The organism is Paraburkholderia bryophila, from assembly GCF_003269035.1.
Taxonomy (GTDB): Bacteria; Pseudomonadota; Gammaproteobacteria; order Burkholderiales; family Burkholderiaceae; genus Paraburkholderia; species Paraburkholderia bryophila.
Window position 1 is genome coordinate 1 of sequence record NZ_QLTK01000034.1, and the last position, 56349, is coordinate 56349.

Genomic DNA, 56349 nt, shown 5'->3' on the forward strand with positions numbered 1-56349 from the left:
CTGAGAGGCCACAGTACGTTTCTTTTTCATGATCGGCATATCCATGATATTCATCCTTCATGATATGCCTCGCCCACAAAATCACGGATAGGTCCTGAGAACCCCTTTAGGCCCTGAAAAAAGCCATAAACTCGTCTGGAACGCGTTGGAGAGGCTCGCAGTCTCGTCGTCCCATTGATGGCCGCAAAGGCAACCAAACGCACTGCGGCGGTCAGCAATCATGCGTCGCATTGCAATCTCCTCGGGTTTCCACACAGCCTGGGTCGAGCGCGGTCATTCGATGTCAGTCCGAAATCGCCTCTCCCACGGTCGTTTTCGGGAATCTTGCCGCGATCATTTCGGGCGTCGGCATGACCCCTCCGATACTCCATTGTGACGGTGCATGCTCATCGATCCGCACCCACACTGAAGAGCGAAACGATGGATCACCGCGCCCTTCGATTTCGACCATCAAATCAGTGATGCGTCTGAGCATCTCCGATTTCTGATCGCTAGAAAGGATGCCGTCGACCGTCTGAACGTGAACAAAAGGCATAACGTCTCTCCAAAAAATGAGGTAACCTATCTGAGTCTGATATTCAGACTCAGATTAGCATTGGGGGTGAGGTGTGTCAAAGAAAGCGCCACCGGAATCGCAGATCCGGCGTAATCGTCCGCTCGTTCCAGTGAGCGAATGCGGGTTAGCGCATACGGCCAATGTGCTGGGCGATCGTTGGGCATTGTTGATTCTGCGTGAAGCGTTTTACGGCGTGACGCGCTTCGATGCGATACGCGAAGATATCGGAGCATCAAAACATGCTCTGAGTAGTCGGCTCGAGTTACTGACCAACGCAGGCATTCTGATCGCGCGGCCTTATCGGGAGCCGGGAGCGCGCGAACGTAACGAATATGTGCTCACGGAAAAGGGCCGCGGTCTTGGTCCCGCATTGCTTATGCTGCTGGACTGGGGGCAAACTTATCTGCAGCCATCGGGACGGCGCGTGTCCCTCGTCGAGCGATCTTCAGGTCAAACGGTGAAAAATGCGTTCGTTACTGAAGACGGTCGTACGGTTGCGCAAGCCGATATCGCCTTGCAAATTTGCTCATAGGCGCGCGGTTCGAGTGGCCGTTACATGCGAAATTCCAACCCATACCTACCAGGAATCTCGCAGTAGATGAGGCCACTCCCGCAGCCAACGCTCGGTCTTCGCGGCGTACACATCGGGTATGGGTAACAGTTTGTTCGGTCTCAGGCGTCCGTCGAAAAGGTCCTGCAAACCAAACGGCGCGTAAATCTCATCGCCCTCTTCGTGGCGCCGGATACCCACTGCAACGGTCGCACACGGAAATCGATCGATGCCGTCCGATGCACGGCTTACAGCGCCGAACGGAGTGCCGAATTTGGTTGGATACCACAATGGCACGCGGGCCTGGTTGCGAATTTGCACTTCGACAGGAATATCCGCAAACAGGCGCCCGGTTTTTTCAATCACGGCGTCTTCCGCCGCCCAAGACGTGTCGGGATCGTAGTAGAAGAGATCGTAGTCCCGGATGCCAGAATGAACGTCACGACCGGAGGCCAGATTCCATATCGACTGTGCGATGCAACCGGCGGTGAGCCACCAGTCTGCAAGACCGAGATGTGATGCTCGATCCAGAATCAGCTTGTTCCATTGATTCCTTTGTGCGAGTTGTACGAGATCCTGCTCCAGGGTTTGGCTCATTCGGTCGTGGGCATCATAGGGTAATCGCAGGGGAAGAGAATATCGTGCGCGGGGCCATTCGTCAGAGTTGGGCAAAGGGTTGTCTGCCCGCTGCGGGAAAAACGGATCGTTTCCAGTGGGTGGCGTGGTATCGATTGCAGCTTTGCGAGCATAGGACCGTAATCGACTGAGGCTGTTCGCCACTGCTGTCCAGATTCGCGGGTCGGAAACTGTACCTGTCGCTCTCACAGACCCATGGCGCACAATAGGAGCCTCAGCCGTGCCGACGCGCATCGCCCTACGGTACTCTAACGTTCGCCCCTGGAAGGCAAACCAGCTCAATGACAGCGGTTATTTCTCTGGTCCTGTTTGACATGGACGACGTCCTGTCTCATTACGACCGTTCGGCACGGGTCAATCACCTCTCGGCGCTATCGGGTCAAGCGCCCGAGACTGTGCATCAAGCGATTTGGGGCTCTGGCCTGGAAGATCGGGCAGACGCAGGCTGTATAAGCGATGAAGCGTATCTGAAGACAATGGGAGACCTACTAGGTTGCCGCATCTCGCGCGAAGATTGGCTAGTCTCTCGCCGCGCCTCGATATCGCCCAACATGGAAGTCCTGGCGCTCGCTACGGCTCTTGCAGTACGACACCGTGTAGCGGTTCTGACAAACAATTGTCGGATGGTGTCTGACCACATCCAATTCCTTAACCCCGCGGTAGCTGAACTTTTCGGCCACCGGATCTACTCGTCCGCATCGTTAGGCGCAGCAAAGCCGGCTGCTGCTGTCTACCTTCGCTGTCTTGATCGCCTCGGCGCAAGCGCGTCCGAGACGCTCTTTGTCGATGACCTCGAGACCAATGTGGCAGGCGCGATCAGCGCGGGTCTTCACGGACACGTGTTCACCGGGGCCGCCTCGCTATCCGCCGAATTGCGGCGGCTCGACTTGCTGTAGCCGGCAACGAGGAAAACTGCAATTACTCGACGGCCTCATTGGATACCGAGTGGCTGCTCTGGAAAAATCCAACTGTCCTTACAGGTCTCGCCCAGCCGGTCGGCCTCGGGCAAAGGGCCACCGGTAGCCGCCTTTACCCGCTATGTTCGCCGGCCCACAGCCTGTACGCCATGGCCTGCCTTGCTTCGTGTCCAGTGGCTGCCGCAAAGCGCAAGCAGCTCAGAAAAGAAACAGCCCCGCACGTCCGGTCGGCTATCATGCGACTCCTCTCCGAAGTAGCTCCTTATGATTTCCGTCCGTAATCTCACGCTGCGCCGCGGCGTCAATGTCGTGCTCGACAGCGCGTCCATCACCTTCACCCCCGGCGAAAAGATTGGTCTCGTCGGCCGCAATGGCGCCGGCAAGTCGTCATTCTTTGGCCTGCTTAACGGCACGTTGCACGAAGATAGCGGCGAGTTCTCGATTCCCGCCGCATACCGGATGGGTCAGGTCGCGCAGGACATGCCGGAGACCGAGCAGAACGCGACGGACTTCGTCGTCGAGGGTGACACCGTGCTGCTGGCCGCTCAGGCCGAAGTCGCCGCCGCCGAGGCCAGCGACGACGGCATGCGCATGGCGCACGCCTACATGAACCTGCACGACGCCGGCGCGCACGATGCCCCCGCACGCGCCCAGGCGCTGATCCAGGGTCTTGGCTTCACCGCTGAACAGCTTAGCCAGCCGGTCAACAGTTTCTCCGGCGGCTGGCGCATGCGGCTGCAACTGGCGCGCGCGCTCATGTGCCCGTCCGACCTGCTGCTGCTCGACGAACCGACCAATCACCTCGACCTCGACGCGCTGGTCTGGCTGGAAGCCTGGCTCAAGCGCTATCAAGGCACCCTCGTCGTGATCAGCCACGACCGCGAATTCCTCGACGAAGTGACGCAGGTGACGGTGCACGTCGACAACGCCAAGCTCGTGCGTTATGGCGGCAACTACAGCAAATTCGAAGAGATGCGCGCTGAGCAACTCGTGTTGCAGCAGGCGGCAATGGCCAAGCAGGCGGACAAGATCGCCCACCTGCAGAAATTCATCGACCGCTTCAAGGCCAAGGCCTCGAAGGCGAAACAGGCGCAGAGCCGGGTCAAGGCGCTCGAACGCATGGAGAAGATCGCACCGGTGCTGGCCGATGCGGAATTCACCTTCGAGTTCAAGGAGCCCCTCAACGTCCCGAACCCACTGTTGTCGATGCTCGACGCGAGCTTCGGCTACCCCGCACCGGCCGACGCACCGCCGGACACGCCGCCCACGGTTATCGTGCGAGGCATCAACCGTTCCGTGCTGGCGGGCCAGCGTATCGGCATTCTCGGTGCCAACGGCCAGGGCAAGTCCACGCTGGTGAAGACGGTCGCGCACTCGCTGGCGCCGATTGCCGGCGAAATCAGTGAGGGCAAGGGCCTGAATATCGGTTATTTCGCCCAGCAGGAACTCGACGTGCTGCGCCCGCTCGACACGCCGATGGAACACATGATCCGCCTTGCCAGGGACACGCCGCCGCACATGCGCGCGCCTGGCCAGAGCAGCACCGAACAATCGCTTCGCACTTTCCTCGGCACTTTTAACTTCAGCGGCGATACGGTTCATCAGGCAGTTCACACGATGAGCGGCGGCGAAAAGGCACGGCTCGTGTTGTGCATGATCGTGTGGCAGCGCCCCAACCTGCTGCTGCTCGACGAGCCGACCAACCACCTCGACCTCGCCACACGAGAAGCGCTCGCCATGGCGCTCAACGAGTTCGAGGGTACGGTGATGCTGGTCAGTCACGACCGGGCCCTGCTGCGTGCGGTATGTGATGAGTTCTGGCTGGTCACGAAGGGCGGCGTCGAGCCCTTCGACGGCGATCTGGACGACTACCAGCAGTTCCTGCGCGACGAGGCTCGTCGCATGCGCGAGCAGGCTGGCGCGGCGTAGAAAACCATCGGCCGAGATACCACCGGGCGCTGGCTCGACGTGAATGTTCCTAGTGCAGTCGCTGATCGGACTAACAACAGGCACCCGCCGCGCTACCTGGTAGTTGCTCAAGCTAGCGATGCGCGGATCGTCTCCGGCGATAGCTCGCCAGCACGACAGCGGTGGTCACCGGCCCGAACTTCGCTAGCGTGTCGATCGCCAGCTCCAGGTGGGTCATATCTTCGACCACGATCCGCACCATGAAACAGTCTTCCCGGGCGATACGGTGCGCCTCGATGATCGCAGGCATTGCGTCGAACGCACTCAGACAATGGCTGATCTGGGCATGGCTGGTTCGAATCCGAACGAGCGCTGCATTGCCACGGCCTACGAGACCGGGATTGATCCGCGCCTCGTAACCTTAGATAACGCCTTGTTCTTAGAGCCGTTGCAGTGCCGGCCCCCTCCGCATCGGTCTTTCCGACATCGGTCGCGACCGGATTTTCCCAATTGCCGTTGAATCAGCTACCTTTCCCCACTGTCGTTGTGTCAAGTTCCAACGACCCGTATGGAAGCCAGCACCATAAATGGTCCAGCTAAAAAATCGCAGATTACCATCCAAACCTGGCGGAAAAACTGCGTCGCCACGGTGGGATTGCTCCACAAGACCGTGAGTGAATCGTCGCCGAGTGTGCCAGTGATTGACCTGCCTCCAGATCGGGAGCGAGACGCCGTAACACGAATGCGCTCAATCCTGGGTGACATTCACGCTGGGATGGCTTCTCATCGGAGCCATTCCAGCGTAGCGAATGTAATCCCTCGTTACTTGCCCGAATTTTCCGCTGCCTGCTCAATCAGCTTCGCCACCTCCTTCGGGTGAGAGATGTACGCCACGTGGCTCGAATCAAGCTCGATTGTCTTGCTACCGGCACGCTTCGTCATGAACCGTTCGAGGTCGGGATTGATCGCGCGGTCAGCGGTTGCGACGACAGCCCAGCTCGGTTTGGTCTTCCAGGCGGGCGTCGAGATAGGTGCGCCAAACGACGCGGCTGCCGGCATGACCTGGGAGACCGACATGAACCGGGCTTCAGCGGCGGGAACGTCGGCGGCGAAATCGGTGCGGAAGCTTGCCTGATCCAGATAGAGATAGCCGTCGGCGGTCGCCTTGATTGCCGTGGATGCCCCCGGCATTTTCTTGGCCAGATCCATTGCACTTTCGCCTGCATCAGGCTGGAAGGCCGCAACATAAACCAGTCCCGCGACCTTTTCGTTGTTACCTGCTTCCGTGATCACGGCGCCGCCATAGCTGTGGCCAACCAGGATGCTCGGGCCACCTTGCGCGTCGACGACACGGTTTGTTGCCTTGACGTCGTCGGCGAACGACGTTTCCGGTTCCTGAACGACGGACACGTTATAGCCATCGCGCGTCAGTATCTTCGAAACGGCTTGCCAGCCTGAGCCATCGGCGAAGTAGCCGTGAACGAGTACAACATTCTTTACCGGCGCTGCCGTGGCGGCTGTAGCGCCGAATACTGCAGCCGAAAGAGTGAGTGCGGCAAGGATACGGTTAAGGCGGAAAGTCACTTTCATTTTGGTTCTCAAGGTAATCTGGTTGAGTGCAGTCATGTTTGGCTGCAGGTTTTGAAGCACAGCTAGTGGCGAAACAACTCTGCCGGCGGAATTGTCGAAGCCGGGCAGCAACTCCTCACAGGGTAAAGACAGCCGTTTCAGCTACGCCGATGTCTCCGCTGCCATTGATATTCGCAAGGCAAGTATTCGCGATTACTTTCCTGCGAAGCATCGCCGACGGCATTTCTCGTTTTGCGTGGCCGGGCTTCTGAGAGCCACGCTTCGAGCAAGCAAGATTACTTCGACGTCTCTGGTTCGGATCTCACACTGGTCGTCACCGACGCATCAAGGCTTTCAACCGCGTGGCGTACGCCCGCCCCATATGCCGGGTCTGCTCTGCCGCAGTTTTCAATGTGCAGGTCTCTGACTGCATGGGAAACGCCATGCATGGCACGCGCGGTGTTCTCGAACAACACCTGACGCTGCGCCTCCGACATAAGGCGAAACAGGTCTCCAGGTTGTGAGAAGTAATCGTCGTCGACACGGTGATTCCAATGATCCGCCGCACCCTCGATAGAGAGCGGAGGTTCGCTGAAGTCAGGCTGATCCAGCCACGCGCCCTTCGTGTTGGGGTTATAGGGCGTCGTCCCACCTTGGTTCCCATCGACACGCATCACGCCGTCGCGGTGATAGCTGTTGTAGTGGCGAGCGCCGCGCGGTGCATTAACCGGAATCTGGTGATGATTGACGGAGAGCCGGTATCGCTGCGCGTCACCATAAGAAAACAGTCGGCCCTGCAACATCTTGTCCGGTGAGAAGCTGATCCCAGGGACTACGTTCGCCGGGTTAAAAGCGGCCTGTTCGACATCGGCAAACCAGTTTTCGGCGTTGCGATTGAGTTCAAAAAAACCAACCTCAAAGAGCGGATAGTCCTTTTTCGACCAGACCTTGGTCAGATCGAACGGGTTCACTTTGCAGGTCGCGGCTTCCTTCTCCGGCATGATCTGGAAATACAAAGTCCAGCGCGGAAATTCTCCCTTTTCTATTGATTCGTACAGGTCCCGATGATGACTTTCGCGGTCGGACCCAACCAGTTCCACGGCCTGCGCGTCGGTCATGTTCTCAATGCCCTGCTGCGTGTGCATGTGAAACTTTACCCAGAAACGCTCGCCAGCCGCGTTGATGAGGCTGAACGTGTGGCTACCGAACCCGTGCATATTCCTGAACGTCCGAGGAATGCCTCGATCGCTCATCACGATGGTGATCTGGTGAAGTGCCTCAGGCAACTGGGTCCAGAAGTCCCAATTACTCTCCGCGCTGCGCAGCCCCGTTCTCGGGTCACGCTTGATTGCGTGGTTGAGGTCCGGAAACTTCAGGGGATCGCGCAAAAAGAACACTGGCGTGTTATTGCCGACCAGATCCCAGTTACCTTCTTCGGTATAAAACTTGAGCGCGAATCCGCGGATGTCACGCTCTGCGTCCGCCGCGCCTCGCTCTCCAGCGACCGTCGAGAAGCGCGCAAACATCTCCGTTGTTTTTCCGACTTCGGAGAAAATTTTGGCTCGGGTGTAGGCAGTGACGTCGTGCGTGACCGTGAACGTACCGAAGGCGCCGGACCCTTTGGCATGCATACGACGCTCGGGAATGACTTCACGGTCAAAGTGGGCCAGCTTCTCGAGAAACCATACGTCCTGAAGCAACGCGGGTCCACGCGGGCCGGCCGATTGCGTGTTCTGATTGTCAGGTACCGGGGCTCCAAACGCCGTCGTCAATTTGCTCATGGCTTTCTCTGTGGGATGTCGGAAGGGAGTTGAGTGCGGAGTGAGAAAAATGCGTCAGAGAATGCCGGCGTGCGATGGGTTATTTCTTCAGCCACCTGCGCGCCGACTCGCTCTATTGGGCGGTGCCTATTTAGCCGCTGCGAGGATCGCGTCGCTTACCTTTGCCGCGTGAGAGAGCATGACAAGGTGGCTGGACGCTACCGACGTTTTTTGCGATTTCGCCCTGTCTGCCATTCTATGTTGCAACGATGGTTGAATCGCTCCATCCTGTTCGGCCACGACATACCAGGATGGCTTCGACTTCCAAGCGGGTGCCGAGACGACGTCTCCCAATGCCTTTGCTGCCGTCGCACCCTGTGTGACGAAGACCACCAATCGTTCATCTTCCGGCAGGTCCTGACCGAAGCTCTCATCGATGCCGGTTCGCGTGAGCTTGAGAAAGCCTTGTGAATCGGGCCGAATCTCCGCACCGAGTGGCGCCGGATCAGCGCTGGCGCCGAGTGCACCTGCCGACTCGCCTTCGTCAGGTGCAAAGGCGGCGACAAATACCAGACTTTGCACCTTGCTGTCATTGCCCGTCGCAGTCGCAACGACGCCACCATAAGAGTGACCGACCAGCACCACCGGCCCCTCAATCAACGCGAGCGCCCGTTTGACTGCAGCGGCGTCGTCCTCCAGCGAGGTCAACGGCAATTGCACGGCGACGCTGGATAATCCGCCTGCATGCAGGAGCGGAATGACTTTGGACCAGCATCCAGCATTTGCCCATGCTCCATGGACGAGTACGGCAGTTACAGATTGACTCATGGTTGCTTCCTTAATGAACGTTGTCCGACATACAATTGAGAGAAGACGCGGGATTGAAACGGCACGACAGAGGCACTTCTGAAGCAGACAATCAGGATCGCCAGGCTGACTGACGACAACGCTGCAAAAGGTGCCTGCATGAAGATAAGGCTCCTGTCTGCAATCACGTGGGCTTTAAGAAAGGGTATAACCTGCTCGCGGACCAGTTCGGTAATTGCACTGCCAGGCGCGCTGTCCGGAACCGCGATGCCATCCATACCCCTCGCTTCTTCTCCACCATGACGAAAAAACTTCAAGGCATCGAGCGAATGGTGATTCAGGCAGGCAAGCCCGCGTTGCAAGTCACGGCTCTTATGTACTCTTTATTTTGTGTTTCAGATTACGGTCGGATAACAGCAGCGTGGAGTTCGTCGGACTGCTCGGGCGCCGGGAGAATAGCCGCGCCGTATGTCAGCCCTGTGTTATGAGCGAGTTCTATACGCCGAACGCGAATGGTGTTCATGCAACTGGTAGTACTGGCTCACTTGACTTCGCATCGTGCTCGTAGTGTAACGGAGCGATAACGCCGCGCCATGGCTGTGCCGCCTCACTACATTCTTTATTCTCTTTGACGAAAGTTTGACCTGGGTCGCGCAGAAATTTGACTTCGTCTATCATCACGAAGCGTTGGGCGGCAGCACGAAGAAACGGACGGTACATTCCGCTGTCGGGATGACTATTCTGCCGAGCGCGCAGAGGGTCTGAGTCTCTCTACAGCTTTTCGAAAGGGGTGCACGCGCATGAACAGTACAACGATGAGCAAAGCCCCCGTCATTATTGCCACTGACCGCGTGCCGCCGAACGCGAGGCTGGCCTTCTGGCAAAGCGGGGTCGCGAATCTTTTGACTCATCTGGAGTGTTCGAGCGCGATAGATGAAGACTTCTCAGGATCGCTTACCGCCCATCTTTCGACGCCAATCAACCTGATTGAAATCGTAGCGACGTCGCATACCATAGCTCGGGTCAAGCCAAAAATCTCACAGGTTGGTGAAGAACAGGTATTCGTCTGCATACAGATGACCGGAGAGGCGATCGTCGAACAGGACAACCGGCGCAATGTTCTTAGGCCAGGCGACATCACCTTGCTGGATACATCGAAAACATTCCGCGCTGAATTTCCCGAGCCGAAATCCCAGCTGGTTTTGCAGATCCCAAGAACCCTTGTACGCAAGCAGATCGGCTCCATCGAAAATCATACGGCGACCGTCGTCTCGACGGACAGTCCGCTGGGCGCCATGACGAAGAATTTTGTCGGCTCGCTGGCGCAGAACTTTGAAAGCTTCAGCACCGATGTCGCGCAACGGCTGACCGAACAGGCAATAGACATGGCGTTGATGGCGTTCATGTCGCGACCGGATGACAAATCTCCAGGAGCGGCAGGGAACACCGTCACGAGGACGATGCTTGCCTACCGTGGTCGAGCCTTTATTGAAACGAACCTGCGGGATCATTCACTGACGCCCGCGGATGTCGCCGAGCATCTGGGAATCTCGAAGCGATACCTGAGTTCGGTTTTCGCCAGTGACGGTCAGTCGGTCGAGAAGTACATCTGGGAGCGAAGATTGGCCAGGTGTGCGAGAGATCTCGAAGACCGGGGGCAGGTCAATCGCGCCATCGGGGATATCGCTTCCTCATGGGGTTTCAATAACCTGCCGCATTTCAGTCAGTCATTCAAAGCGGCTTTCGGCATAACGCCTCGTGAGTTTCGAAAGGCCGCATAGAGAGCTTTCCTCACGCCAGCATCGCGCATCTCAGCAAGCGCAGCCGGCCATGCGCTAGTCACCCAGCTCAGCCAGCTTGCGCCTCGAGCAGTCACACCCGACGGTCTGCATTCCGTACTGACGCCCGGGCTTCTGGTTCTGCAATGAGAGGGCGTGCCGCCGCACTTCCGCGGCGGGAAGCGGACCGCCGTGCCCCATGTGAAAGCGTTGCATGCCCGCGTCCACCATGCCGAGCAACTCTTCGCCGACCGCTTGCGGATCGTCTTCGAAGGGTGGGCGCATGGCGTGTCCCTTGCGTATCAATCCCCCAAGAAAGACCCCGGAGGCGACCAGATCGCCGACTAACGCGTCGCCGCTTTCTAGTTCGACCGACACGGAACCGGCCGTGTGACCCGGCGTGTGCATTGCCACGCCGTCGATTCCGTAGCAACCGAGATCAAGGCTGGCGTCGTCTTGCAACAAGATGTCCGGTGTGAACGGCAGGTACGGTTCGCCGGGCAACCCTGAGCGCAAAAAGAGCGGCCCCCACCAGTGCGCGACGCAGTACGTCATCTCCTTGCGCCGCTCGTAATAGTCCAGATCTGCCGCATGAGCGAGGATCGGCGCGCCCGTCAGTTCACGCAGTCGCGCAGCCGAGCCGGCATGGTCTGTATGCGCGTGAGTGACCACGATCAGCGTGACATCGCGGACTCCAAGACCGAGTTTCTTCAACGCACGCCCGATCTTGTCCTCCGAGCCCGGCGTGCCTGTATCAACGAGGATGCAACCTCTTGCACCGACAACCAGGTGGCAGTGGACCATGCCGAACGGCAGGATGGGAATCGTCGTGATGGATAGTTGATTCATGATGTCGTTCCTTGTCGGTCGGTGATGGCGTCATACCGCCCATGCCATTCAGTTCAACCCGAGCGGATTGGCGATTCGCAGCCTCCATCCGCCGTCTCGTCCCTTTTCCATGACCTGCGTCGCGGTACCGCGCTCTTCGTGCTCCCGGCCGTCCGGTAGCGTCACGCTCAGCGTCCAGTCAAGCAGCACGAGCGCGATGTCGCCGCTTGTCAGCACACGACGCACCTCGTTGCGAATGCGCGGGCGCGATGTCAGCAACTGCGCGAGGTGATTACGCAATTCGGCCGGGCTGTCTTGCACCACCTCGCCGCCCGTCATCCGCATCGTGGCTTGATTGGTGAACAGAGCAAGCACGGCATCAAGATCGCCGGCGTTCAGCGCCGCGTCGAAAGCGACCGGAACCTGCTCGGGGGAGCTGCACACGATGGACTTGCCTTCGATCGCGGCCACGAAGCGGGCAATCAGCCGCGCCACCTCAGCCGGTGCCTCCAGCGGCGACAGGTGCCCCACTCCAGGCAGGACATACAACGCCGCGTGCGGGATGCGAGGCAGCAGTTCCGCCTGCAGCGTTGCGACGCGATCCACCTGGTCGAGCTCGCCCGAGATGACGATGGCCGGCGCGTCGATCGACGCCATGGCCTCGGTAATGTCTTCGCGCATGGCCACGTTCGGCCAGCCCGCCTTGGCCTGGGGTGCGGCCTTCAGGCTGTCGCCGATGACCTGCTCGCGGCAAGCGGCGTCGAGCGGCTTTGCGGTAAGGACATGATCGATAACGAATTCGACCGACTCGCGCGATTGGTACGCACCGGTCAACGTCGCGCGTTGCTCGTCGGAAAGCAGCATCGGTGAAGGAGGCGACGGCGCGACGAGCACGAGGCCTTCGAGCCCGCGTGGCCGACGCGACGCGATGAGCTGCGCGACCTTACCGCCCATCGAATGACCGATCAGAACGTAACGCTGCAGCGCCAGCGCTTCGATGACGCCTTCGGCGTCGGCGGCAAGGTCGGCGATGCGGTAACCCTCGTCCGGGGCTGCGGAATCGCCCCAGCCGCGGTGATCGGTGGCGACGATTCGATACCGGTCGGACAACGCGTTTGCCACCGCGTCCCAGGTACGCGACGAGCCGCCGTAGTAGTGCAGGAATACCAGGGCCAACTCGCCGCTGCCCCGCTGCGAGACGTGAATCCGCGTACCGTTCGACTTGATTTCCATTTCCGTTCCTTGTTCCTTAGGTTATGGGGAGATGGTAGATTCAAGTCGCTCGCTTGATAATTGGCGATTCGGTGTTATCAGTCGATAATAGCGTTATCGAATTGGAGGACAATGTGGATCGACTGACGAGCCTTGGCGTATTCGTCGCCGCCGTCGAAGAAGGCAGCTTTGCCGCGGCGGCACGCCGCTTCGGCCTGTCAGCGGCGATGGCGGGCAAACACGTGAGCGCCCTTGAGTCCGAGCTGAATGCCCGGCTGCTCCAACGCACCACACGGCGCTTGAATCTGACCGATACCGGCCAGACTTACTACGAACGCTGCAAGCGGATTCTCGAAGCCTTCGACGAAGCGGGACGAGAAGCGAGCGACTCGCAAGCCACGGCGCGCGGTGTGCTGCGCGTCGCGGCGCCGGTCACGTTCGGCGCGATGCACTTAGGTGACGTCGTGGCACGCTACCTGGAGGATCACCCGCACGTCAACGTGGAGGTGCTGCTGGGAGACCGCTATGTCGATCTCATCGACGCGGGTGTCGATGTCGCCATCCGGATCGGTCGCCTGGAAGACCCTCAGCTCGTGACGCGCCGGCTTGCGCCATGCCGAATGGTCATGTGCGCGTCTCCGGCCTACCTCGAGCGCCATGGAACGCCGCGCAAGCCGGCTGACGTGATGCGTGCGCAAAGACTCGTTTTCAGCGAGGCCGTCTCGGCCGGCGACTGGACATTGCTGGATGCGAGAAACCGCGCGCACCTCATCGACGGACCATGCCGAATGGCCGCGAACAATACGCAAATGCTGCTTGCCGCCGCACTCGCCGGCGCCGGCATCGCATACGGCCCGACCTTCGTATTCGGCGAGCACCTCCGGCGCGGCGAACTCGTCGCCCTGCTTCCAGCGTATCGGGCTGCGAATCTGACGATTCAGGCCATTTATCCCAGTGCGCGGCGCATACCGCTCAAGGTACGTCGCTTTGTCGATTACCTCGCCGAAACATTCGGCGACGAACCGCCATGGGATCGCGAGGAAACGCCGCGGCAAAGCGGCCGCCGAGGCTCCCGAAGCAACCGTTGAACCACTGGCTCCCGTTGTTTATCCAACTAGGCAGCAACGACCGTAAATTCAACCCCCGACTCGAACCCCAACGTCGTGGTCGAAAAGCGTGGGTTGCCTTCAAGGTACTGCTTGTACGGCCACACGGCGTCCTCGGCGGTGTACATGTTGTCGGCGAGAACAATCGAGCCCGGACGAAGCAGATGCTCGATGCGCCGGAACAGATCCAGATACGCGTCAGCCCATACGTCCATAAACACCAGGTCGAACGTACCGTGCAGTTCGGCAATGGTCTGGAACACGTCACCTTCCCTCAGATCGACATGCGCGTCCACCCCCGCCGCGCTCACATGGGCTCGAAGGTGTGCGCACTTCCCCGGGTCGAGCTCGGTCGCGACGACGATACCGCTGCCCATCGTGCGAAGGGCGTCGGCGAAATACAGCGTGGACACGCCACAAGAGCTGCCGAGTTCGAGAATCCGTGCCGGCCTGTGGGCAAGCACCATGTTGTATAAAAACTTCCCCATTTCCGGGGTGACGGCTAACGACAGCGCCGTACCTTGCGAGGACTGGAAATCTTCGCTAGTCAGGCCATGCGATTCCAGAAATCGCCCGCGCAGTCGAGGTGCGAGCATGTCGTATTCGTCGGCGAGCGTCATGAACTCCTCGCTCGACCCGTGAAACTGGGCCCGCGCGCGGGCCAGTACTTCCGTCAGGCTCTGTTCGTGAAGTCGTTCCAGAAGTGCCGTGGTTGTCGAAGTCATAGGTTCTCCTCTTGCCCAACTTGGCTAATGAAGTGTGCGGAACATAGAGAGACGTTTGAGGAGAGCAAATATTTTGGCCGACTTCGAAAATCCGGCCATGCTGGCGCCTGCCGGCGTCGGCAGACGACACCGCCACGTCGCGGTAGACGATCTTGTCGTGAAAGAACGGGATGCTGGCGAAAGGGCCACCGGGACGGCGCGCCTGCTGCATCCAATGCGCGGCATTCGGTGCGCTGCTACCCAAGCTATCTTTTGCGCGTTGCGGCGCTTCGATTTCGTTCAGTAAGCCGCGACGATTGAAGCCCTCGACATATCGACATGACAAAACCGCCCGGCTGAGTGCCGGGCGGTTTTGACGGATTCAATCTAGATTTCCGCGTAATCGATACCCGTCAGCGGCCCCAGATGAGCCACCGTGGTGAAGTGCGCTTCATGCCCGGTATCGATGTCCAACTCGCGCACGTTACCGCCCAGATCGGTCACGAATGCGCGCCGCCCCTGTGGGTCGAGCGACACGCCAATGCCCTCCTTCAACTCACGGGCCAGTACTTCGCGATCGACCAATCCGGACGCCGTGATCCTCGCGCGATTGAGTGTATTGCCGTCTTGCGTATCGTCGCCGCGGTCGGTCCAGTACAGCACGCCCTCGTGGTGATCGAGATCGAGATCGATCGGCTCCGGTAAGTCGGCCAGCAACAATTCGACATCCGGACGCTGGTCGGGTCGCGCACCGGCGGGCAGCTCGATACCCGCTCTGAAGATGCGGCCCTTGCCTGCATCCGGTGGTCCCTTCTGCGTCCAGTAGACATGCCCGTTGGCCTTGTCCAATACGATGCCGACACAATGACGGGTCGCGTCGGCCGTATCGTCGGGGAAATTTCCGGTGCGCACGAGTTCCGTCACCTCCGTGCCGTCCAACCGCGCGCGCATGACGCGCATGCCTTCGCGATCGCACCAGTACAGGTGACCGCTTTCCTTGTCGAGCACGAGTTCTTTCGGTGTGCCGGCCTGACCGGATGGGACCAGCACGCGATGTTCGCTGCCGTCGAGCTTCGCGCTTTCGATCGTGCCGTCGTTCGGGGGCACCGCGCCGGACGCCGGATCGCTGTCGATCAGATGGATGCCGGTTCCCATGTTGGTCCAGTAGACGACCTGGTCTTCAGGATCGACCTTGATGCCGTCGGGCGTGCGGGTCAGATTCGCGAGCACGACTTCGTGCGAACCGTCGGGTGACAAAGCGATGATCGCAGGCGGACGCGCCTGCAGGACATACAGCGTACCGCCATTCTTCGTAGCCACGGTAAGTACCCTCCATCTGGTCACTGAAAACGTTGTCATACGGCCGGATTCGATCCGTCAGGTCGCTGCTGCTGGACCGCTTGCGAAAGACTACCTCAGGTTGTGGGCTTCTGCGCTGAACAGGGGGCTTCATGGATGGGCACGCCATATCGTTTGCCGATCCGCATGGCGAGCACCGCACTGTTCTTAACACTGATGTGCTAATCCCAGGGCGGCACTCCGCCAAACGCGTCGACCAGAAAATCGATCATGACGCGCACCCTCGCGCTCAGGTGCCGACGGCTCGGGTACAGGGCGAGTATGTCGATCTCGGGCAGGCGGTATTCCGGCAATACGTGAACGAGTTTGCCGGCCCGCAGATCGGCGCCGATCAGGAACGTGGGCTGCCAGATCACGCCTTGCCCGGCGAGCGCGGCTGCCCGCGCCGTATCGCCGTTGTTGGTATGCATGTGACAGTCGACCCGCACCGGGTGCGTCTTGCCGTGAGCGTCGATCAGTTGCCACTCGTCGCCGGTGGCCGCATACGTGTAGCCGATGCAGCGATGCGCGCTCAGGTCCGTGGGCGAAGTTGGAGGTCCGACGCGCGCCAGATAGTCCGGTGACGCGCACAGAATGTTTTGCGAGGTCGCCAGCTTGCGCGCTGCGTGACTGGTCGAGCCGGCGCGTGAGATGCGAATGGCGAGGTCGTAGCCTTCGTCGACGATATCCACGACGCGATCGATCAACCCCACGTCGAGTTCGATGCCGGGATGTCTGCGCATGAACTCCGGCCATAGCGGCGCGAGATACTGAATGCCAAAGCTCACCGGCGCGTTGATGCGCAGCCGTCCACGCGGTTCGACCGACGCGGACGACACCAAGCCCTCCGTGTCCGCCACATCGTCGAGGATGGACTTGCAGCGTGCGTAAAGCGTCTCGCCGCCATCGGTCAGAGACAGCGTGCGTGAGGTGCGATTCAGCAGCCGCGTGCCAAGGTGCGCTTCCAGCTCGTTCACATAACGGGTGACATTGGCGGGCGACGTGCCGAGCGCGTCCGCGGCGCGCGCAAAACCACCACGACTCACCACGGTCACGAAAACCTCGAAAGCACGCAGGCGATCCATATCCGCTCCTGTCATTCATAAAAGCTGAATGATAGGACCATGTTTTAGGCCTGTCGGCAAGCGGAACTGAAGCCTATATTTCTTTCACGGCCAAGGCATCGGGCTCTGGCCAACGCAACACACCCGGAGATTCAACATGCAACGCTTGACAGGAAAAGTCGCCATCGTGACGGGCGCCAGCTCAGGAATTGGCCGTGCCACGGCAAAGTTGTTCGCGCAGGAAGGCGCCAAGGTGGTTATCGCGGCGCGCCGTGCGACGGAGCTCGAAGCGCTCGTCGCGGAGATCGCCAGCGAAGGCGGCGAAGCCGCGTATCTGGCCGGCGACGTGCAATCGGAGGACTTCGCGAAGGCGCTCGTCGCATTCACGGTGAGCCGTTTCGGCCGTCTGGACATCGCCTACAACAACGCCGGTACGCTCGGCGAAATGGGCCCCACCACCGGCATTTCCGAAGCCGGCTGGAACGCCGCGCTGGCGACCAACCTGACCAGTGCCTTCCTCGGCGCGAAGCATCAGATTCCCGAAATGTTGAAGCAAGGCGGCGGCTCGATCATCTTCACGTCGACGTTCGTCGGCTACTCGTTCGCGTTTCCCGGCACCGCCGCCTACGCGGCGAGCAAGGCCGGACTGATCGGCTTGACCCAGGCACTCGCTGCCGAGTACGGCGCGCAAGGCGTGCGCGTCAACGCGGTGTTGCCCGGCGCCGTGGACACGGAAATGTATCGCGGCATGAACGACAGCCACGAATCGCAGGCCTTCGTGACCGGACTGCATGCGCTCAAGCGTGTTGCGAAGCCGGAAGAACTGGCGCGCTCGGTGCTGTATCTCGCCTCGGACGACTCGTCCTTCGTCACCGGTACGGCGTCACTGGTCGATGGCGGCGCATCGATTACCCGCACCTGAACCTCGTGGCGGCATCCGTCTTTCACGCACGGGTGCCGCCACGCCGGGACCATCGATAGATTGCTTCCTGAACACGCGGCAGCCGTCCGTTCGTTTCGGCGAAACACTAGTCGAGATAGGCGGCCTCGCCGTGCAATTCGGTGTCGAGTCCGCGCTCCTCCGCTGCGGCATGAACCTTGACCGGCGTCGCGCGATCGATCAGCCACAACATGGCCCAGGTAAACGCGAACGCCCAGACGCCGGATACCACCACCGCCACGCACTGCTTGAAGAAGAAATCGACACCGCCGAGCAGGAGTCCGTCTGCCCCATTCGGATTCCACGCCTTCGATGCAAATACGCCGAGCATGATCGTGCCGATCAAACCGCCAACGCCATGCACGCCCCACACGTCGAGCGCGTCGTCGAGGCCGAGCCGGTTTTTCAGGGCGACCGCGTAATAGCAGACCAGACCCGCAACAATCCCGATGATCGACGCCGTACCGAGCGACACATAGCCGGCTGCGGGCGTGATCGTCGCAAGACCCGCCACCGACCCTGTCAGCAAACCGATGAACTTCGGCTGACGCGCGTTGAGCCATTCGATCACCAGCCAGGTGACGGCGGCGAACGACGCAGCGACGTCGGTGTTGAGAAACGACGAGGCCGTAATGGCGTCGACACGAAGTTCCGAGCCGGCATTGAAGCCATACCAGCCGAACCACAAAAGGCCGGTGCCCAACGCAATGAGCGGCACGTTATGAGGTTTGTGCGTCATCACGTGTCGGCGCCCCACGTAGAGCACCGAAGCCAGCGCGGCGAAACCAGCGGTGTTGTGCACCACGATACCGCCCGCGTAGTCGAGTACACCCCATTTCGCAAACAGGCCATCCGGGCTCCACACCATATGCACGAACGGAAAGTACACGAGCACGAGCCAGCCGGTGAGGAACAGGAAATAGGCCTTGAAGGTCACACGATTGGTAAATGCGCCAGTGATCAGCGCGGGCGTGATGATGGCGAACATCATCTGATAGGCGACGTGAACCACGAGCGGAATACCCGCATCGTTACCCGTGTACATGGTCTGCAAAGTTATGCCGCGCAGAAAGGCGTAGTGCGTCGGGTCGCCTATGATGCCGTGCCAGCTCGGACCGAAACACATGGAATAGCCGAACGCAAACCAGAGCACGGTCGTCCATGCGAGCGAAATGAAGCTCTGCATCATGATCGATAGCACGTTCTTGCGTTCAACCAGGCCGCCGTAGAAGAACGCGAGACCCGGCGTCATCAACATGACCAGGCTCGCGCAGAGCAACATGAATGCAGTATTGCCGACATTGATCGGCATGGTTCCGGAAAGCACTGATCGTCTCCTTGATTGTCATTGCTGTCATTGCGATGGCGGACCGGACAATCGTGTTGGATCGGATCGTGCGGATCGTAGGTAGCCACTGCACCTTTCACCGCGCTGCCGATCGATCGGTATCGGGCTCTAGCGGCCGCCGAAAAATATTCCCGCACGGGTCGAGGCGCAATACGCGTGAGCGATATAGTGGGATTCGCGTGATCGTTATGGAGACCGCCTGATAAGACGCCGGGCGCCAGGCAGACGGGTAAACGACGAGCTGCGGATTACTTCGGGCGAAGTGTTTTGAAAGGCTTTATATGAGAGCGTGCAAGCCAAGCGAATGGATCGCGGCGAAAGCCGGCTGACCGACAGGCAAACGACGCCTACGTGATCGTGGATTTCGTTCTAGCGAACGAATGCCCGGGTTGTAATGGGCGCGGCTGATTCCGCAGACGAGAGAAATCGGTCCCTGCACACCTTCTGGCACACCATAATTCAGACCGTGGGAACGACAACCCGGACACTGGACGCAAGTCATGATCCGCAAACCCGTACGGCCCCTGTGGTCCGCTGTCGTAGCGGCGGCTTTGTCGGCTTGCGTGCAGACAGGTCCAACGTACTCCGTGCCGGCGCCGCAGCGAATGATCGGCGGCGAGCGCGAGGCACAGTCCGACAGCGATCTGTCGAAAGCAGTCCGGCAAGCGCTGGCGCGGGCGCCTGGTTTCAATGTAGCGGGCGTATTCGTCCGTGCGCTCGACGGCGCGGTATTCCTGACCGGAACGGTGCACGACGCCGATCAGATCCGCCAGGCTGAACACATCGCGCGGACCGTACCGGGCGTACTGGTCGTATCGAACAAGCTGATGTTGTGGCACGGTGGGAATGGTTAAGTGCCACACATGCGGGGGCTCGACATTTTATGCGACGCTCCCTAGCGAAGCGCAGCCGCCACCGCCTCGTCGATCTGCAACGCAAAGCGGGCTTCGACATCAGGCACCGTGAAGCCAATCGACAGTTCCAGATACGCGTCACCTAGCACCAACTGAACGAAGGTCGCTGCACGCAATGCGGCAGTCGATTCATCAAATCTCTTTCGCAGAATTTTTGCGGCGAAGGCGCGCACGACCTTTGCGCCGTTTTCGTGAAACACCTGACCGAGTTCCGGAAGACGCTCGGCCTCGGCAACGATGGCCCGGTAAAGCCGCAGATAATCCGGCTCGATAAGGCTTTGCGCCATCACCCATCCCAGTTCACGCAACTCGACTTCGGGTGAGCCATCGGATTGCTCGCCCTGAGCGCTGACCAGAACGCCGCCCACCTGAGCGCACATCGAGCTCACCAGACCAACGAAGAGCGCCTCCTTCGACTTGAAGTGGCGGTAGACAGTCTGCTTGCCGACGCCCGCGGCTGCGGCGACATCGTCCATCGTTGCCAGGCCGAATCCCTGGCGTAAAAAAACGGTTTTCGCGCCGTCGAGGATGGCGGATCGCTTACGAAGTTGCAGCGGGCTCAGGTCGGAGAGAGAGGACGTGTTCATCCCCCGATAAATAACAGATCGCCGGACCGTTGACAAGACTGGTCAGTCTCGTTTAGATTTTCGGAAACGAGACTCATGAGTCTCGTTCGAGAGATTTATCGACTTTCGCGGACATTCATCGAGGGAAACGCTATGGAACTGTTCATTACGGGCGGCACGGGCTACATCGGGCAAGCCGTCGCGCGCAAGGCAATCGGCCTCGGCCATCAGGTGACGGCGCTGGTGCGCCAGGACGGCTCGGCGGCCGCCCGTGCGCTGGCACGTCTCGGCGTGAAACTGCAGGTTGGCGACCTGCGTGAGCCGCAGTCGTTTGCGGCGGCCGCCGGTGCCGCCGATGGCGTGGTGCACGCCGCCTCGACCAACGACGCTTCCGCCGCTGCCGCCGACAAGGCCGCCGTTCAGACCGGCTGTGTGAGAGTCGTCGGCGATGGTCGCAACCACTGGCCTGCCGTGCACGTCGACGATCTCGCCACGGCCTATCTGAGCGCGGTGGAGCGGGCAGCCAGCGGAGACGATCTCGTTACGGGACAGATCCTCAACGTCGTCGCGGAAGACGCCGTTGCCGTCGCCGAAATGGGCGAAGCGATTCGGGCCTCGGTGAGTGCAGATCGCGTCGAATTCTGGCCACTCGACGCTGCTCGCCAGGCGCTTGGGCCATTTGCCGACGCACTAGCGCTCGACCAGACGGTCAGCGGCCAGCACGCCCGGCGGGTTCTTGCCTGGGAACCCCACGGCCCACGCCTGATTGCGGACCTCTCTGTGCCGACGCACTTTCAGCAAGGCAACGGAGCATGACGATGGCGTTATTGAACAGCGCATCTGTCGAATCGATTCTCGCGATGATCGTAGCGGTTCTGTTCGCCGTGGCCGGCGTGGTCAATCTCGCGGGACGTGGCGCGGTGAAGCGTGACTTCGCACGCTGGGGTTATCCAGCGTGGTTTCGTGTGCTCTGTGGCGCGCTTGAGTTGTCGAGTGCGGCGCTTCTCGCTGGACAACAAACGAGAGGGTTAGGCCTGGCGTTGGCCGGCGCGATCATGATCGGCGCGCTTTTCACGCTGGTGCGCAATCGGGAACCGTTCCGGCATCTCGCTCCGGCGCTGCTCTTCTCGGCTCTTGTGGTGGTTACTGTGGCGGTCCGCGGTTGAAGCACCGTTGCCACTCTGCGAGTGAGCCCGGGGCGCTGTGCATGGAGTGCACATTGCCTACCTGGCTTCGACAGCATTGAGGTTCGCAAGACGCCAGCCGGGCATTCGTTTGAATGCCGGCTGGCCGTCCTTGACGATTAATCGCCGAGATATTCCGGCTCGATCTGGATGTTCTGCTCGCCGGCAGCTTTCTTCTCCCAGTATCGCTTGACCCAATTCTCGAAGGTCTTGCCGGCGGCCGTATCCTTGCCCGTGAAAGCAATGGAACCGATCTGCGCGTACGGAATGGTTTCCTTCTCCTTCTTGCCGGTCGGAATGATCCGCACGAAGCAGTCCTTGAAGGCCGCGCCGTACTGGCGGTCGTACAGATAGCCTGCGACAGTCGAGCCGTCCTTGCGGGTGATCGTGACGTCGCCACGGTAGTCGAAGGCTTTTTCCATCGCCTCGCGCACTTCCGCTTCGGTCGTCAGTTCGGGCGCCCAGCCTTCGAGTTTCTCGTGTGTCGTGCCGGGTGCGTTCTCCATCTCATCCGGAGCGACTGCCTTGACCGGTTGCGCGACGGCCTGGACTTCTTCGGTCTTCGCGCCGTCGGCGCGCTGCGCCTTCGGGATGAACGTAATCGGCACTTCGTGCGTGGTTTTCTTCCAGCCGGCGAGAATCTCGGCCGCCTCACGGTCTTCGTAGCGATCGAACAGCATAGCCTTGACCGTCTGGAACATGCCCTTGAACGAACCGAACGTGTAGTTCACGCCGCTCGCCTCGTAACCCGAGTGCACCATGCAGTTCGCGCATTTCGGATTGCCGCTTTCAGTGCCGTATTCGGACCACTTCACGCTTTCCATCAGTTCGTCGAAGGTGTCGGCGTAGCCGTCCTGAAGCAGGTAACACGGCTTTTGCCAACCGAAGATGCTGTACGTCGGCATCCCCCACGGCGTGCAGGTCAGCTCCTTCTTGCCCATCAGGAATTCCATGAACATCGGCGACGCGTTGAAGCGCCAGCTTTTCTTCCGGTTCGACAGGATCGAGCGGAACAGCTTTTTCGAACGTGCGCGGCCGAGGAAGTGCTTCTGGTCCGGCGCTTTGTCGTACGTGTAGCCGGGCGACACCATCATGCTTTCGACGCCCGCTTCCATCATCTCGTCAAAATGCAGGCGCACGCTGTTCGGATCGGCGCCGTCGAACAGGGTGGTATTGGTCGTCACGCGGAAACCCGCCGCCACGGCCGCACGCACGCCTTCCATCGCGATGTCGTAACCGCCTTCGCGGCACACCGCAAAATCGTGGTGCTCGCGCTGACCGTCGACGTGAACCGAGAACGACAGGTACTTGCTCGGCTTGAACAGATGCAGGTTCTTCGCGAGCAGCAGCGCGTTCGTGCACATATAGACGTACTTCTTACGCGCGACGAGGCCGGCGACGATCTCGGGCATCTGCGGATGCAGCAACGGCTCGCCGCCCGGAATCGCCACCATCGGCGTGCCGCATTCCTCGACGGCCTTGAAGCATTGCTCCGGCGTCAGCTCGGATTTCAGGACGTGCGCCGGATATTGAATCTTCCCGCAACCCGCACACGCGAGATTGCAACGCATCAGCGGCTCGAGCATGAGGACGAGCGGATAGCGACGACGACGCATCAGCTTCTGTTTCAGGACGTAGGTAGCGACCGTCCAGGCCTGCGAAATTGGGACTGCCATGTTGCAAATACTCCTCGTTAACCGGTGACTCGACAGGCAACGCGCAACGGTGTTCTACCCAATGCCGGGCGCCCGATTGGGGGTTCGATCATGGGCCATAGACTCTTCCGTCGCGTCAATTGTCGACTTTGGGCGCAATGATCGCACAATCTGGGCGGCGAGGTCGGCCGTCGCATATTGGATCGCCCTGCATCGCCTGCCTGGCCGCGACACTCGCGGGCGAGGGCCGAGGCTTTGAATGGTCGTTTTGGACGATCAAAACTGCCTTTTAGGGGGTTGAGTCAATCTGTCGTTAGACTTCGGGAGCGGCCGGGAGGTGGCGTTCGACGTCACGATTTTCCAAAAACCGCTCTGAATCGCGTTTTTCTCATTTTATATTGCCCGCGCCCATTATCACCCATCTGATTTTGATTTATTTTATTTATGAAAATCCGGGCAGATTCAGAAGCCACGCCGTGTCGATAATGATTTTAAATCCGCCGTTGTTTACCTTTGTAGCGACGAGATATCTCGCGGCGCTGGCATTTCAGGGCTTAGTCGCAACGTTTAACCTGTTTTACTTCGATACCGGAATCCGGTATCGTTCAATATAAAAATCATTCCAGGTTTGGTGTTTTTGGCGATCATTATCGGCACGATCCGTCCGGAAAACGCGCGTGTCGCAAGGACCTCCGATACGCGGCGGTGTTGCTGAAATTCCTGGAATCGGTTATAAAAAAATCTCCGGGCCACAAGCTGGAATAATCGTTTTCTCCCATCTACCTTAGGAGGATGCTATGTCACCGTTAAACGTAACGATGCTCTGACCGCCGCAACGGCGTCCCTGTCTACCTGTCGCTCCCGCCTCTTGCGCATGTGTCATTGCGCACAGTTTCATCCGACCACCTCCGCCATATCATCAGCTCCGTTCGTCGCTGGTCTTCGTTGCTGGCTCTTCCCTCCGTCGCCCGATATTGCCGCCACTCGCGATTGCACGTCGTTTCCGTTAGCCAGTCCAGATCCTGCTGACACCGGATGCGACCGCGTGCGATCCGCTCCGCGTTCCTGAATATCGTTCGCCCGATTGGCCGGCATTGCACTCGCTCGTGTTGCGGGTCGCCATGTCATTGCGCAAACGTGGCCGCGTCGTTTCCCTATCTGTTCGGACACACCATGAAGAGCCAACCTTTTTCTCCTGAATCGCCACTGCCGCTAACCAGAAACATTCCCGACAAACCGAAACTCGAAGGGATCGAAACGCACTGGACCCAGCAATGGGAAAGCCAACGCACGTACGCGTTCGATCGCCATGCCGAACGTGACGCCGTTTTCTCGATCGACACGCCGCCTCCGACTGTGTCGGGTTCCCTGCACGTCGGCCACGTGTTCAGCTATACGCATACCGACATCATCGCGCGCTTCCAGCGCATGAGGGGTAAGACGGTTTTCTATCCGATGGGTTGGGACGACAACGGCCTGCCGACGGAACGGCGTGTGGAAAACTACTACGGCGTGGTTTGTGATCCGGAAGCTGCTTATGATCCGGGCTATCGCACGGCTGATGTCGTGCCGTCGCAGCGATCGTCGTATGCCCGGATTAGCCGGCGCAATTTCCTTGAACTATGTCATCAATTGACGAAGATCGATGAGATTGCGTTCCGCAATCTGTTCATTCGTCTCGGCATTTCAGTTGACTGGAGTCTCGCCTATGCGACGATCGACGAACGCGCGCAGCGCATCAGTCAGCGTGCGTTGCTGCGGAATCTGCAACGTGGCGAACTCTATAGTCAGCAGGCTCCGTGTCTTTGGGACGTGACGTTTCAAACAGCCATCGCACAAGCCGAACTCGAAGATCGCGAAATCGCGAGCGCCTATCATGATCTTCGTTTTGTCGACGCTGACGGTAACGGCGTGATGGTGTCCACCACCCGGCCGGAATTGCTACCGTCTTGCGTCGCGCTGGTTGCGCATCCCAACGACGAGCGTTTTCGCCCATTGATCGGCGGGCGGGTCCGCTGTCCGTTATTCGGCATGGACGTGCCCGTGATGACTCATGCACTAGCCGACCCGGCCAAAGGAACGGGGCTCGCGATGATCTGTACATTTGGCGATCTCACCGACGTGATCTGGTGGCGCGAACTGAATCTGCCGACTCGCGCCGTTATCGGCAAGGAGGGTCGCCTGGCGCGTGAGGCACCGGACTGGATTGAATTGCCGGAGGGTCGCGCTTCGTACCTGCAGATCGCAGGCTGTACGGTTGCGCAAGCACGTCAAAGGATCGTCGAAATGCTGACATCGAGCGGCGACTTGATCGGGCCGCCACGTCCGCTTACGCACGCCGTCAAGTTCTTCGAGAAGGGTGATCGTCCGCTTGAGATTATCGCGACGCGCCAATGGTATCTGCGCAACGGCGGCCGTGACCCCGCGCTACGCGATGAACTTCTGAGGTCGGGTGAAGCGCTTCGCTGGTATCCCGCTTTCATGGGGAGTCGCTACGCGAACTGGGTCGGCGGTCTGAATGGAGACTGGCTCATCAGCCGTCAACGGATGTTCGGCGTGCCGATTCCCTTGTGGTATCCGCTCGATTCGCAAGGTCAGCCTGATTTTGGCGCGCCAATCCGCCCCGACGAATCGACACTACCCATCGACCCGCGGTCACACGTCCCACCGGGATTCGCTGAACATCAGCGGGGACAACGCGGCGGATTCATCGGCGAAACCGACATCATGGACACGTGGGCGACAAGCTCGCTGACACCCCAGATCGCAGCACGCTGGGAAGAGACGGATGGCTGCTTCGAACGTGTGTTTCCTATGGATCTTCGCCCGCAGGGGCACGACATCATCCGGACCTGGCTGTTCTCGACTGTCGTCAGATCGCATCTGGAAACGAAGCAGTTGCCGCGGAAAAACGCGATGCTATCCGGTTGGATCCTGGATCCCGATCGGAAAAAAATGGCGAAATCGAAGGGTAACGTCGTGACGCCAACCGCCCTACTCGACGCACACGGCTCCGACGGTGTTCGCTATTGGGCGGCATTGGGACGTCCGGGCATGGACGCGGTGTTCGACGAAACGCAGATGAAGAACGGCCGGCGCTTGGCGTTGAAGCTGTTGAATGTGTCGAAATTCGCGCTAGGCTTTGCGCATGCTGCCGACGCCACGCTCACCGAGCCGTTAGACCGCGCGATGATTGGGCGTCTCGCGAAGATCGTCGAACTCGCCACCGCGGCGCTTGCCTCGCTCGACTACAGCAAGGCGATCGAGCAAACGGAAGCCTTTTTCTGGTGGTATTGCGACGATTATGTGGAACTGGTGAAAGGCCGGGCGCATGGCACGGGCAGCGGCGCGGCATCCGCTCATCGGGCACTCGCGGAATCCCTTTCGGTCCTGCAGAGGCTATTCGCGCCGTTTCTACCGTTTGCCGCGGAGGAATGCTGGTCATGGTGGAATAGCCAGTCCGTCCATCGTGCTCCGTGGCCGGAGGTCGGCTCGATTGAAGCGCTCGCCGGACCGGCGGAGACTATTGCCACGGTCGACGTGGTCACCGATGTTTTGCGAGAAATTCGCCGCGTCAAATCGGAATCGAAGCTGTCGATGAAAGCGCGTGTCGCCCATTTGATCGTCAACGATTCCGCGCAGCGTTTAGCGCTTTTGCGATCGGTAGAACACGATTTGCGCGATGCTGGGCAGGTTGATCAGATCGAGATGACTGAGTCAGAGTCTTTTCGGGTCAGCGTAACCCTTGCTTAGAGAATGCATGCGGTGCCTCGCGCGGCGCTCAATGTGTGAAGCGCAGGATTGAACTTCGCAAGTTATCGCTATTGCCCGTTGTCCGGGTCGCCATCGGCCGTCGCACTAACGATGGCGGCGATGGCCTGCGATTTTTGTCCTGCTCCAGGCATGCCGTACCTGACGATTCTCGTCTTTGCCGCCCTTCGCTGTGCTCAAACCATCACCGATCGACAAAAAAATCACGCTCGCCCGTCGTCAACGCGCAATCAAGGTTTCGGCACCCGGATACGACTGATCATCAACAACCCCACAAATACAGCCAGAATATTTCGACGGGTTACGCCGCATGACAGCACCAACAGCATCCGCCCACCCACCTTACCTCTCCCGTTACGCCCGAAACATTCTCCAATAATCGGTGAATTGTCGCGCCTACCCACGCCTGCTGTAATACGCCGCTAATTAGGCACACCGGGCGGCAAGATGGGCGATCAGGCAAGCAGCGACGATGCAGCGATCGCCAAGTGCATGGCAGACGTGCACGGCGAGCGGCCGCTGCGACTCGAGCGCCAGGCGTTCGCCCACAGCGGCAACACGGTGTACCGCGCCCATATGGCCGGCGGTCGTTCACTGGCGGTACGCGTCAGCCCTGAAGCGCAAGCGTTTTTTCATACCGGTTCGAATCTCGCCGCACTGCGTGGTCTCGGCCTGCCGGTACAGACCCTGCTGGCGCGAGGCGTCACGCCCTCCGGCGGCGATTTTGTCGTGCTCGACTGGCTGCCCGGCCGCGATCTCTTCTATGCGTTCGACTCACTCGATGCCAGGCAAACCGAACGGATTGCCGAAACCGTGACCGCATTCCAGAACCAGGTGGCGCAACAACTGCCCGCCCCGGCGCAAGGTGGTTTCGGCTGGGCCGCAATCGGCACTCGTGCGCCTCGTGCACGCTGGACGGATATCTTCGACGAGCCTACGCCCATTGCGTCTCATGTCGCGACCCTCGCACGCGCGGACGCTACCCCGCTCGACCGCTTTCGCGCGCGCCTCGGCCTCGTACGCGCCTCGCTCGAAGACTACTTCGACACACTGCGCCCGGTCTGTTTTCTCCACGACCTGACCATCAAGAACGTTCTGGTGGACAACAACGAACTGAGCGGACTGATCGACTTCGACTCGGTGTGCTACGGCGATCCGCTGCTCGTGCTGGGCACGACGCTAGCGCACATCGACACACTGGTCGGAGAACGTGGCCGCCGCTACGCCGAAGCTCTGCTGCGCTGTTGGGCGCCGCAAGGCGAGCGCAGACGCGCGACGGGCTTCTACGCGTCACTGTGGGTCATCGGCTTTTTATCGGCCGCGATCGAACAGGGCAACGCCGTCAGCGTGCACTTTCTCACGCCCGTTCTCGATCAATTGCTGAGGGTGGCAGAACGCGTATGAGCCTCCAGGCTCAGATGCCTGACACCTTGCGTCAATGAAAGCGCTTCACGTCGCACGTTGTCGTTCACTTCACTTACCGCCGGTGACATCGAGAAACGTGCCGGTGATAAACGAAGCCTCGGCGCTCGCCAGCCACAGAATCGCCTGCGCCACCTCTTCGGGCTGACCGCCTCGTCCCATGGGGATCGAGTCTTTGACACGATCCACCCGCCCCGGCTCTCCACCGCTAGCATGCATCTCCGTATAAATGTGTCCAGGTCGAATACAGTTAACGCGTATTCCCTCACGCGCGACTTCTTTAGCGAAGCCGATGGTGAATGTCTCAAGCGCCCCCTTCGAGGCAGCATAGTCGACATATTCGTTTGGACTGCCGAGCCGGGCCGATGCCGACGACACGTTGATCACGACGCCGCCTCGACCATTGTGCCGACGCGACATCCGCTTTACCGCCTGCTGCGCGCAAAGGATCGGGCCGATCGAATTGACCGCGAAAATGCGCTGCATTCGCGCGAATTCGAGGTCCTCCAGCCGCGACTGCTGCGCAATGATCGCGGCGTTGTTGACCAGCACGTCGATCCGGCCGAACTTCCGGTCGATCGCGGCGAATAGCCGAGCGACCTGTTCCGGCTCCGCGCTGTCCGCGTGCATGGCTAAAGCCTGCCGCCCGAGCGCTTCCACATCGGCCGCCACAGCGAGAGCGGCCGATTCGTTGGAGACGAAGCTAATCGCCACATCGTAGCCGCGTGCGGCAGCGAGCCGCGCAGTCGCCGCGCCCACGCCACGCGCGCCGCCGGTTATCAGAATCAACGGGGCTTGCGCAACCTCACTCATTTTTTGACCCTCCTGGTGACGACGAGAAAGTGATTGGGGCTGAGACCGACTCAACGCCAGCGGATCAACCGGCCCAGGCGTTGATATCGAGCACCGCGCCGGCGAATGCTTGAGGCGCCTTCTTCGTCGTAGACAACGTCGAGAAGGCCGGTTGCAATGTGCCTGAGCATCAAGTCATTATTCGTTTGAAGCGATCAGGACTGTCACCTCGAATTGCCATCGGGGAACACAGGTTTGAGCGCGTTTCAACGCGACATCAAAGCCCCAGACACACCGCTCCGGCCGCGACGATCATGCACGCGAGCCAGCGTTTTGCGCTGACCGTCTCACGCAAAAACATCCTGCCGATCAGCACCGCGAAGACCACGCTGGTTTCGCGCAATGCCGACACCGCGCCCATCGCGCCCGACTGCAGCGCCCAGATCACGATGCCGTACGCGGCGATCGACACAACGCCACCCACGAGCGACGAACTCAACGCCCACGGCTGCGCCCGCATTGGCGTCCACAGCGCCGCGCGGCCGCGCGTCGCGACGAACAGTGCCGGCATCAGCCAATAGAAGAGAAACATCCACGCGGTGTAGGCGAGTGCCTGCCCATCGGACAGACGCACGCCAATACCGTCGATCACGGTATAGACCGCGATGGTCGCGCCCGTCGTCAACGCAGCCAGCACACCGGCGCGCGAAACGTGGCTGCCTTCCAGCGCGATCGCGACGATGCCGCCCGAAATCATCAAAATCCCCAGCACATGCAAGGGACCAATCGCCTCGTGCGCAAACAGCGCCGCGCCGAGCGTGACGAGCAGCGGCGACGAACCGCGCGCGATCGGATAGGCCCGCGCCAGATCGTTGCTGCGATACGAGCGCACCAGGGTGACGTTGTAAAAGGTATGCACGAGCCCCGACGCGACGATATACGGCCACGCCGCATGGGCCGGGAACGGTGTGATGAACAGCACGGCGAGGGTGGCGACCGTTGCGATGGCAACACTCATCCATGTCATGGAGAGGAAGCGGTCGCGATTGCCGTGCAGCATCGCGTTCCAGCTCGCGTGGAGCAAGGCGGCAAGCAGGACGAAGCCGCCGGTATAACTGAGCATGCGGACTCCGGGCCACGAAAGGAAGGGATACGTTAGTACGGTAAATAGAATATCTATCTTGTGATGCGCTAACAACTCAGTTAAATTCGCAATTCGCGTTAGATAAACTACTCCGAATGAAACGAGTCTTGCCTCCGCTCAATGCACTGCGCGCTTTTGAGGCCGCAGGACGACTCGGTAGCTTCAAGGACGCCGCCGCCGAGTTGCACGTCACGCACGGCGCGGTGAGCCAGCAGGTGCGACTGCTCGAGGCGTGGCTTGGCGCGTCGCTGTTTGAACGGCACAACCGGCGCGTGGCGCTGACACCGGCGGCGCGAGCGTACCTGGCGGAAATCGGGCCGCTGTTCGAGCATCTCTCGCAAGCCACCGCGAAATACGGTCTGCCTCAAACGGTTTCACAGACTCTCTCCGTCAATGCGCCCGCAACATTCACGTTGCGATGGCTGGTGCCGCGACTGGCGACATTCCGCGCCGCGTATCCCGGCGTGGACGTCAAGGTAGAAACCTCGAACGAGCCGGTGGAAAGTTTGCCGGCGAGCTATGACGTCATCATCCGCGGCGGTCCGGACACGTTCTACGGCTACTCGATGCAGCCATTCCTGGCCGAAGAACGGATCCCCGTCTGCAGCCCCGCGCTGCTGCAGCAACTACCGCTGCAAACACCTGAGAATATTCGGCAGCACACGTTACTGCATACGTCGAGCCTTCCGCGGCTTTGGCCGGACTGGTTGGCCAAGGCAGACATGACCGAAATCACGCCGGCTGCGGCATTGACTTTCGACCACTTCTATCTGACCTTGCAAGCCGCCGTCGATGGAATCGGTATCGCGATGGGACCGACCGCGCTGATCGCCGACGATCTCGCCGCCGGCCGGCTCGTCATGCCGTTTGCCGGTCCGCGTCTGGCGTCGCGTAGCTATTGCACTTACGTGCCGGATGAGAAGTCTGCCGATGAACTGGTCGAGCTGTTTCGCTCGTGGCTCGAACGCGAAGGTGGGCACGCGAGTTGAACGAACACGTGATAGAAAAAGAACCCCGCGATCAGGTAAAAGCGGGAGAGCTTGCATCGTCGGCGATGAACCCAATCAGGCGTTACTCACTAAGAACAAAGATGATAGCTATGCATTCAACGAGAGCGGCCGAACCGGCCGACGCGGCACGTATCGCGGTACTTGGCGCACAGGTCTGGGTGCATACCTATGCATCGGGTGGCGTGTCCGAGATCATCGCGCACTATGTCCTGACCACATTCAGACCCGAAAAAATTCTCGCGCTCATGAACGATCCGCAAATCGTTCTATTAGTCGCCGAGGCAGAAGGCTATCTCGCCGGCTATATCGTCATGCGCTTAGGTTCGCATCATGCCGATGTCTCCGCCGAAATAGAAACGCTCTACATCCAGGACTCTTTCGCCGGCTGTGGTATCGGCTCCACATTGTTGGCCCAAGCCAGAGGCCTTGCGATGGCGAGGACCGGCAGTCGAGCAGTCTGGCTGATGGTCAACTCACACAATGAGAAGGCCATTTCTTTTTACCTTTCCCGGGGAATGCTGCAGGATGGGGTGACCTACTTCGAGCTAGGCGGCGTCAAACACGAGAACAAAGTGATGGTCGCCAGAGACTGACGGACCGCAGCGTGATTGAGTGCCGACATGCCGGGTCGGCGGTAAACACCGACTGAACGGAAGATTCGACTTTCCGTAAATCAGGAACTCGACAACCCGCTTCGTGTCAGCAAGAGTGCCAACCGTCTCGACAATGTGAGCCTTTGGCGCCTGCTTCCAGACCTGCTTCTAAACCAGTCGATAGTGCAAGTCTCTACAAGGAGAGTGCAATGGCCGAGCTAACAACCTGCCTATGGTTCGATCAAGGCAGAGCACGTGAGGCGGCGGAATTTTACGCCGCGACCTTCCCCGAAAGTCATGTCGACGCAGGCCATGCCTCCCCTATACCGGGGGTGGGCCAGGGTCCGGATCTGACAGTCGAGTTCACCGTGCTCGGGCGGCGCTTCGTGGGGCTGAATGGCGGCCCCAACTACACGCCGAACGAGGCGATCAGTTTCATGGTCGAGACCGATACCCAGGAAGAAACCGACCGCTACTGGAATGCCATTGTCCGCAACGGCGGCTCGGAAGCGCCTTGCGGATGGTGCAAGGACCGATGGGGGTTTTCGTGGCAGATCACGCCCAGGCGCTTACTCGAACTCGTCACCGGCTCCGATCGCGAGGCCGGAAAACGTGCAATGGAAGCCATGATGACCATGAAAAAAATCGACATCGCCGCAATCGAGCGCGCTGCGGCAGCGAAATAAGCATCACGTCGTTTTACCGAACCGTCAACGCCGATCAGCCTATTCGGGCCGTTCGGCGGTGACGGTTTATTCATTCAAAATCACCGCATTCAACAGCCGGCAATCTGATAATCGCCCTCGCCGCGACTCACGCACCTTGTTATAATTCTCTCATCAAACCGTACAAAACATAACGACCTCCCACATCGCGCGACAGGACCTCCATGCTGAAACCCGATCGCCTCCGCGCCCTCGCCGAAGCACTGGCCAAGCAGAACGTAATGCGCTTGCGCGACGCCGCGAGCCTGCTGAACGTCTCGGAAATGACCGTCCGCCGCGATATCGCCGGCAGTCCCGAACGATTCACCTATCTCGGCGGCTACATCGTCAGCGCAACCGACGTGCCGAATAACGCCGGCTACTCGCTCGAAGAAGAAAAGGATCATTTTGCGCAGGCCAAAGCGGAAGCATCCGCCGTGGCGGCGGGTCTGATTGGCGATAACGAAACACTGTTCATCGATTGCGGCACGACGCTCACTACATTGGCGCGGCTGATTCCCATTGAACGTCACGTGACCGTAGTGTGCTATTCGCTGAACGTCGCGGAGATTTTGCGGCGCAAGCCGAATGTGCGAATGATTCTGCTGGGCGGCGTCTACATTCCCTCTTCGGATTCGTTCGCAGGCGAGGAAAGTCTGGAAATGCTGCGCCGCATGGGCATCAACAAGGCGTTTATTTCGGCGGGCGGCGTAGACACCGCGCGCGGCGTCACCTGCTGGAATTTCCATGAAGTCGCGCTCAAACAGGCCGCGATGGCGAGCGCCGTGGAACGTCATCTGGTCGTGGACAAGAGCAAGTTCGGCGTCGTCAAGGCCGTGCGTTTCTCGCAGGTCGACGATTTCGATTCCATCATCACCGAAGCAGGCCAAACGCCGCGCAAACGCAAATAAGCTGCTTTGCCACGCCGCAAACGCAAACGGCGTCACGGCAATCACGCAACAAACGGCAAGCGGCGCTCAACGCCGCTGCGATCAGTTCTTCCGCTGAAACGCGAACAGCGTGCCGGCAATCAGAATGAACGCGCCGATAATCACCTTCTGCCAGGTACTCGGCACACCCACCAGAATCAGCACGTTGTTGATCAACGTCACGAGCACCACGCCGAGCAGCGTGCCCGCCACCGTCCCGGTGCCGCCGGTAATGCGCGCGCCGCCCAGAATCACTGCGGCAATCACGTCGAGTTCCGAGCCCACCAGATCGAACGGATTAGCGAGCCGGTTGTTCGAGACGTGCAGAATGCCCGCAATGCCCGCCAGCATGCCGGTATAGCCGAACACGAACAGATGGATCGCGCGCAGGTTGTAGCCGAGCCGTTCGGCAATCGCGAGGCTGCCGCCCATGGCGTAGACGCCGCGTCCCATCATCGTCCGGTTCAGCAGCCACCACGTCACCAGTGCGGCCGCCACCAGCGCCACCACCGAAACCGGCAACACCGCGCGCAGACCATCCGCCGTTTGATAAAACACCAGCGGAATGCGGCCGAAGCGATCCATGCTGTGCGGAATGTTCATGAAGAACGAGGTGCCGATAAAGGTCAGCAACAGCCCGCGATACAGATATTGCGTGCCGATCGTGACGATCAGCGAAGGCGCTTTCAGTCGATGCACCAGCAAGCCGTTGATCATGCCCAGCATCACACCGCCAATCGCACCGGTAATCAGGATCAACGCGAACGGCGCGTCGGGCCACCACGCAAACACCGCCTTCGTGATGCCGTACATGGTCAGCGCGGCGATGGCGGTAAACGACACGTCGATCCCGCCGGATGCGAGCACAACGAGCGTGCCCAGCGCGAACAGCGAAGTCGTGGTGGCCGAATGCAGCAGATCGAACAGCGTGGCCAGTTGAAAGAAGCGTGGATTGATCACACCGACGATCACGCACGTCACCACGATCAGCCCGACCGTGAACCACTCGGGATTGCGCGCGAGTCTGGCTCGCAAGCTCGGCGGCTTGATCTCCGGGGCGACTTCGACAACGGTCGGTGTGGTCATGGTCTGGTTCATGCGCGAATGGATGCGCGAGTTCATGAGTAGGACGTCCTTTTTGCAGCCTGTGTGCTTATGCCGCTTCCGACAGCAACGCGTGGTACAGGTCGGCTTCGCTCAGCGTATCCGCCTGATATTCGTTCGCCACGCGGCCCTTCTTCATCATCAGAATGCGGTCGCAGTTCTGCAGCAGTTCGGGCAAGTCGTCGCTGATCAGAATAATGCCGATTCCGCGCTGCGACAAACGCTGCATGATGCGATAGATGATGTCTTTCGAGCCAACGTCGACACCGACCGTCGGCCCATGCAGAATCAGCACGCGCGGATCGATGGCGAGCCAGCGGCCGATCAGCACACGCTGCTGGTTGCCGCCGGACAGCGATTGCACGGGTTTGTCGACACCGGGGGTCGCGATCTGCAGATCCTTCACCGTCTGTTCCGCGAGCGCCATTGCACGCGTTCGGTCGATCTGACCAAAGCGGTCGCGCAAACTGGAGATCATCGCGGTGATCACGTTGTCGCGAATCGGCTTGTCGAGGAAAAGCCCCTCATTCAGGCGGTCTTCCGGCACATAGCCGATACGATGATCTTTCGCGTCCGACGGCGTACGCAACACGATGCTCTTGCCGTCGAGCACCACCTGCCCCGTTTGCGCCGGCGCCACGCCCGCGAGTGCTCGCGCGAGTTCGTTGCGCCCGGAATCGAGCAGACCGGTCACGCCGAGAATTTCGCCGGCATGCAGCGCGAACGAAACGTCGCTGAACTGGCCGCTGCGCGTAAGACCACGCACCTCCAGCACCACGTCCTGCCCTACCGCGCCTTCGCGATAACGCTCGGTGGATAAATGGCGCCCTGTCATCAGTTCGCTGATCTGCGCCTTGGTGAATTGCGCGATCGGCCCTTGCGCCATGGTCTGGCCATCGCGCAGCACGATCACTTCACCGCCGATCGCGTAGCACTCGTCCAGCTTGTGGCTGACGAACAGCACCGTCACGTCCTGCGCGCGCAGATGGGCGAGCACCGCGATCAGATTGTCGACTTCCTTTTGCGTCAGCGACGTGGTCGGCTCGTCCATGATGACGAACTTCGCCTCACTGGCAATCGCGCGGGCGATCGCCACGAGTTGCCGTGTGGCGAGCGGCAATTGCTCGATCAGCGTCGACTGGAACCCGGCGTCGCCGGGTAGGCCGACCGATTCGAGCGCGCGCGCCGCCGTGCGCGCGAGTGCGCGGCGGTCAAACGTGCGGGCGAGCTTGCCATCATGCCCGGCCAACTCGGCGGTGAGCGCGACGTTTTCCGCCACGCTCATATTCGGCAGCAGCGAAAGATCCTGATAGACCGTCTCGATGCCGGCCGCGAGCGATTCGAGCGCAGAAAGCCGCGCATGACGCACGCCTTCGATCACGAGTTCGCCTTCGTCGGGCGGCTGCGCGCCCGAAATGATCTTGATCAGCGTGCTCTTGCCACAGCCGTTCTCACCGAGCAGGTGATAGATCCGGCCGCGCTCGAACGAGAGGCTCACACCGCGCAGAGCATGCACGCCGGTAAAGCGCTTGTGTACGCCGATCACCTGCAGGAACGGCTGCGCCGCGGCGGAACTGGCAGAAGATACGTCTTGATTCATGGTGCGATTCATCGTGACGTGAAACTGTTGCGGCGTCCCTCGGGAAGTCCCTTGAGGACGCCGTGACCGACAAGCCAAATTGCGCAACGCGATCAGAACGGATACTGCTTGTAGTTCGACTTGTCGACGTTCACCCAACCCTGGCCACGCACGATAATGCCTTTACCCGGCCCTTTCGCGACCGTGACCTTCGTGTAACCCGGAATGCCGAGATCGGCGCCGTTCTCGACCGTCTTACCGTCGATCAGCATCTGCGCGATCTTGTTCATGGCAATGCCCGCCAGCTTCGGGTCCCAGAACGCAATGCCGTTGATCGCACCGCTTTCCAGGAACTTGCCCGCTTCCGTCGGCAGACCCGTGCCGTACACGCAGATCTTGCCCTGCATGCCGGCTTCCTCCACCGCGCGGCCAATACCGATCACGTCGAGCGAGGAAGAACCCTGGAAGCCCTTCAGATCCGGATGCTTGCGCAGCACTTCTTTCGCGACTTCATAGGCGCGCTCGCCGTCGTTGTTGGTTTCGAGCTTCGGCTCGACCAGATCCATCTTCGGATATTTGGCCTTCGCGTTGCCGATCCCGCCGTCGGCCCACTGCACCTGCGAACGGCTGCCGAGCGAACCGACCAGCACGGCCCACTTGCCGTCGTCGTGCATGCACGAAGCGAGCCGTTCGTTCAAACCCGCGCCGTATGCGGTGTTGTCGAATGCTTCGATGTCGACCATCGTGTTCTTTTCGTTGTCGGCCTCATGCGTCACCACCTTGATACCCCGATCCATCGCTTTCTTCAGCGCGGGTTCGAGCGTAGGCGGATCGTAGGGCACCACGGCGATCGCGGTGACCTTCTTCGCGATCAGGTCTTCGATGATCTTGAGTTGCTGCGCCGCATCCGCGCGGCCCGGGCCGGTCTGATACGCAGTCACACCCGGATTGTCTTTCGCGAACTGCTTGACGCCGTCGTCCATGCGGTTGAACCAGTTGATCCCGGTCACCTTCACGACGGTCACGATCGTCTCGTTGGTCGCCGCCTGCGCCGCCGCGATCACGCCTACTGCAAGTGCGCCTGCTGCCAGTGCGGCGCTCAGTCGAGTCAGTTTCATGCCAAGTCTCCTTTATTCGTTCGATGTCGCCCACTTGATCGTGACGGACAGCCAGGGCTCGTTGTCCGCCGTGTACTGAAACCCTAATCAAGCGCGTCCGCGCTCGCTAACGTTTCTGCGCGGCGCCCGGGTCCGAGCGTGGACCCGCCGCGCCCGTCCCGCCACCGCCAAAGCCGAAAATCGCCCGCACCCGCTCGCCACCCGCGAACGCCAGCGACAGCAGCAACAGAAAGCCCCACGCGCAATCGCCGAAGAACTGCGAGACGCCCATCAGATTGAACAGGCTCGATAGAAACTGCAGCACGGTCGCGGCAAAAAACACGCAGATGATGCGGCCATGACCGCCGGCGGGATTCACGCCGCCCATCACCGCGATCAGAATGGCAATCAGCAAATAGGAGTTACCGTAGTCCCATTTCGCGCTGGACGTATGCGTCGCGCTGATCAATCCGGCCAGCGACGCGAGCACGCCGCACATGGCATACGTGGTGATCAGCATGCGCGCACGCGGAATGCCGGCGTAGAACGCGGCTTTGGGATTGGTACCCATCAGATAAAGACGCAAGCCGAACGGGCTGCGCCTGAGCAACCAGCCGAGCACGATCACCGCGGCGATAAAGATGCAAAACGCGATCGGCACCTGAAACACCGTGCCGTTGCCGATGTTCGACAAGGGGTCCACATAGTCCACGTGCACCGAGGCGCCGTTGCTGAGCACCACGGCAAAACCCGTGAATAGTAGTTGCGTGCCGAGCGTGCAGAGAATCGGCGTGAGCCTGAGCCGCGCGATCACCACCCCGTTCAGCAGTCCACCGAGCAAACCCATCACTACCACGATCACGCAGAACAGCGACGTGTAGAGCGCGGGCGAATCGTCGCCATTGACGAAATGCGGCACGATCAGCGCCGCGACCATGCCGGACAGGTTCGCCAGACCGACGCCGGAGAGATCGATACCGCCGTTGCCCGACACCATGGAGAGCATGATGCCGAGCGCCAGCAGGCCGAGTTCGGGGAGTTGCCCGCCCATCGACTGCAGGTTGTCGATATCGACGAACTGGCCATGCGAGAGCCACGTCGCGACCAGCACGACGAGCACGTTGACGATCAGCAGGAAATTCAGTTGCCGGTCGCCGAACAGTTTTGCTGCGGTGAACGAGGACTTCATGGTGACGACACTCTCCTCATGCTTCACTAACTTCACGGCCGTAAAAAGCGAAAGTTCCGTCCGCTCAGGAAGCCTGCGATACGCTGGCCGACGGGTTCAATACGCGATTCACTTCATCCAGCGTCGGCATGGACGGCGCCGTACCCGGACGCGTGACGGAAATGCCGGCCAACGCGCAACCGAAACGCAGTGCCGCGACAGGATCGTCGCCACGCGCGAGCGCCGCGGCAAAACCGCCGGTGAAGCCGTCGCCGGCGCCTGCGGTTTCCACCACGTGGCCGCAGTGATAAGCCGGCACGAAAACGGATTGCGTCGCCGAATGCAGCAGCGCCCCCGCCTCGCCGAGCGTCACGATCACCGTGCCGACGCCTTTGGCGAGCAGAACGTCGGCGGCACGGCGAGCGTCGTCGGCGTTCGCGATCGGCACGCCGGTTAGCGCGGTGGCTTCGGTTTCGTTCGGGGTGATGTAGTCGCACAACGGGAAGATGTCGTCGTCGAGCGGCAACGCGGGGGCGGGATTGAACACGGTAACGACGCCGTGGCGCCGTGCCACTTCAAGCCCGCGACGCGCGGCCGGCAGCGGCTGCTCGAGTTGCGTGACGAAGACACGCGCGCCGGCGATATCGGCTTCGATCGCGTCGACGTCGGCCGCATTCATCGTGCCGGCCGCGCCGGCCGCGACGATGATCGCATTCATGCCGGTCGTGTCGTCGACGAAGATATGCGCCGCGCCGGTCGACACACCGTCGACCACCGACGCGCGCGCCGTGATGCCTTCTCTCGCCCACGTCGCGCGGGCAATTTCACCGAACGCATCGTTGCCCAGGCGCGTGCAGAACACCACGTCGGCGCCGGCTCGCGCGGCGGCTACCGCCTGATTCGAACCCTTGCCGCCCGGCCCCATCGCGAACGCGGAGCCCGCGATCGTTTCGCCGATCAACGGCATACGCTCGGCGCGAAACGTGAGGTCGGTCACGTAAATACCCAGAATCACGACGCGGCCGCGCCGTTCGATCGAATTGTCGTGGCTCATGTGCGTGCCCCTTGCACGGTTCGGCTCGGGGACACGAATGCGGACACCTGACGCGCGCACGGCACGTCGGCATCGAGTAGCGGTTCCAGATTCTTCAGCACGTTGTCTCCTCCATTTTCTGGTTGGCGTGCAGGTCGTTCAGAGGCGTGATGGACGCTGTTTAATGAAGCCGTCCGTCAATCGCCATAAGGTATCCAGATGTTCTTCACCTGCACGGCCTGACGCAGAAACGGCCGGCCTTCGCTCGAACGGTCGTGCCAGTCGAACTGGCGGCCATGATCGACGAAAGTCCGTTTCAGATTGCCGACCGATTCGCGCTCGACCAGCGTCGAGTCCTCCGCGCTGCCGAAGCACCAGAGCGCATCGACGTCGTCATGGCGGGCAAGCGCCGGCAGTAGCGCGGCACGCTCGCCCGTCACGATGTTCAGCACACCGCCGGGGACATCCGACGTCTCGGCCACCTGATAGAAGTCGGTCACCGTCAGCGGACAGATTGCGCTCGGCAACGCCACCACGCGATTGCCCATTGCCAGCGCGGGCGCCATCAACGAAACGAAACCGAGCAACGGCGCTTCGTCCGGACACGCAATGCCGATCACGCCGAGCGGTTCATGCATGGCTAGTGCGACGCCGCGCAATGGCGGCGTATGCACGGCGCCGTCGAACTTGTCGGCCCACGCCGCGTAAGTGAAGAGGCGCGTCACCGACGCGTCGACTTCCGCACGCGCCGCGTTTTCCGTCGCGCCGTTACGCACCATGAGCTGCCGCACGAACTCGTCCGCGCGAACCGCGAGGTTCTCGGCCAGATAGAACAGCACCTGAGCGCGGTTATGCGCGCTTGCCTGCGACCATTTCTGCGCGGCCCGTGCTGCTTCGACCGCGTTGCGAATGTCTTTGCGATTGCCCTCGCCCACTTCGCCGACCGCCGTTCCGTCCGGCGCGTGGACCGGCAGCGAATAGCCGCTATCTGGACGCACCTGCTTGCCGCCTATAAAGAGCTTCGCGGTACGGTCGATCAGCGCGACGTTCGAAGCCGGCTCGAAACGGCCGGCACCGGCCTCGCGAACCAGCGGTTGACGCTTGCCAAGGTTGAGCCAGGCACGCGGTTTCAGATATTCGTACAAGCCCTCACGGCCGCCTTCACGTCCATAACCCGACTCGCGGTAACCGCCGAAGCCGACCGCCGCGTCGAACAGGTTCGTCGCGTTGATCCACACCACCCCGCACGCGAGGCGCGGCGCAACATCCAGCGCACGTCCGATCGTTTCGCTCCACACGCTCGCGGCCAGGCCGTAGCGTGAATTGTTGGCGAGCGCAACGGCTTCGTCGGGCGTGCGAAAACTCATGGTCACCAGCACCGGCCCGAAGATCTCTTCCTGCGCGAGCGTCGAAGCCGGCGCTACGCCAGTGACCAGCGTCGGCGGATAGAAGCAGCCGTTTGCGGGCAGCTTCGTATCGGCCGCTTGCCAGATCGCACAGCCTTCGCGCCGCCCGGCTTCCACCAGCGACTGAATCCGTTCGAGCTGCACCGGATCGACGATCGCGCCGATATCGATGCTCTTGTCGAGCGACGTGCCGACGCGCAACGTCTCCATGCGCCGTTTCAACTTCGCGATGAAGCGCGCTTCGATCCCCTCCTGCACGAGCAGCCGCGAGCCCGCACAACACACCTGGCCCTGGTTGAACCAGATCGCGTCGACGACACCTTCCACGGCGCCGTCCAGATCGGCGTCGTCGAATACGATGAAGGGCGACTTGCCGCCCAGTTCCAGCGTCAACGATTTGCCCGTGCCCGCGGTGGCCGAACGAATCAGGCGGCCCACTTCCGTCGACCCGGTGAACGCAATCTTGTCGACCTGCGGATGCTCGACCAGCGCCGCGCCGGTGCTGCCATCGCCCGTTACCACGTTCAGCACGCCCGCAGGCAAACCCGCCTGATGCGCGAGTTCGGCGAATAGCAGCGCTGTCAGCGGCGTGTATTCAGCGGGCTTCAACACGACGCAGTTGCCTGTTGCAATCGCCGGCGCGATTTTCCACGCGAGCATCAGCAACGGAAAATTCCACGGCACGATCTGCCCTATTACGCCAAGCGGCGCGTAATCGGCGAACTCGCTGTCCTGCAGTTGCGCCCAGCCCGCGTGATGCAGGAAGTGCCGCGCGACCAGCGGCACGTCGATATCGCGCGTTTCGCGGATCGGCTTGCCGTTGTCGAGCGCTTCGAGCACCGCGAACAACCGGCTATGACGTTGCACCATGCGCGACAGCGCATATAGATGCCGTGCGCGCCCCGCGCCGCCCAACGCCAGCCAGCCCGGCTGCGCGGCGCGCGCGGCGGCGACTGCCGCGTCGATGTCGGCGGCGTCGCCCTGTGCGACCTGGGCAAGCATTTCGCCGCTGGCGGGCGCGTGCGAAACAAAACGTTCGCCGGCTGCGGGCGCATGCCACGCACCGTTGATGAAGTGCCCGAAGCCCGCCTCATGGCGTGCGAGCCAGGCACGCGCGGCCTGATCGTCCTCGGGTGCGGGACCGTACTCCATCGATGAAAAATACTCGGCTACGCTCATGAGATCGGTCTTCTATTCAGGCTACGGGGTGACGGTTGAAAGCGGAATAACGGCCGCTCACGTGATGTTCGAGCTGGCGTTCGATATCGGCGAGCAAGCTCGATGCGCCGATACGGAACAGCTCCGGTTCGAGCCAGGCGCGGCCCAGCTCTTCCTTCATCAGGATCTGATACGAAAGTACGGTCTTCGCGTTCGACACGCCGCCCGCCGGTTTGAAACCGATCGGCACGCCGGTGCGCTCCTGGTATTCGCGGATCATCCGCACCATGACGAGCGACACGTCGAGCGTGGCGTTGACGCCTTCCTTACCCGTCGACGTCTTGATGAAATCGGCGCCGGCCATCATGCAGACCATCGACGCGCGCGCCACGTTGGAGAGCGTCTTGATGTCGCCGGTCGCGAGAATCGTCTTCAGATGCGCGGGACCGCAAGCGGCGCGGAAGTCGCGCACTTCGTCGTACAGCGCCTGCCAGTTGCCGGTGAGCACGTATTCGCGTGTCACCACGATGTCGATTTCCATCGCGCCGTCCGCCACCGACGCCTCGATCTCCTTCAGCTTCAGCGGATGAGGAATCAGGCCCGCGGGAAAACCGGTCGACACCGCCGCGACTGGAATGCCGCTGCCTTGCAACGCATCCACGGCGGCCGCGACGAAGCGGTGATAGACGCAGACCGCGCCCGTCGTGATGCCCTGCGGGGCGATGCCGAGCGCTTCCAGCAGATCGGCGCGCACCGGCTGACGCGCTTTCGCGCAGAGGCGCCGCACGCGGCCCTCGGTGTCGTCGCCATTGAGCGTGGTCAGATCGATGCAGGTCACGGCCTTTAACAACCACGCCGCCTGGGCGTCTTTCTTGACCGTGCGGCGCGTGGCCAGCGTCGCCGTGCGCCGCTCGACCGCGGACTGGTTGACCCGCAAACCGTCCAGCCACGACGCGTCGAACGGCATGCCGGGATTGCGCACGGGATGAACCAGCGGGCCGCCGCGCAGCGCAACGACCGATGAAGACAACGAAGGAGCTTCAGGCATAAGACATCCGGAAATTTGGCGCAGCGCACAACGGCCGCTGACAATTTGTTCGCACTTATGCTACAACGATTGATAGAATCATCACAAGCTTTACGAACAAATCTTCACACGATCGGGTCAGAAGGCCTATTTTCCTGCGACGAATGTTATTGACGCACCAAAATCATGGTGCGAGCATCACAACTCGGAGTTTTCCGAGCGCACGACACAAAGAAAAGAAAATCGTCGACATTGACGAAGGAGACATGCCAGATGAGTGAACCGGTTGCGGTCGCGACCGCGTCATCGCCTCAGGTTCCATTGATCCGTGTAGCAGGCGTCACCAAACGATTTGGCGGCGTGCAAGCGCTGCGCGGCGTCAACCTCGACGTGCTGCCCGGCGAGGTCCATGCGTTGCTCGGCGAGAACGGCGCGGGCAAATCCACGCTGATCAAGATCCTCAGCGGCGTGCACGCTTATGACGAAGGCGTCATTGAAATCGATGGGCAGAAGGTGGCGTTCGACTCGCCGGCGCGATCGCGCGAGGCGGGGGTTGCCGTGGTCTATCAGGACCTGAGTCTGGTCGAATCGTTATCGGTGGGCGCCAATCTGATGCTGGGGCGCGAGCCTCGCACGCGACTCGGCTTTGTGAAGAACCGCCAGCTCATGGCGGAGGTCGGCGAATTTCTTCGCTCGCACGGCATTCCGCTCGATCCCAAGACGCCGGTCGGCGCATTGCCGTTCGCGTACCGCCAGATGACCGAAATCTGCAAGGCGTTGATGGGTCATGTGCGGGTGCTGATTCTCGATGAACCGACGTCCGCGCTGACGGGTGGCGAAGAACAGATCCTGTTCGACGCGATTCGCGCGGTGACGGATCGCGGCGTGGGCGTGATCTACGTGACGCATCGGTTGAACGAGGTGTTCCGGATTTCCCAGCGCGTCACGGTCTTTCGCGATGGCGCGAATGCCGGCATGTTCTCAACCGCGCAGACCGATATGAAGCAACTGGTCGCGGCGATCGTCGGTCCGAAGCATGCCGCGTTGCAGGCAAAGGCGGGGGTTGCTGGCAATGGGGGTTCTATTGCCACGCCTGCTGCGACTGCTACCGCTACCGCCGCTGCGGTGCTCAAGCTTTCCAATGTGCGCAACGACCGGCTTCGCGGCGTCGACCTCGTGGTTGAACGCGGCGAGATTCATGGGCTCGCGGGCTTGATCGGCAGTGGCCGTACCGAGATCCTGCAGACCATCTTTGGACTGAGAAGCGTGGAGACAGGGACGGTCGAAATAGACGGTCTTGCACGTTCCCGCCTCTCACCCGCCGACGCGATTCAGCTCGGCGTGGCGCTAGTGCCGGAAGATCGTCACCTCGAAGGGCTCGTGCTGGAACATTCGATCGAACGCAACCTGACCTTGCCGCGACTGCCGCAATTTTCCCGCTGGGGATGGTTGCGCAGTCAAGCAGCGGAGCAGCAGGCGAAACGCTCGATGAATGAACTCGCCGTCAAGGCGCCAGGCGCGTCGACGCCGGTCAAGTTTCTGTCCGGCGGCAATCAGCAGAAAGTGGTTTTTGCCAAATGGAATCATCCGCGCCCGAAGTTGCTGCTGCTCGACGAGCCGACTGTCGGCGTCGACGTCGGCGCGCGCGAGGAAATCTATGGCGTGGTGCACGACGCAGCGCAGGCAGGTACCGGTGTGCTCGTGGTGTCGTCCGATCTCGATGAGTTATTGCGCCTGTGCGACCGGATTTCGATTGTCGCGGACGGCAGTATCGTCAAGACCCTTGCACGCGCCGAACTCGCCAACGCCGAAGCGTTGCATCACCTGATTCAACTTTCCCGTCCTTCTTTCGAGTCCCACGCAGGGACTTCCGCCGGAGCGCACGCAACATGAATGAATCTGTCTCGCCGCTGACGGCCGAACGGCAAACCGCATTGCCGCAGAAAAGCCGCGCGCGGCGCATCGCGCAACTTCTCCTGCAAGGCGATCGGCCCTACGCGTTGTATGGCGCGTTCGCCATTCTGCTGGTGGTCTTCAGTTTCGCGTCGCCGTGGTTTCTCTCCGTCGACAACTTCCTCAATATCGGCCGGCAGACCGCGCTCGTGTCGATCATCGCGATCGGCATGACGTTTGTGATCATTGCGCGGCAGATCGATTTGTCGGTGGGTTCCACGCTCGCTTTGTCGGGCATGTCCGCCGCATTGGCCATGGCCTATGTGGGCGACAACTGGATGATTGGCGCGATCGCGGGCATTGGCACCGGCGCGCTTGTCGGCGCGTTGAACGGCGTGCTGACCACGCGGCTGAACATCCCCTCGTTTCTGGTGACGCTCGGCACCTTGAGCGCCGCACGCGGTCTCGCGCTGATGGTGACGACGACGCATCCGGTGATCATCAGCAACGACTCGTTTATCGCGATCTTCGGCGAAGGCGATATTGCCGGCGTGCCGGTGCCGATCATCTGGACCGTGCTGGCGGTGATCGCCGGCATTCTGCTGCTGCACTACAGCGTATTCGGGCGGCAGATCTATGCCGCCGGCGGCAATCCGACAGCCGCGCTTTACTCCGGCATCAACACGCGCCGCGTGACCACGCTGGCGTTCATTCTCACCGGCATGCTGGCCGGGCTGGCCGCGCTGGTGCTGTCCGCGCGCTCGCATGCGGCGCGGCCCGACGTGGTGCAAGGACTCGAACTCGACGTGATCGCCTCCGTGACGCTCGGCGGTTGCAGCCTGTTCGGCGGCCGCGGCTTCGTGCTCGGCACGCTGCTGGGGAGTCTCATCATCGGGACGCTGAATAACGGGCTGGTGCTGCTCGGTGTCAGTTCGTCGCTGCAACTGGTGATCAAGGGGGCGATTATCGTCGCGGCGGTGGCATTTACCAGGAAGTGACGAGGGCACGTCGATCACAGGTGCCCGCGTGTTGTTCGTGAATGGCAGGAGACAGGTGAAGCCGTAATACAAACGTGAAGACCAACGGAGGAGAATCATGAAGCAACATCGTCGTGGCTCAAACAGGGTATTAGGTGGTGTCCTTGCAGCGGCCACCGTTGCAACGCTGGTTTCGTCGGGTGCGTACGCTCAATGCGTGACCAGCCTGCCGGTCGGTTCGATCGGTCCGAAGACGATTGTCGGCCAGGGGCCGAATGGCGAGAAAGCGGCCTCGGTGGAGGCCGTGCAACTGAACGCCGCCGACGTCGCCAAGATCAAAGCGGGAAAATTCAAGGTCGGCATTTCGATGCAGACCATGAACCTCGACTGGTCGCAATTGCAGGTGCAAGGGATTACCGACACGCTGAAGAAATACGGCGTCGAAGTGATCGGCACGGCATCCGCCGAATACCAGGTCGACAAGCAGATCGCCGATATCGAGAACACGATTCAGCGCCATCCGGACGGGATCATTTCCATTCCGGTCGACGGCACCGCGACGGCCGCTACCTACAAGAAGGTGTCCGAAGCCGGTATCAAGCTCGTATTCATGGACAATGTGCCGACCGGCTTGAAGCATCCGGAGCAATACGCGTCGATGATTTCAGCGGACAGCGAAGGCAATGGCCAGATCGCGGCGAAGGTGCTGGCCTCGTGCGTGCCGAAAGGATCGACTATCGGCCTCGTCAATTTCGGGGTGGACTACTTCAGCACGAAAGAACGCACCAAGGCCGTCAACGACTGGATGAAGAAAAACCGTCCGGACCTCAAGATCAAGCAGGTCGACTTCACCGATCCGTCGAAGGTCGGTCAGATCGCGGGCGACTTTCTGACGGGAAATCCGGACGTGAAGGGTTTGTTCGCCGTTTGGGATCAGCCCGCGCTCGACACGCTGACCTCGATGCGCGCGCAGGGGGTGAATATTCCCGTGACCACCGTCGATCTGGGTCTGCAATCCGCGATCGAGATTGCCAAGGGCGGACCGCTCAAGGCGACGGGCTCGCAACGTCCTTATGACCAGGGCGTTGCCGAAGCTATGGCGATGATGAAAGCACTGATCGGACAGACGCCGCCTGCGTGGATCGGCGTGCAGTCGTTGCCGGTGGTGCAGTCGAACGTGCTTGAATCTTATAAAACGGTGTTCAAGAAGGATCCGCCGCCGCAGTTGGCGGATGCCTGCAAGAAGGCGAAGCCGGCTTGCGGTTGAGTTGGGTTAATTGGGGGAGGGCTCGTCGTTCACGACGGGTCGGTACCTCAATGCCCGTTGCAATAGACGGCCGTGAGAAGAAACGGAATGACCTCATGAACGGTCGCCTCGCTTCCCGCACGGCGCACGCTCGCTTCGACCGATGCGGCGGGCGCGGTCACCACCACGCCGTAGGTGGAGGGTTTGACGGGTTGACCGCTTCCCCGTTTGAACATCGGCTCGTCCTGCTCGTAGCCGAATACCGCATAGACGTGAAAGCCGAACGCGCTCAATTTGGTGCCACGCGTCGGGCGAAACGAGTTGACCGAGTTGGCCTCGATACGCATGGGTTTCGGCTCGATGGACTGGTTGTCCAGAAGCGCGCCGATGAACTCATGCGGACTCGATGTGCAGTCCATTTGCCGATCGAGTTCGTCGGCGTAGCACGGTAGCGGAGCAAAAGTGACCCCTATCGACGCAATGGCCGCCAGTGTATTGAAAACGGACGATTTCATCGTAATGCCCCGATGGGTCGCTCATGCCTCACTGTGCCATGTTTGGCGCCGATCGTTCGTGCGCTGGCAATCAATGCCGGCGACATGGCGCACTCGGTCGGTGCGTGTTTTAACGCGCGGCGCGAGACCTCGCACGCTTGCCAGACCGTCTCCGTGCCGCCAAAAGAACGTCCGTTTTAAATTTTCGCTGCGAGAGAGTCCAACAAAACCGGCGCCCGAACAGCCGCCGAGCGCGTCAAACCAGCAACGCAGACCGCGCCTTGAGCCAGAGACCGAAGTTCCGCATCACCTCCACGACGGGCCTTAGACGTTCGCCGTCTTCGGTGAGTTGATACTCGACCTTCACCGGCACTTCAGCAAATACCGTACGCAGTACGAGACCGGCTTCTTCAAGCGCGCGCAGATCCAGAGTCAGCATGCGTTGCGAAATGCCCGGCACGTCTCTACGCAAATCGTTGAAGCGTTTCGGTCCGTCCAGAAGATACGAAACCAGCAACAAGCGCCAACGTCCGCCCAGCAGACGCATGGCTTCCTCGACCGAACATCCGGTTGCACTGCTCTTCATTCGCCTGTCCTTGGTAAGTATATTTTTTGTACCTTCACCACACTATTCTGCCTTCTTTCTTTTTTATCCCGCTTGCCGGATATTAGCCGCGTTGCCGCGACAGCGCGCGGAACACGCCACCTATCTGGAAGAGAAAATTCGATGAAGCTCTATCACGCACCCGGCAGTTGCTCGCAAGCGATTCATATCGTCATTCAGGAAACGGGACTCCACGCGGAAATGATCAGGGTCGATGCGCGCAAGCATCTGATCGAGGGCGGCGCCGACTATTACGACGTGAACGAACTGGGCTATGTGCCGCTTCTCCAGCTGGACGACGGCAGCTACCTGCGGGAAGGGCCGGTGATTGCGCAATACCTGGCCGATCAACGCCCGGCATGCGGTTTGGCACCGAGCCACGGCACCATGGAGCGATACCGGCTTCTGGAGTGGCTCAACTTTCTGACGTCGGAAATCCACAAAGGCTTTATTCCGTTGCTCTACGCCGTTGCGGCGGGCAAGTATGTCGAGACCGCGAAACCCAAGCTCGAAAGCCGCTTTGCATGGCTCGACAAACAACTGTCGAACAAGCCGTTTCTGATGGGCGAAGTGTTCACGATCGCCGACGCCTATCTATTCGCGCTGACCGGCTGGGGCAAGGCCGCATGGATGAAATCGGTGTACAACGCGGACATCGATTTCACCCCGCTCGTGCATCTGCAAGCCTGGTACGAGCGCGTGCGGAATCGACCCGCTGTACAGCAGGTTTTACGCGACGAGGGTTTGTCGAACGAGTGACGGAAGGCGTCGCCATCGAAGCGACGCTCCGCATGCGCCCTGTCGCGTTCTTCCTGACGAATTTGCCGATCATCGTGATGCAAGGTCCGCGCCTCGCCCTTCGACAACTAGCCATCCACTGGCTCGAAACATAGATCGAGGTCGATGAGTCAGTTGTGAACCGCCGCGCCTTCAAGGCTGGCGAGCACCTGACTCCCGTCGTTGCGTGCAGCGTCTTCACGCGGAAAAGTACGCTCACTGAACGCGATCACTTTAAATCCGCTTCCCAGACCTCGCGGAATCGTGATGCCCCAATGCCAGCCACCAGCTTGTTCGAAGACATGCAGTACAGGGACGGTCGGAGTGGGTGAAGACTGAAGCGTCGTCATGGCGCATTCTCCCGTCGTTGCAAAACTGCGAGCGCACCAACGCGGACGCTCCTCGTTGAGTCTATAGGTTGTTTGCTGCATTGCAATAAAAAACTGTGGTAAAAATGTCAAATCTTGGGGTGTCACAATTTTGAAAAATACTGCCTGCCGATTTGGATGTGCGAGTATGGATTCACAGCTTCAGAACTTAAGATTGTGATCCACGGGGGCTCCATGAGTAGTCATTCACTCATTTGGGCAGCGGTGCCGCACAACAGCGACGGCGTCGTCTTCCAGGTTCGTGTTGTCCACGGACTGCAACGTTTCTACGTATCGCGCCGCGTGCTCGAGCATGTGTTCGATCTCGAGCCGAAAGCCACGGACGCAAGACAACTCGAACTCTTCTACACATTCTTGAAGCGCATTCTGGCGCGAGCCGGCATCAAACGTTCAGTTGCCGGTTCGGACACGGTGGCGCTGCAGGCAACGGATTTCATCGTGCCGGGCAGAAGCGATAGCCACTCGACGCAGCGATCGATCCCGCGAACCACGATTTAAGCACCGCCACGGCAAGCGTCGAACGTTCAGCTTACGCGTGAACGTGCGCCGCGTGTGCTACATGTGTAGCGTGTACCGCCTGGCTGGTGGTCGGCCAACTCGTATGACGCGCCGCCCCTTCCCTTTCGCGTTGGAGTAAGGGCGCATAACCGTGCAAATCGCGCGGGGCGATATCGAACGCGCGACGAAACGCGCGATTGAAACTCGATGCGCTGTTGAAGCCGAGTCCCGCCGCGATGTCCTGCACTTCGAGATGGGGAAAGCGCACCAGTTCATCGGCCGCCATTCGCAGCCTGCGATTGGCGATATAAGTGGCCAGTCCGCCTTCATGCTCGAACAGGCGGTACACGCTGGCACGCGACACATGCAGCGACGCCAATACGCGCTCCGCTGACAAATCCGGGTCGTGCAGATGCGCCTCGACATAGCGCCGCACCTGTCCGTACACTGCGGCGCGCACCGCCGCGCGCGCGTTGCCGGATAGACCCGCCTGGCGGCTAAATGCTGCGGCCAGCAATTCGACCGCCGTGAGAAAGGAACGTCGCGCGTCTTCTTTGCTCAGGCCGACGATCTGCTGATTGAGCGCAATCAGATGCGCTATCAGCGTACGGGTGAGCGGTGTTGTCGCCTGGATCCGGCGACCATGCAGCGACGCGGCGTCGGGGAAGGCGCTTTCGATCAGCGCGCGCGGCACGAAGAACAATAATATGCGGCCATGAAAGCTCCGCACGGCGCACGGCTGATCCATATCCAGCGCGAGAATGGTCGGCACGGAAGCGATGGGCGGTGCGTCGCGCCCTTGCCTGTTGCTCACGAATTCACCGGGCCTGCCTTCCAGAAATACGCTAAATGAAACGTCGCGGATATTCTCCGTCGACACGCGTCCCAGGGAGCGCACGGCCAGATTCGGGCCGGTGCGGAAGTGGAAAAAACTGAGGTCGTCGATCGAGTAGCGGGACATCGCCGCGTCGAACGTTTCGTCGGCGTGCTTCGAGGCGGGCTGAATATCGTACACCGGGCTCATGCGTTCCTGCCACGCGAGGAAGCTATGACGGGCGTCGCCCTGCACGCTGAAATTGCTGTGCACGATTCCCGGCGCAAGCTGGGGCGGCTCGGCCGCTAACAGGAGGTGGCTCAATGGCATACAGGCGGGCGACGAATCGCGGGCTCGTTGGTGCGCACTGCTGGTTGGATCCAGTTGCGTTCCACCTGAGCGGGCGCGTTTGCCTGCCGGGTCGGAAGGCCACCTCCGCGCACTTGGGAGATGGCCAGAAAGCATAGCGTGTCCGGGCTACCGACGCTATCGGGCGATGCGAGCCATGCGACGCGCGGAATCAGGGCATCGCCTCGCATGACGTTATTTGACCGCCGCCGCGCATAATTTTCACGCACGATGCTGCTAGACTGCCGCGGCGTTTCGGTGACGAAGATATGCGTATTCAGCGAGCCGGCCGGCAGACAATTCCTTTCGCATGGATTGTTCTGCTGGACGGGCTGCCTGATCAAATCAAAACACTGAGGGAGCTTCCGCCATGTCGTCTTTAAACTATCACGAAGGCCGCAGTATCCGACGACGCATCCCGTCGTCGGCCAGTCTTTGTTTCGTGCTTGCCTTGCTCTCCACAAGTGCATTCGCCGACGACGCGCAGCAATGCGCCGCTAATGCGGGAACGCTGCTTGTCGGTCAGGTTGTATCGGCGCCCACCTTCAAACACGGCATGTTCCGCAAAGGCGTCGAGCTGTCCCACACGCATTTAACGCTGAAAGGCGACGCGGACGGCGCGGATTACGACGTCGCCATCGACAACGTCTTCGCCTCGGGTTATCAGCAGGATGCAGCCGTGGTGCCGCCGCCATTGAACACCATTGCGGTGGGCGACCGACTCGAACTATGCGGCCTTCCTTTTCAGGGAGGGATTCATTGGGTCCACACCAATTGCGGCGACACGCCCACCTCGCAAGATCCGAATGGCTGGTTGAAAGAGATCGCCGCGGACGGCACCGTGGGTCCCAGTTTCGAAGACAGTCAGCAATACTGTTATCTGTGGCCGCATAACTAGAACGCGGCCACAGGGGCGGCAGGTCAGAGAGAGCGCTCGATGGCCTGCCGCAGCAACGCCAGCCCCAGGTCGATCTCTTCTTCATGAACAGTCAACGGCGGCGCGATTCGAAACACGCCGCCCATCCCCGGCAATTGCACGATGTTCATGCTGAGGCCCAGGTTCATACACTCGCGGGTGATCTTCGCGCCGAGTCCATCCGCCGGCTCCTTCGTGCGACGGTCCTTGACGATTTCCATTCCCAGTAGCAATCCTCGACCGCGAATGTCGCCGATGCACTCGAAGCTTTCCATCAGATCCAGCAAGCCGCGTTTGAGTCGCTCACCCATCACGTTTGCACGTTCCACCAACCCATCGCGCTCGACGACATCCAGCACCCGCAAACCGACAGCTGCGGGCAGCGGATCGGACACATGCGTCGTATAGAACAGGTACCCCAGTTCGTGAGCGCGCTCTTCGATCTGCGCGGAGGTCACGACGGCCGCGAGCGGCAGACCGGCGCCCAACGTCTTGGATAGCGTGAGAATGTCGGGCGTGACGCCGTCGCGCTGACAGGCGAACATCGTGCCCGTACGCCCCACTCCCGTTTGCGCTTCGTCGAGGATCAGCAGCATGCCGCGCTCCTCGCACTTGCGTTTCAACGCGGCCATGTAGCCTTCCGGCAATTCGATGATCCCGCCGGAGCTAAGAATCGGCTCCGCAATAAAGGCCGCGAGATTGCCGCTGGATTGACGATCGATAAGATCGAACGCGTAGTCCAATTCCGCGAGGTAATCGTATTCACCATGTCGCTCGAAACGCGGCCGGTACGGAAACGGCGCGGGAATCGCGTAAGAGCCGACCGCTGCGGGACCGACGCCCTTACGACCCGCGCTGTAGGTTGCGGACGCGGCGTTCCCCGTCATGCCGTGCCACGATTGCGCGAAGCCGACAATTTCATATTTGCCGGTCACCAGTTTCGCCATGCGAATGGCGGCCTCGTTCGACTCCGCGCCGGTGCTGAGCAACAGTGCACGGTCGAGTCCGGCGGGCGTGATGTCGGCGAGACGCGTGGCCAGATCGACCACTGGGCGAGACAGCATGCCGCTGAACAGGTGGTCGAGCTTGCCGGCATATTCGTTGATGACCGACACGATATCCGGATGACTGTGCCCAAGCACCGCGCTCATTTGCCCCGAGGTGAAGTCGAGAATCGCGCGGCCGTCGGCGTCATAAACAAAGCTGCCCTGAGCGCGCTCGATGATCAACGGCTCGAAGGTGCCGCCGTAGCGGATCAGGTGCTGCCTGGCGTTGCGCCAGAACGTTGCGTCGTCGTTGCGGGACACGGTGCTTCTCCTTGCGCGTTAGCGGGAATAGCTTGCAGTCTAGAGGGCTCTCTGGTTTCATAGAAACGAATAGTTCTAATGGAAGCTAGAAGCGAGTCTAATATCTTGAGTCTTTCACTTGAAATCGATTTGCTGCGCTCGTTTGTGGTGATTGCCGAAGTGCGGGCGCTGAGTCGTGCGGCCAACCGGATCGGCCGGACCCAGTCGGCACTGAGTCAGCAGATGAAGCGCCTCGAAGAAATCGTCGATCAGCCGCTGTTCCAGCGCACGGGTCGCGGGGTCGTGCTGACGAATCCAGGTGAACGGTTGCTGGCCCACGCTCAGCGCATTCTGCGGCTGCACGATGAGGCCATGGCGGATCTTTCTGGAAAGGGCTTGTCTGGGACGATCCGGTTTGGGTGTCCGGACGACTATGCGGCCGTTTTTTTGCCGCCATTGTTGCGGCAGTTTTCCAGTCAGCATCCGCAGGCGTTGGTGGAAGTTATTTGCGCGCCGACGCCACGCTTGCTCGAACAACTGGAGATGCATGCGCTGGATCTGGCGATGATCTCACTACCGGACGACACGACCAATGCGAACATCATTCGCCGCGAGCCGCTAGTTTGGGTCGGCAGTGCGGGAATGGACTCCGCGCACTTCGATCCGCTGCCATTGGCGCTTTCGGATCCGGATACGCTCGATCACGTGGCGGCATGCGAGGCGCTGCGGCGTGTGGGGCGGCGTTATCGCATTGCCTATGCGAGTAGCAGTCTCGCCGGACTCACGGCTTTGGTACGCTCAGGGCAGGCTTTCGCGGTGATTACGCAGACGGCGGTTGCTTCGGATCTCTGCATCATCAGCGACGATCCGCAGTTGCCTGCTTTGCCGGCTATCGGCATTACGCTGAAGTTCGAGCGGGATCGGCCCTCGCATTTGAGTACCGCGTTTGCGGAGCATATTCGCGCGACGTTGCCGTTGCTTTGAACTGGGCGTTGCGCAAGACAACGACGCTCCTTGAGCGTCAAAGCGCTGCGCGCACCTCGGCCGATTACGGTCTACGTGCTCTGCGCAAACATATTGCCGACCAAGGTCCGCGCCAGCATTTCACCTGCCAAGGCGATGCCTAAAGAAGTCGTCAATTTTTCTTGAGTGTAACGAGTGTTTCATGTAACGTTCGTTTCATGAACAGAAAAGACATGCTTCGCGACAAGGCGCTGGCCTATTTCCTTGAACATGGCATCGCCGATCTTTCGCTACGGCCGTTGGCCGAGCAGATCGGAACCAGCGCACGGCTCCTGATCTTTCATTTTGGTTCCAAAGACGGTCTCATTGCCGAAGTCATGAGCGAAGTGCGGCAGCGTGCGCAACAGTCTTTTAGCGCTTTGATGCGCGACGCAGGCGGGCAAGGCGGCTTGAAGATTTTCTGGCAGTGGTCCACACATCCGGACAACGTCCCTTACGTGCGCCTGCTGTACGAAGTGCAGGTTCTGGCCATGCAGAATCCAGCCGTCTACGCACCTTTCATGGATGACAACAGTTCGAACTGGTTGAGCTTTGTCGAAAGCACGCTACCGCCGTCGCCGCAGCGGCGTGCCACGGCCACGCTGTATGTCGCCGTGATCGATGGCTTGATGCTTGAATTCCTGAGCACCGGCGACCTGAGTCGCACCAGTGCAGCGCTGGAGGTGTTCGGTTCAATGTCAGGCAATGCCCATCGCAAATCAAAACCCTGACTTGCCCAACCCCAACGCTACGAAGAGAGTGATCTCATGAAGAATCTTGCGAGCCCGGATCTGGATACCGCGAATCAGGCGGACGCCCCACGCGCTCTATTGGCATCACAAAGACACACGCTTCATTTCATGGTTGTCTGCCTGTTCCTGACCGCGATCAGCGCTCTTAACGGCATGCACAACTCGACAACCGACTCGCCCTCTACGCCGACGCAGTTGAACCTGTTTTATGCGTTCGTGATTGGCATGGAGTGGCTGTGGGTTCGTTTCGTTTACAAAGGCATGCGCAAGTATCGGCGGTCTATTGTCGAGTTCTTCGGCCGCCATACGTTGACGTTCAAAGAGTTCGGAAAAGACGTCGCGTACGCGACCTTGGTCTTCGCTATCGACTATTTCTGCAATGCGGGCCTAGTCGGCTTGCTGCAACATGGGGCGCAACCCGCCAATGCGGTACTGCCGGCAGTGCCGGTCGGCCTGCTCGCCGTCACGTTGTGGGTATGCCTTTCACTGAGCGCCGGTGTGTGCGAAGAAATCGTGTTTCGCGGATATCTGCAACGTCAACTTACCGCCATCACCGGTAGGCTGGGTATCGCCATCCTGGGCCAGGCGATTCTGTTCGGGATCGGGCACGGATATGAAGGCATCGTTTCGGTTCTCAGCATCGTGCTCAATGGCCTTGTCTTGGGAATACTCGCGGCTTGGCGCGGCAATATCCGCGCGGGGATTCTGATGCATGTAGCGTGGGATATTTTGGCGGGTTTTGGGATCGTGTCGTAACGGCGAGGTGCCCTATCGCTTCACGCGTAAAACACCGCAGCATTCTGGAATTCGTTGACCCGGCCCCAAGGGCCACCCTCATGCTTACCGCAACTGTTCAACAGAATGAGGTGACTGAATGAGCCCTTCCGCCCCGTTTTTGAATGCATCAGAAGCCGCCAGTCAGCTTGGTGTGTCGATCAAGGCGTTGCGGTTATATGAGCAACAAGGATTGGTCACGCCGGGTCGCACGGCAGCCGGATATCGGGTGTACGGTCCCAAACAAATGGATCGAGCGGGCGAAATTGTGGCGCTGCGTGCGCTAGGCCTCAGTCTTGCCC

General features: G+C 60.5%; 56 protein-coding genes (1 of these 56 only partly in view). 27 read left to right on the forward strand and 29 right to left on the reverse strand.

Annotated elements, in window-relative coordinates; all coding sequences use genetic code 11:
* Window positions 1-283: 283 nt before the first annotated feature.
* On the reverse strand, window positions 284-535 hold the full coding sequence (locus tag BX591_RS30935) for a tautomerase family protein (protein WP_111935125.1): 252 nt from the start codon (window positions 533-535) through the stop codon (window positions 284-286).
* Between the two features lie 73 nt (window positions 536-608).
* Between BX591_RS30935 and BX591_RS30940 the strand changes: the two genes are divergently transcribed.
* A complete protein-coding gene (locus BX591_RS30940) occupies window positions 609-1088 on the forward strand; it encodes a winged helix-turn-helix transcriptional regulator (protein WP_208459624.1) in 480 nt (159 codons plus the stop codon).
* A 45-nt stretch (window positions 1089-1133) separates the two neighbouring features.
* Here the strand turns inward: BX591_RS30940 and BX591_RS30945 are convergent, their stop codons facing one another.
* Complete coding sequence (locus BX591_RS30945; RefSeq protein WP_111935126.1) at window positions 1134-1703, reverse strand: nucleotidyltransferase family protein; 570 nt, start codon at window positions 1701-1703, stop codon at window positions 1134-1136.
* Window positions 1704-2023: 320 nt separating this feature from the next.
* Between BX591_RS30945 and BX591_RS30950 the strand changes: the two genes are divergently transcribed.
* A complete protein-coding gene (locus tag BX591_RS30950; RefSeq protein WP_111935127.1) occupies window positions 2024-2638 on the forward strand; it encodes an HAD family hydrolase in 615 nt (204 codons plus the stop codon).
* A 285-nt stretch (window positions 2639-2923) separates the two neighbouring features.
* A complete protein-coding gene (locus BX591_RS30955; RefSeq protein ID WP_111935128.1) occupies window positions 2924-4588 on the forward strand; it encodes an ABC-F family ATP-binding cassette domain-containing protein in 1665 nt (554 codons plus the stop codon).
* A gap of 112 nt (window positions 4589-4700) precedes the next feature.
* Here the strand turns inward: BX591_RS30955 and BX591_RS37400 are convergent, their stop codons facing one another.
* A complete protein-coding gene (locus BX591_RS37400) occupies window positions 4701-4877 on the reverse strand; it encodes an Lrp/AsnC ligand binding domain-containing protein (protein ID WP_244147009.1) in 177 nt (58 codons plus the stop codon).
* Window positions 4878-5020: 143 nt separating this feature from the next.
* Here BX591_RS37400 and BX591_RS30965 point away from each other — a divergent pair, with 143 nt between their 5' ends.
* The gene (locus BX591_RS30965; RefSeq protein ID WP_111935129.1) at window positions 5021-5167 is read left to right on the forward strand and encodes an alpha/beta hydrolase; all 147 of its coding nucleotides are present in this window, start codon (window positions 5021-5023) and stop codon (window positions 5165-5167) included.
* Window positions 5168-5389: 222 nt separating this feature from the next.
* Here BX591_RS30965 and BX591_RS30970 read toward each other — a convergent pair whose 3' ends face one another.
* The 4 genes from BX591_RS30970 to BX591_RS30985 all read right to left on the reverse strand — a co-directional run bounded on the left by BX591_RS30970 (window position 5390) and on the right by BX591_RS30985 (window position 9065).
* Complete coding sequence (locus BX591_RS30970; RefSeq protein WP_111935130.1) at window positions 5390-6157, reverse strand: alpha/beta fold hydrolase; 768 nt, start codon at window positions 6155-6157, stop codon at window positions 5390-5392.
* A 275-nt stretch (window positions 6158-6432) separates the two neighbouring features.
* Entirely contained in the window at window positions 6433-7917 is a 1485-nt protein-coding gene (locus BX591_RS30975; protein WP_111935131.1) for a catalase, read from the reverse strand.
* Between the two features lie 126 nt (window positions 7918-8043).
* A complete protein-coding gene (locus BX591_RS30980; RefSeq protein ID WP_111935132.1) occupies window positions 8044-8724 on the reverse strand; it encodes an alpha/beta fold hydrolase in 681 nt (226 codons plus the stop codon).
* Window positions 8721-9065, reverse strand: coding sequence for a hypothetical protein (locus tag BX591_RS30985; protein ID WP_146749839.1), 345 nt, complete (start codon window positions 9063-9065; stop codon window positions 8721-8723). The genes BX591_RS30980 and BX591_RS30985 overlap by 4 nt, the downstream gene beginning before the upstream one ends.
* Window positions 9066-9503: 438 nt before the next feature.
* On the opposite strand from BX591_RS30985, the gene BX591_RS30990 reads away from it, so the two are divergent.
* On the forward strand, window positions 9504-10484 hold the full coding sequence (locus BX591_RS30990; protein ID WP_111935134.1) for an AraC-like ligand-binding domain-containing protein: 981 nt from the start codon (window positions 9504-9506) through the stop codon (window positions 10482-10484).
* A gap of 54 nt (window positions 10485-10538) precedes the next feature.
* Here BX591_RS30990 and BX591_RS30995 read toward each other — a convergent pair whose 3' ends face one another.
* Both BX591_RS30995 and BX591_RS31000 read right to left on the reverse strand, forming a co-directional pair.
* Window positions 10539-11330, reverse strand: coding sequence for an MBL fold metallo-hydrolase (locus BX591_RS30995; protein WP_111935135.1), 792 nt, complete (start codon window positions 11328-11330; stop codon window positions 10539-10541).
* 48 nt (window positions 11331-11378) lie between these two features.
* Window positions 11379-12542, reverse strand: coding sequence for an alpha/beta fold hydrolase (locus BX591_RS31000; RefSeq protein ID WP_111935136.1), 1164 nt, complete (start codon window positions 12540-12542; stop codon window positions 11379-11381).
* 113 nt (window positions 12543-12655) lie between these two features.
* On the opposite strand from BX591_RS31000, the gene BX591_RS31005 reads away from it, so the two are divergent.
* Entirely contained in the window at window positions 12656-13609 is a 954-nt protein-coding gene (locus BX591_RS31005) for a LysR family transcriptional regulator (RefSeq protein ID WP_111935187.1), read from the forward strand.
* Window positions 13610-13635: 26 nt separating this feature from the next.
* Here the strand turns inward: BX591_RS31005 and BX591_RS31010 are convergent, their stop codons facing one another.
* The gene (locus BX591_RS31010; RefSeq protein WP_111935137.1) at window positions 13636-14352 is read right to left on the reverse strand and encodes an O-methyltransferase; all 717 of its coding nucleotides are present in this window, start codon (window positions 14350-14352) and stop codon (window positions 13636-13638) included.
* A 73-nt stretch (window positions 14353-14425) separates the two neighbouring features.
* On the opposite strand from BX591_RS31010, the gene BX591_RS31015 reads away from it, so the two are divergent.
* Window positions 14426-14638 carry a hypothetical protein gene (locus BX591_RS31015; protein WP_111935138.1) on the forward strand — a complete coding sequence of 71 codons (213 nt, stop codon included), beginning with the start codon at window positions 14426-14428 and terminating at the stop codon, window positions 14636-14638.
* Window positions 14639-14718: 80 nt separating this feature from the next.
* On the opposite strand, the gene BX591_RS31020 is transcribed toward BX591_RS31015, so the two are convergent.
* Both BX591_RS31020 and BX591_RS31025 read right to left on the reverse strand, forming a co-directional pair.
* Window positions 14719-15651, reverse strand: a complete 933-nt coding sequence (locus BX591_RS31020) for a hypothetical protein (RefSeq protein ID WP_111935139.1) — start codon at window positions 15649-15651, stop codon at window positions 14719-14721.
* Between the two features lie 200 nt (window positions 15652-15851).
* Window positions 15852-16754, reverse strand: a complete 903-nt coding sequence (locus tag BX591_RS31025) for a LysR family transcriptional regulator (protein ID WP_111935140.1) — start codon at window positions 16752-16754, stop codon at window positions 15852-15854.
* Window positions 16755-16890: 136 nt separating this feature from the next.
* Here BX591_RS31025 and BX591_RS31030 point away from each other — a divergent pair, with 136 nt between their 5' ends.
* On the forward strand, window positions 16891-17655 hold the full coding sequence (locus BX591_RS31030) for an SDR family oxidoreductase (RefSeq protein WP_111935141.1): 765 nt from the start codon (window positions 16891-16893) through the stop codon (window positions 17653-17655).
* A gap of 106 nt (window positions 17656-17761) precedes the next feature.
* Here BX591_RS31030 and BX591_RS31035 read toward each other — a convergent pair whose 3' ends face one another.
* On the reverse strand, window positions 17762-19000 hold the full coding sequence (locus BX591_RS31035; protein WP_208459625.1) for an ammonium transporter: 1239 nt from the start codon (window positions 18998-19000) through the stop codon (window positions 17762-17764).
* A 521-nt stretch (window positions 19001-19521) separates the two neighbouring features.
* On the opposite strand from BX591_RS31035, the gene BX591_RS31040 reads away from it, so the two are divergent.
* Window positions 19522-19875, forward strand: a complete 354-nt coding sequence (locus tag BX591_RS31040; RefSeq protein WP_111935143.1) for a BON domain-containing protein — start codon at window positions 19522-19524, stop codon at window positions 19873-19875.
* Window positions 19876-19916: 41 nt separating this feature from the next.
* Here BX591_RS31040 and BX591_RS31045 read toward each other — a convergent pair whose 3' ends face one another.
* Window positions 19917-20522, reverse strand: a complete 606-nt coding sequence (locus BX591_RS31045) for a TetR/AcrR family transcriptional regulator (protein ID WP_111935144.1) — start codon at window positions 20520-20522, stop codon at window positions 19917-19919.
* Between the two features lie 132 nt (window positions 20523-20654).
* On the opposite strand from BX591_RS31045, the gene BX591_RS31050 reads away from it, so the two are divergent.
* On the forward strand, window positions 20655-21317 hold the full coding sequence (locus tag BX591_RS31050; RefSeq protein WP_111935145.1) for an NAD-dependent epimerase/dehydratase family protein: 663 nt from the start codon (window positions 20655-20657) through the stop codon (window positions 21315-21317).
* A gap of 2 nt (window positions 21318-21319) precedes the next feature.
* Window positions 21320-21667: a DoxX family protein gene (locus BX591_RS31055; protein ID WP_244147010.1), complete on the forward strand. Its 348-nt coding sequence runs from the start codon at window positions 21320-21322 to the stop codon at window positions 21665-21667.
* Window positions 21668-21804: 137 nt separating this feature from the next.
* On the opposite strand, the gene hpnH is transcribed toward BX591_RS31055, so the two are convergent.
* Window positions 21805-23361, reverse strand: a complete 1557-nt coding sequence (gene hpnH / locus BX591_RS31060; RefSeq protein WP_208459626.1) for an adenosyl-hopene transferase HpnH — start codon at window positions 23359-23361, stop codon at window positions 21805-21807.
* Between the two features lie 1152 nt (window positions 23362-24513).
* Here hpnH and valS point away from each other — a divergent pair.
* Window positions 24514-27093, forward strand: coding sequence for a valine--tRNA ligase (valS, locus tag BX591_RS31065; protein WP_111935188.1), 2580 nt, complete (start codon window positions 24514-24516; stop codon window positions 27091-27093).
* A gap of 465 nt (window positions 27094-27558) precedes the next feature.
* A complete protein-coding gene (locus BX591_RS31070) occupies window positions 27559-28515 on the forward strand; it encodes a phosphotransferase family protein (protein ID WP_111935147.1) in 957 nt (318 codons plus the stop codon).
* Between the two features lie 69 nt (window positions 28516-28584).
* Here BX591_RS31070 and BX591_RS31075 read toward each other — a convergent pair whose 3' ends face one another.
* Both BX591_RS31075 and BX591_RS31080 read right to left on the reverse strand, forming a co-directional pair.
* On the reverse strand, window positions 28585-29346 hold the full coding sequence (locus BX591_RS31075) for an SDR family oxidoreductase (RefSeq protein WP_111935148.1): 762 nt from the start codon (window positions 29344-29346) through the stop codon (window positions 28585-28587).
* A 256-nt stretch (window positions 29347-29602) separates the two neighbouring features.
* Window positions 29603-30448, reverse strand: coding sequence for a DMT family transporter (locus BX591_RS31080; RefSeq protein ID WP_111935149.1), 846 nt, complete (start codon window positions 30446-30448; stop codon window positions 29603-29605).
* Between the two features lie 116 nt (window positions 30449-30564).
* Here BX591_RS31080 and gcvA point away from each other — a divergent pair, with 116 nt between their 5' ends.
* The 4 genes from gcvA to BX591_RS31100 all read left to right on the forward strand — a co-directional run bounded on the left by gcvA (window position 30565) and on the right by BX591_RS31100 (window position 33687).
* Window positions 30565-31458, forward strand: a complete 894-nt coding sequence (gcvA, locus tag BX591_RS31085; RefSeq protein WP_111935150.1) for a transcriptional regulator GcvA — start codon at window positions 30565-30567, stop codon at window positions 31456-31458.
* Window positions 31455-32072: a GNAT family N-acetyltransferase gene (locus tag BX591_RS31090; RefSeq protein WP_111935151.1), complete on the forward strand. Its 618-nt coding sequence runs from the start codon at window positions 31455-31457 to the stop codon at window positions 32070-32072. The genes gcvA and BX591_RS31090 overlap by 4 nt, the downstream gene beginning before the upstream one ends.
* Before the next feature lie 209 nt (window positions 32073-32281).
* Window positions 32282-32758, forward strand: a complete 477-nt coding sequence (locus BX591_RS31095; protein ID WP_111935152.1) for a VOC family protein — start codon at window positions 32282-32284, stop codon at window positions 32756-32758.
* Window positions 32759-32961: 203 nt separating this feature from the next.
* On the forward strand, window positions 32962-33687 hold the full coding sequence (locus BX591_RS31100) for a DeoR/GlpR family DNA-binding transcription regulator (protein ID WP_035555470.1): 726 nt from the start codon (window positions 32962-32964) through the stop codon (window positions 33685-33687).
* Between the two features lie 81 nt (window positions 33688-33768).
* Here the strand turns inward: BX591_RS31100 and BX591_RS31105 are convergent, their stop codons facing one another.
* The 7 genes from BX591_RS31105 to deoC all read right to left on the reverse strand — a co-directional run bounded on the left by BX591_RS31105 (window position 33769) and on the right by deoC (window position 43298).
* On the reverse strand, window positions 33769-34827 hold the full coding sequence (locus tag BX591_RS31105) for an ABC transporter permease (protein ID WP_111935153.1): 1059 nt from the start codon (window positions 34825-34827) through the stop codon (window positions 33769-33771).
* A gap of 31 nt (window positions 34828-34858) precedes the next feature.
* A complete protein-coding gene (locus BX591_RS31110; protein ID WP_111935189.1) occupies window positions 34859-36409 on the reverse strand; it encodes a sugar ABC transporter ATP-binding protein in 1551 nt (516 codons plus the stop codon).
* A 92-nt stretch (window positions 36410-36501) separates the two neighbouring features.
* Window positions 36502-37506 (reverse strand): autoinducer 2 ABC transporter substrate-binding protein, encoded by a 1005-nt coding sequence (locus tag BX591_RS31115; protein ID WP_111935154.1) that lies wholly within the window; start codon window positions 37504-37506, stop codon window positions 36502-36504.
* A gap of 106 nt (window positions 37507-37612) precedes the next feature.
* Entirely contained in the window at window positions 37613-38674 is a 1062-nt protein-coding gene (locus BX591_RS31120; RefSeq protein ID WP_111935155.1) for an ABC transporter permease, read from the reverse strand.
* Window positions 38675-38738: 64 nt separating this feature from the next.
* Window positions 38739-39707, reverse strand: coding sequence for a ribokinase (gene rbsK, locus BX591_RS31125; protein WP_111935156.1), 969 nt, complete (start codon window positions 39705-39707; stop codon window positions 38739-38741).
* A gap of 176 nt (window positions 39708-39883) precedes the next feature.
* Entirely contained in the window at window positions 39884-42271 is a 2388-nt protein-coding gene (locus BX591_RS31130) for an aldehyde dehydrogenase family protein (RefSeq protein WP_111935157.1), read from the reverse strand.
* Between the two features lie 16 nt (window positions 42272-42287).
* Entirely contained in the window at window positions 42288-43298 is a 1011-nt protein-coding gene (gene deoC, locus BX591_RS31135; RefSeq protein WP_111935158.1) for a deoxyribose-phosphate aldolase, read from the reverse strand.
* A gap of 252 nt (window positions 43299-43550) precedes the next feature.
* On the opposite strand from deoC, the gene BX591_RS31140 reads away from it, so the two are divergent.
* From BX591_RS31140 to BX591_RS31150, 3 genes are all read left to right on the forward strand, one after another.
* Window positions 43551-45170 (forward strand): sugar ABC transporter ATP-binding protein, encoded by a 1620-nt coding sequence (locus BX591_RS31140; protein ID WP_111935159.1) that lies wholly within the window; start codon window positions 43551-43553, stop codon window positions 45168-45170.
* Entirely contained in the window at window positions 45167-46168 is a 1002-nt protein-coding gene (locus BX591_RS31145) for an ABC transporter permease (protein WP_111935160.1), read from the forward strand. The genes BX591_RS31140 and BX591_RS31145 overlap by 4 nt, the downstream gene beginning before the upstream one ends.
* A gap of 97 nt (window positions 46169-46265) precedes the next feature.
* Window positions 46266-47414 (forward strand): substrate-binding domain-containing protein, encoded by a 1149-nt coding sequence (locus BX591_RS31150; RefSeq protein ID WP_111935161.1) that lies wholly within the window; start codon window positions 46266-46268, stop codon window positions 47412-47414.
* 47 nt (window positions 47415-47461) lie between these two features.
* On the opposite strand, the gene BX591_RS31155 is transcribed toward BX591_RS31150, so the two are convergent.
* On the reverse strand, window positions 47462-47908 hold the full coding sequence (locus tag BX591_RS31155) for a hypothetical protein (RefSeq protein ID WP_111935162.1): 447 nt from the start codon (window positions 47906-47908) through the stop codon (window positions 47462-47464).
* A gap of 235 nt (window positions 47909-48143) precedes the next feature.
* Window positions 48144-48473, reverse strand: a complete 330-nt coding sequence (locus tag BX591_RS31160) for a winged helix-turn-helix transcriptional regulator (RefSeq protein WP_111935163.1) — start codon at window positions 48471-48473, stop codon at window positions 48144-48146.
* A gap of 141 nt (window positions 48474-48614) precedes the next feature.
* Here BX591_RS31160 and gstA point away from each other — a divergent pair, with 141 nt between their 5' ends.
* Entirely contained in the window at window positions 48615-49250 is a 636-nt protein-coding gene (gene gstA, locus BX591_RS31165) for a glutathione transferase GstA (RefSeq protein ID WP_111935164.1), read from the forward strand.
* A 149-nt stretch (window positions 49251-49399) separates the two neighbouring features.
* Here the strand turns inward: gstA and BX591_RS31170 are convergent, their stop codons facing one another.
* Window positions 49400-49618, reverse strand: coding sequence for a hypothetical protein (locus BX591_RS31170; RefSeq protein ID WP_111935165.1), 219 nt, complete (start codon window positions 49616-49618; stop codon window positions 49400-49402).
* A 213-nt stretch (window positions 49619-49831) separates the two neighbouring features.
* Between BX591_RS31170 and BX591_RS31175 the strand changes: the two genes are divergently transcribed.
* Complete coding sequence (locus BX591_RS31175) at window positions 49832-50155, forward strand: hypothetical protein (protein ID WP_111935166.1); 324 nt, start codon at window positions 49832-49834, stop codon at window positions 50153-50155.
* 31 nt (window positions 50156-50186) lie between these two features.
* On the opposite strand, the gene BX591_RS31180 is transcribed toward BX591_RS31175, so the two are convergent.
* The gene (locus tag BX591_RS31180) at window positions 50187-51242 is read right to left on the reverse strand and encodes a helix-turn-helix domain-containing protein (RefSeq protein WP_244147011.1); all 1056 of its coding nucleotides are present in this window, start codon (window positions 51240-51242) and stop codon (window positions 50187-50189) included.
* Between the two features lie 445 nt (window positions 51243-51687).
* Between BX591_RS31180 and BX591_RS31185 the strand changes: the two genes are divergently transcribed.
* On the forward strand, window positions 51688-52215 hold the full coding sequence (locus tag BX591_RS31185) for a hypothetical protein (RefSeq protein ID WP_244147012.1): 528 nt from the start codon (window positions 51688-51690) through the stop codon (window positions 52213-52215).
* Between the two features lie 23 nt (window positions 52216-52238).
* Here the strand turns inward: BX591_RS31185 and BX591_RS31190 are convergent, their stop codons facing one another.
* Window positions 52239-53540: an aspartate aminotransferase family protein gene (locus BX591_RS31190; RefSeq protein WP_111935168.1), complete on the reverse strand. Its 1302-nt coding sequence runs from the start codon at window positions 53538-53540 to the stop codon at window positions 52239-52241.
* 78 nt (window positions 53541-53618) lie between these two features.
* Between BX591_RS31190 and BX591_RS31195 the strand changes: the two genes are divergently transcribed.
* The 4 genes from BX591_RS31195 to BX591_RS31210 all read left to right on the forward strand — a co-directional run.
* Entirely contained in the window at window positions 53619-54503 is an 885-nt protein-coding gene (locus tag BX591_RS31195) for a LysR family transcriptional regulator (protein WP_176343086.1), read from the forward strand.
* A 197-nt stretch (window positions 54504-54700) separates the two neighbouring features.
* Entirely contained in the window at window positions 54701-55252 is a 552-nt protein-coding gene (locus BX591_RS31200) for a TetR/AcrR family transcriptional regulator (RefSeq protein WP_111935170.1), read from the forward strand.
* Window positions 55253-55288: 36 nt separating this feature from the next.
* Entirely contained in the window at window positions 55289-56029 is a 741-nt protein-coding gene (locus BX591_RS31205; RefSeq protein ID WP_111935171.1) for a CPBP family intramembrane glutamic endopeptidase, read from the forward strand.
* Between the two features lie 118 nt (window positions 56030-56147).
* Window positions 56148-56349 carry the start of a MerR family transcriptional regulator gene (locus tag BX591_RS31210; protein ID WP_111935172.1) on the forward strand. Its footprint extends 872 nt past the window's final position, so the window shows 202 of its 1074 coding nt (coding positions 1-202); it begins with the start codon at window positions 56148-56150; its stop codon lies beyond the right edge, outside the window.

What these genes read in the sequence shown, in the direction of transcription:
- BX591_RS30935 (WP_111935125.1), bottom strand. Translation starts at nt 535, where the DNA reads ATGCCTTTTGTTCACGTTCAGACGGTCGACGGCATCCTTTCTAGCGAT.
- BX591_RS30945 (WP_111935126.1), bottom strand. Translation starts at nt 1,703, where the DNA reads ATGAGCCAAACCCTGGAGCAGGATCTCGTACAACTCGCACAAAGGAAT.
- BX591_RS30950 (WP_111935127.1), top strand. Translation starts at nt 2,024, where the DNA reads ATGACAGCGGTTATTTCTCTGGTCCTGTTTGACATGGACGACGTCCTG.
- BX591_RS30955 (WP_111935128.1), top strand. Translation starts at nt 2,924, where the DNA reads ATGATTTCCGTCCGTAATCTCACGCTGCGCCGCGGCGTCAATGTCGTG.
- BX591_RS37400 (WP_244147009.1), bottom strand. Translation starts at nt 4,877, where the DNA reads ATGCCTGCGATCATCGAGGCGCACCGTATCGCCCGGGAAGACTGTTTC.
- BX591_RS30970 (WP_111935130.1), bottom strand. Translation starts at nt 6,157, where the DNA reads ATGAAAGTGACTTTCCGCCTTAACCGTATCCTTGCCGCACTCACTCTT.
- BX591_RS30975 (WP_111935131.1), bottom strand. Translation starts at nt 7,917, where the DNA reads ATGAGCAAATTGACGACGGCGTTTGGAGCCCCGGTACCTGACAATCAG.
- BX591_RS30980 (WP_111935132.1), bottom strand. Translation starts at nt 8,724, where the DNA reads ATGAGTCAATCTGTAACTGCCGTACTCGTCCATGGAGCATGGGCAAAT.
- BX591_RS30990 (WP_111935134.1), top strand. Translation starts at nt 9,504, where the DNA reads ATGAACAGTACAACGATGAGCAAAGCCCCCGTCATTATTGCCACTGAC.
- BX591_RS30995 (WP_111935135.1), bottom strand. Translation starts at nt 11,330, where the DNA reads ATGAATCAACTATCCATCACGACGATTCCCATCCTGCCGTTCGGCATG.
- BX591_RS31000 (WP_111935136.1), bottom strand. Translation starts at nt 12,542, where the DNA reads ATGGAAATCAAGTCGAACGGTACGCGGATTCACGTCTCGCAGCGGGGC.
- BX591_RS31010 (WP_111935137.1), bottom strand. Translation starts at nt 14,352, where the DNA reads ATGACTTCGACAACCACGGCACTTCTGGAACGACTTCACGAACAGAGC.
- BX591_RS31025 (WP_111935140.1), bottom strand. Translation starts at nt 16,754, where the DNA reads ATGGATCGCCTGCGTGCTTTCGAGGTTTTCGTGACCGTGGTGAGTCGT.
- BX591_RS31030 (WP_111935141.1), top strand. Translation starts at nt 16,891, where the DNA reads ATGCAACGCTTGACAGGAAAAGTCGCCATCGTGACGGGCGCCAGCTCA.
- BX591_RS31040 (WP_111935143.1), top strand. Translation starts at nt 19,522, where the DNA reads ATGATCCGCAAACCCGTACGGCCCCTGTGGTCCGCTGTCGTAGCGGCG.
- BX591_RS31045 (WP_111935144.1), bottom strand. Translation starts at nt 20,522, where the DNA reads ATGAACACGTCCTCTCTCTCCGACCTGAGCCCGCTGCAACTTCGTAAG.
- BX591_RS31050 (WP_111935145.1), top strand. Translation starts at nt 20,655, where the DNA reads ATGGAACTGTTCATTACGGGCGGCACGGGCTACATCGGGCAAGCCGTC.
- BX591_RS31055 (WP_244147010.1), top strand. Translation starts at nt 21,320, where the DNA reads ATGGCGTTATTGAACAGCGCATCTGTCGAATCGATTCTCGCGATGATC.
- hpnH (WP_208459626.1), bottom strand. Translation starts at nt 23,361, where the DNA reads ATGGCAGTCCCAATTTCGCAGGCCTGGACGGTCGCTACCTACGTCCTG.
- valS (WP_111935188.1), top strand. Translation starts at nt 24,514, where the DNA reads ATGAAGAGCCAACCTTTTTCTCCTGAATCGCCACTGCCGCTAACCAGA.
- BX591_RS31070 (WP_111935147.1), top strand. Translation starts at nt 27,559, where the DNA reads ATGGGCGATCAGGCAAGCAGCGACGATGCAGCGATCGCCAAGTGCATG.
- BX591_RS31075 (WP_111935148.1), bottom strand. Translation starts at nt 29,346, where the DNA reads ATGAGTGAGGTTGCGCAAGCCCCGTTGATTCTGATAACCGGCGGCGCG.
- BX591_RS31080 (WP_111935149.1), bottom strand. Translation starts at nt 30,448, where the DNA reads ATGCTCAGTTATACCGGCGGCTTCGTCCTGCTTGCCGCCTTGCTCCAC.
- gcvA (WP_111935150.1), top strand. Translation starts at nt 30,565, where the DNA reads ATGAAACGAGTCTTGCCTCCGCTCAATGCACTGCGCGCTTTTGAGGCC.
- BX591_RS31095 (WP_111935152.1), top strand. Translation starts at nt 32,282, where the DNA reads ATGGCCGAGCTAACAACCTGCCTATGGTTCGATCAAGGCAGAGCACGT.
- BX591_RS31100 (WP_035555470.1), top strand. Translation starts at nt 32,962, where the DNA reads ATGCTGAAACCCGATCGCCTCCGCGCCCTCGCCGAAGCACTGGCCAAG.
- BX591_RS31105 (WP_111935153.1), bottom strand. Translation starts at nt 34,827, where the DNA reads ATGAACTCGCGCATCCATTCGCGCATGAACCAGACCATGACCACACCG.
- BX591_RS31110 (WP_111935189.1), bottom strand. Translation starts at nt 36,409, where the DNA reads ATGAATCAAGACGTATCTTCTGCCAGTTCCGCCGCGGCGCAGCCGTTC.
- BX591_RS31115 (WP_111935154.1), bottom strand. Translation starts at nt 37,506, where the DNA reads ATGAAACTGACTCGACTGAGCGCCGCACTGGCAGCAGGCGCACTTGCA.
- BX591_RS31120 (WP_111935155.1), bottom strand. Translation starts at nt 38,674, where the DNA reads ATGAAGTCCTCGTTCACCGCAGCAAAACTGTTCGGCGACCGGCAACTG.
- rbsK (WP_111935156.1), bottom strand. Translation starts at nt 39,707, where the DNA reads ATGAGCCACGACAATTCGATCGAACGGCGCGGCCGCGTCGTGATTCTG.
- BX591_RS31130 (WP_111935157.1), bottom strand. Translation starts at nt 42,271, where the DNA reads ATGAGCGTAGCCGAGTATTTTTCATCGATGGAGTACGGTCCCGCACCC.
- deoC (WP_111935158.1), bottom strand. Translation starts at nt 43,298, where the DNA reads ATGCCTGAAGCTCCTTCGTTGTCTTCATCGGTCGTTGCGCTGCGCGGC.
- BX591_RS31140 (WP_111935159.1), top strand. Translation starts at nt 43,551, where the DNA reads ATGAGTGAACCGGTTGCGGTCGCGACCGCGTCATCGCCTCAGGTTCCA.
- BX591_RS31145 (WP_111935160.1), top strand. Translation starts at nt 45,167, where the DNA reads ATGAATGAATCTGTCTCGCCGCTGACGGCCGAACGGCAAACCGCATTG.
- BX591_RS31150 (WP_111935161.1), top strand. Translation starts at nt 46,266, where the DNA reads ATGAAGCAACATCGTCGTGGCTCAAACAGGGTATTAGGTGGTGTCCTT.
- BX591_RS31155 (WP_111935162.1), bottom strand. Translation starts at nt 47,908, where the DNA reads ATGAAATCGTCCGTTTTCAATACACTGGCGGCCATTGCGTCGATAGGG.
- BX591_RS31160 (WP_111935163.1), bottom strand. Translation starts at nt 48,473, where the DNA reads ATGAAGAGCAGTGCAACCGGATGTTCGGTCGAGGAAGCCATGCGTCTG.
- gstA (WP_111935164.1), top strand. Translation starts at nt 48,615, where the DNA reads ATGAAGCTCTATCACGCACCCGGCAGTTGCTCGCAAGCGATTCATATC.
- BX591_RS31170 (WP_111935165.1), bottom strand. Translation starts at nt 49,618, where the DNA reads ATGACGACGCTTCAGTCTTCACCCACTCCGACCGTCCCTGTACTGCAT.
- BX591_RS31175 (WP_111935166.1), top strand. Translation starts at nt 49,832, where the DNA reads ATGAGTAGTCATTCACTCATTTGGGCAGCGGTGCCGCACAACAGCGAC.
- BX591_RS31185 (WP_244147012.1), top strand. Translation starts at nt 51,688, where the DNA reads ATGTCGTCTTTAAACTATCACGAAGGCCGCAGTATCCGACGACGCATC.
- BX591_RS31195 (WP_176343086.1), top strand. Translation starts at nt 53,619, where the DNA reads ATGGAAGCTAGAAGCGAGTCTAATATCTTGAGTCTTTCACTTGAAATC.
- BX591_RS31200 (WP_111935170.1), top strand. Translation starts at nt 54,701, where the DNA reads ATGAACAGAAAAGACATGCTTCGCGACAAGGCGCTGGCCTATTTCCTT.
- BX591_RS31205 (WP_111935171.1), top strand. Translation starts at nt 55,289, where the DNA reads ATGAAGAATCTTGCGAGCCCGGATCTGGATACCGCGAATCAGGCGGAC.